Genomic DNA, 41974 nt, shown 5'->3' with positions numbered 1-41974 from the left:
TGCCGAATCGGTAGCGTCAACGTGAGCCTGGATAATGCCCTGCAGCCATTCGGTGTCTTCGGGGTTCGTCTCGTCGAGCAACTCGAGCTCCACCATCTCGGCATTGAGGTTGTCTGCCAGCACATCGTCGGGGTCGTAGACGAAGCTGATGCCGCCGGACATGCCCGCCGCGAAGTTACGCCCGGTCGGGCCGAGGATCACGGCCCGGCCGCCGGTCATGTACTCGCATCCGTGGTCACCGACGCCTTCGACGACGGCGTGCGCACCGGAGTTACGCACCGCGAAACGTTCACCCACCTGGCCCCGCAGGAACATCTGACCGCTGGTGGCACCGAACAGGATCACGTTGCCGGCGATGATGTTGTCCTCGGCGACATAGTCTTCGGGCGCACCGTCGGGCGGTCGGACCACAACCCGGCCGCCGGACAGTCCCTTGCCGACATAGTCGTTGGCGTCGCCGTAGACCCGCAGCGTGATGCCCGGGGGCACAAAGGCCCCGAAGCTGTTACCCGCCGAGCCCTCGAAGGTGATGTCGATGGTGCCGTCCGGAAGGCCCTGTCCGCCATAGGCTTTGGTCACCTCGTGACCGAGCATGGTGCCGACGGTGCGGTTGACGTTGGTGATGGTCGTGGAGAATCGGACCGGGGTCTCCGAATCCAGCGCTTCCCGGCACTGGGCGATCAACTGCTGATCGAGTGCCTTGTCCAGGCCGTGGTCCTGGCGGGAGCTGCAGTACAGGTCCTGGTTCATGAACGCCGACTCGGGTTCGTGCAGCACCGAACTCAGATCCAGCTTGTGGGCCTTCCAGTGCTCCGCGGCCTGGATGGTGTCGAGCGCACCGACCTGGCCGACCATCTCGTTGACGGTCCGGAAGCCCAGCTGCGCCATCAGCTCCCGGACTTCCTCGGCGATGAACATGAAGAAGTTCTCCACGAACTCGGGCTTGGCGTTGAACCGCTTACGCAGCTCCGGGTTCTGCGTGGCCACACCCACCGGGCAGGTGTCGAGGTGACAGACGCGCATCATGATGCAGCCGGCGACCACCAGCGGTGCGGTGGCGAAGCCGAACTCCTCGGCGCCCAGCAACGCGGCGACCACGACGTCGCGGCCGGTCTTGAGCTGGCCGTCGACCTGCACCACGATCCGGTCACGTAACCCGTTGAGCAGCAACGTCTGCTGCGTTTCGGCCAAGCCGAGTTCCCAGGGGGCACCTGCATGCTTCTGCGACGTGAGCGGAGTGGCGCCGGTGCCGCCGTCATGGCCGGAGATCAGCACGACGTCGGCGTGGGCCTTGGACACGCCGGCCGCAACCGTTCCGACCCCGTTCTCGCTGACCAGCTTCACGTGCACCCGCGCCTGCGGGTTCGCGTTCTTCAGATCGTGGATCAGCTGGGCGAGATCCTCGATCGAGTAGATGTCGTGGTGCGGTGGCGGCGAGATCAGGCCGACCCCGGGCGTCGAATGGCGCACCTCGGCCACCCACGGGTAGACCTTGTGACCCGGGAGCTGCCCGCCCTCACCGGGTTTCGCGCCCTGGGCCATCTTGATCTGGATGTCGGTGCAGTTGGACAGGTAGTGGCTGGTCACGCCGAACCGGCCCGACGCCACCTGCTTGATGGCGCTGCGGCGCCAGTCACCGTTCTCGTCGCGGTCGAACCGCGAGACGGCTTCGCCACCCTCACCCGAGTTGGAGCGGCCGCCGAGGCGGTTCATCGCGATGGCGAGGGTCTCGTGGGCTTCGGCGGAGATCGAGCCGTAGCTCATCGCCCCGGTGGAGAACCTCTTGACGATCTCGCTGGCCGGCTCGACCTCTTCGATCGGCACCGCAGGGCGTTCTCCCTCGCGGAACTTGAGCAGTCCGCGCAGCGACGCCATCCGCTCGCTCTGGTCGTCGACCAGCGAGGTGTACTCCTTGAAGATCGAGTACTGCCCGGTACGCGTCGAATGCTGCAGCTTGAACACGGTGTCCGGGTTGAACAGGTGGTACTCACCCTCACGGCGCCACTGGTACTCGCCGCCGACCTCGAGCTCGCGGTGCGCCCATTCGTCGGGCCGGTCCAGGTAGGCCAACGCGTGCCGGGCGGCGACGTCGTTGGCGATGTCTTCCAGTTCGATGCCGCCGACCGAACAGGACAGACCGGTGAAGTACTCGTCGAGCACCTGCTGGCTGATGCCAACCGCCTGGAACAACTGGGCGCCGGTGTAGGACGCCAGCGTGGAGATGCCCATCTTGGACATCACCTTCAGCACGCCCTTGCCCGCCGCCTTGACGTAGTTCGCCTTGGCTTGATCACTGGAGATCCCGGTGATCACACCGCGGTCGACCATGTCCTCGATGGACTCGAACGCCATGTACGGGTTGATCCCGGCGGCGCCGAATCCGACGAGGCACGCCATGTGGTGCACCTCGCGGGCGTCGCCGGCCTCGACGAGCAGGCCGACCTGGGTGCGGGTGCGTTCCCGCACCAGGTGGTGGTGCACGGCCGACACGCTCAACAGCGAAGGGATCGGGGCGAGCTGTTCGTTGGACTCGCGGTCGGACAGCACGATCAGCCGGGCACCGTCACGGATCGCCGCAGACACCTTCGCGCGGACGTTGTCCAGCGCCTCCTTGAGGCCCTGGCCGCCGCGGTTCACCGGGTACAGACAGCGGATGACCGCGGCCCGCAGCCCGTGCTTGTGACCCCTGATCTCGTGGTCCGGGTCGACGCAGATCAGCTTCGACAGTTCGGCATTGCGCAGGATCGGCTGCGGCAACACGATCTGCCTGCACGAATCGGCCCCCGGATTGAGCAGGTCGCCTTCGGGACCGACCGCGCCCGCCAGGCTGGTGACCACTTCTTCGCGGATCGCGTCCAAGGGCGGGTTGGTCACCTGGGCGAACATCTGCTGGAAATAGTCGTAGAACATCCGCGGGCGCGCCGACAGCACCGCCACCGGGGTGTCGGTGCCCATCGATCCCAGCGCTTCGGCGCCCGTCCGCGCCATCGGCGCGACCAGCAGGTTGAGCTCTTCGTAGGTGTAGCCGAAGGCCTGCTGGCGCAGCACCACCCGGTGGTGCGGCATCCGCACGTAGTCACCTGCGGGCAGCTCGTCGACGTGGAACAGCCCGGCATCGAGCCACTCCCGATAGGGATGCTCAGCTGCCAGCTCGTCCTTGATCTCCTCGTCGGCGACGATGCGGCCCTGCGCGGTGTCGACGAGGAACATCCGGCCCGGCTGCAGACGCATCTTCTTGACGACGGTGGCGGGGTCGAGGTCGAGGACACCGGCCTCCGATGCCATCACGACCAGACCGTCGCTGGTCACCCAGATCCGCGACGGTCGCAGACCGTTACGGTCGAGCACGGCGCCGATGACCGTGCCGTCGGTGAAGCAGACCGACGCCGGTCCGTCCCACGGCTCCATCAGCGAGGCGTGGTACTGGTAGAACGCCCGGCGGGCCGGGTCCATCGATTCGTGGCGCTCCCAGGCCTCTGGGATCATCATCAGCACGGCGTGGGGCAGGCTGCGGCCACCGAGGTGCAGCAACTCGAGCACCTCGTCGAACCGCGCGGTGTCCGACGCGCCGGGCGTACAGACCGGGACGATCTGCTCGAGGTCCTGGCCTTCGCCGAAGACGTCGGTCCTGATCAGGGCTTCCCGGGCCCGCATCCAGTTCTCGTTGCCGGTGACGGTGTTGATCTCACCGTTGTGGGCGACCCGGCGGAACGGGTGCGCCAACGGCCAGGACGGGAACGTGTTGGTGGAGAACCGCGAGTGCACGATCCCCAGCGCGCTGGTGAGCCGTTCGTCCTGCAGGTCGAGGTAGAACGCCCGCAGCTGCGGCGTCGTCAGCATCCCCTTGTAGACGAACGTCTGACCGGAAAGACTTGGGAAGTAGACCGTTTCGCGGCCGGGCCCGTCCTGACCGGGCCCCTTGGTGCCGAGCTCATGTTCGGCGCGTTTGCGCACCACATAGGCGCGGCGTTCGAGCTCCATCCCCTCCGCGCCGCCGATGAACAGCTGCCGAAAGGTCGGCATGGCGTCACGGGCGAGCGCACCGAGCGACGAATCGTCGGTGGGCACATCGCGCCACCCCAGCACCTGCAGACCCTCGGCCTCGGCGATCTTGCCGACCGACTCGCACGCGATCGCGGCGTCCTTGGACGACTGGGGCAGGAACGCGATACCGGTGGCATAACTGCCAGGCTCGGGCAACTCGAAGCCTTCGTTCTTGCAAACGGCCCGGAAATACTCGTCGGGGACCTGCAACAGGAGGCCGGCCCCGTCGCCGGTGTTCGGCTCGGCGCCCTGGGCACCGCGATGTTCGAGGTTCAACAGGGCCGTGATGGCCTTGTCGACGATGTCGCGGCGGCGGCGACCGTGCATGTCGGCCACCATCGCCACACCGCACGCGTCGTGCTCGAACGCGGGGTTGTAGAGCCCTTGCGGATGTGAGGAGCCAGTCCCACCCCTGCTATTGGGCGCCATTCCCACCTACCTTTTTCCTTGCACACGCCGCCGCGGAGCTGAACGGAACGGCAACCGTCGACGAGAGCGTTAGCCGGCCTGGCGGTGGAGGTGCCTTCGTGCAGCACTGAACGACGGCCCTTTTCCCACTCGCCACAAGTGTTGAAAACGATATGACAAAGGGCACCTGACATGCCAACTTAGTACAGCCTAACCAGATTCGCCGGGCGCCGGGGGCACACATGCCACCCCGGCGCTGGTCGCCACCGAATACTGTTGCTGCGGTTGCTGTTTCACGATCCCCCCGATCCGGCAGCCCTGGTGAGGGATAGATCACACCCTGTGAAGCGGTTCAAATTTTGTTTGCTGAGGAAGAACTTTTCAATCCTGTAGTGCGGCGACAATCCAGCGAGGTATTTGCACAAAAGCTTAGCCGGATTCTTAGAATAGTTATGGATCGGACCTCTGCGCCCCGGGGCGCCGGAAGGTCGGGCCACCGCACCGGTGACGACGTGTAATCCGCTGGCCGACAGCGGGTTTGCCGGGGGACGCAGAAGGCGGCCCGGCCCGGCGGCGCCCATCGCCGGAGGGGCCGACCGGCCGCAGGGCCCGAAGGTACCCGCCAGGGGTATACCTCACCGGATGGCTGAGTCAGGCTGCGGAGATGCCTTACCCGCTGAGCACGCCGCTGGGCCGCTTCGGCATCGAAGCACTGGAGGAGAGCCCGCAGCGCTGCGCCGCGTCCATTCCGGCAGGTGGGATGCTCAACCCTCTCACCGGCGCGCCGACGGTCGCCCCGCTGGCGATGCTGGTGGACCACGTCGGAGGCGTGATCAACCACCACCGCCGGGGTCACCGACAGTGGACGGTGTCCAGTGAGCTGTCCCTGGAGCTGTCACCGGACGCCGCCGAGGTGATCGCGTTGCGCCCCGGCGTCCCGGTGGTGGGCGTGTCCCGACCGCTCGGCCGTAAGGACCACGCGGCCCTGGGGCTGTGTGAGCTGAGCGTCGATGCAGACGTGGTCGCCACCGCGACGGTGCGCTCGTTCTACATCACCGCTCCCGACGACCTCGCCGCGTGGCCGGACGAACCCTCAGGGTCGCTTCCCGGCTCCACGCTGGCCGAGTTGATGGCGGTGCACGTCGGCGAAACCGGTGGTGCCGCAACGGTCTTGATGCAGCGTGCGGACCCGGTGCTGAACAACAGCGTCGGCGTCGTGCACGGCGGGGTGGCCTCGATGGGCCTGGAACTGGTCGGTTCGGCTGCCATCGACGACGGCAGCGGCGCCGCATTCCGCACCGCCTCGCTGCGGGTGAACTTCCTGCGGCCGTTTCACGGCGGCGGCGAGGCGCACTACATCGGCAAGCCACTGCACGTCGGTCGCAGTAGCGGCGTCGCGGAGACACAGGCAGTCGGGCGGGACGGCAGGGTCGCCATCCTCGCCAGACTGACCGCTTACCGCTGAACGGCGGACGTCGCCGCCGCTGTTACTTCTTGGCCTTGCTGGCCGCCGACTTCTCGGTGGTGGCGCCCACGGTCACGAGCTGACCGCCCGAGTTCTCCAGATGGGCGCGCACGAACCACTGGAACTTCTCCAGTTCGCCGGCGTGGCCGATCAGCATGTCCTCGGACACCGGGTCGAGCTCGCCGAGCCGTTCGATGCTCTTACGGGTGTCCTCGACCACGCCGTTGTACACCAGGTTCACCGCCGCGAGGTGAGCCTGCACGGTGTCGCGGTTGACCGAATAGTCGTCCCAGGTGCGGTCGTTGATGATGGCGCCAGGCGTACCCAACGGCGAATTGCCGAGGGCGGCGATGCGCTCGGCGACCTCGTCGGCGTATCCGCGGACCAGCTCGACCTGCGGGTCGATCATCTCGTGCACGCCGATGAAGTTCGGGCCCACGACGTTCCAGTGCACATGCTTGAGCGTCAGGTGCAGGTCGTTGTAGCGGCTGAGCGCCTTCTGCAGCAGCTCGGCAACTTCGGCGCCGTCTTTATCGGACATTCCTGGCACGGTGAATGACGTCATTGATAGCTCCTTCGCTTGTCTCCGCCCAGGTGTACCCGGGCGCGCGGCGCGATAACCACTTCAAGATCACGTCACATTTCGGCAAGATTCGGGATCGGCGCCCGCGGTCCGAACCGCGGGTTCACCGCGAGGCCGCTGGCTTCGAGCAGCCGCACCGCCCGGTGCCGGTGCGGACGCACCGGTTCGAGCAGCTCGACCATCGCCGGGTCGTCGATCGGGTGTCCCAGCAGGCTCCAGCCCACCATCTTCGCCAGGTGATAGTCCCCGACCGACAGCGCGTCGGCGTCACCGAACGCCCGCTGCGCCGTCTCGGCAGCCGTCCACTCACCGATGCCCGGCAGCGACATCATCGCCGCACGCGCGCTGTCGGGCGGGCGCTTGACCAGCCGTTCGAGCGCTTCGGACCGGTGGGCGCAGCCCACCATGGTGCGGGCCCGCGCCGGATCGACGTTGGCGAGGTGGAACTCCCACGAGGGAATGCGCCGCCAGGCGTCCGCGGACGGGGGCACCCGCAGATGCTCGGGCGCCGGACCGGGAGCGGGCGCGCCGTATCGGGTCACCAGCCGGCGCCAGGCCCGCCGGGCATCGGTGCCGTAGACCCGTTGTTCGAGCACCGCGGGCATCAGCGCCTCGAGGACCCGGCCGGTGCGGCCCAGCCGCAGGTGCGGTACGCGGCGCCACGCCGCGGCGAGCGTCGGCTCGACTGGCTGGAACCCGGTCGTGTCGTCGTCGGCGCCCAGCAGCGCGGGCAGCGTCTCGATGAACTCACCGGCGCCCGGACCCCAGGCCTCGCAGTCGACCGTGTCCGGCGCTTCCCGGCAGATGCGCGCGGTGACCGGCCCGGTCCGCATCAGGCTGGTCCGCCAGATGGCGCCGTCGGGGGCGTCGTGGTGGCACGGATCTCCTCTGCCCCGGCGCAGTGGGGCCAGCGTCAGGCCCGGACTTGCGGGACCGGCAAAAACCACGCTGGCCGAGCAGCTGGGCACCTCGCCAGCCTAGGCGCCGACGGTGACGTCCGCCTTGTCCGGGTAGAACGCGACGTGGCCTGCGATCGGCGCCACCGCGGCGAAGGGTTCCCGGTAGGTCCAGAGCGCGTCCTCGACCGTCTGGCCGCCTTCGGTGCGCAGGTGGTAGTAGCCGGCGTCGCCCTTGAACGGGCAGTACGTTGTGGTGTCGCTGGGGAGCAGTTCGGCGACCACATCCTCGAGCGGGATGTAGTACACGGCCGGATAGCTCCCCTCCTGCAGTGTCAGGGCGGCGTCGGTGACTGCGACGAGGTCTGTGTCGACGCGCACCGTGACGCGGTCGCGGGTCGGTTCGATCGTGATGGGGTGGGTCTTCGACGGCTGCAGTACTGGTCGGTCGGTCATGTTCTGATTCAACGCCGGACGCGGGCCGATACCAATCCCCCGCTATGACAGCCCCGACGCCCGACGCCCACGGATCGGTCACGATCGCCGCCGATCCCGCAGCGGTGTACGCGCTACTCACCGACCTGCCCACGTTGGCGTCGCTGGCGGAGGAGGCCGAGTCGATGCGGTGGCGTAAGGGAACCGGTGCCGCCCCCGGCGCGGTGTTCTCGGGGGAGAACCGCAACGGTTCCCGCACCTGGACCACGAAGTGCACGGTGACAGCCGCCGAGCCGGGCAGGGTCTTCGCCTTCGACGTCCACAGTGCCGGGATCGTGCCGATCGCGCACTGGCGCTACGACATCGAGCCGACAGCGGGAGGCTGCACGGTCACCGAATCGACGTGGGACCGCCGCCCCCGTTGGATTCTCAAGCCGGCCGCGATGACGACCGGCATCAGCGACCGCACCGCCGCGAACACCGAGCACATCCGGCTGACACTGCAACGGCTCAAGCAACGCGCCGAATCCGGCTAGGGGCACCGGATTAGTGCGGGCGACCCGCGATCTTGTCAGCCGCCACCGCGATCGGTGACGTGCGTGGCCTGTCCCGCGCCTCGTGCCAGTCAGCGGCCTTGTAGGCCAGATACATGCCGCACACGCCCAACCACCGCAACGGCTCGGGTTCCCACCCGCGCGAGCGGTGGCCGACCCACGGCAGTGCGGTCAACGGCGTCGTGCGGTCGAGCACCAGGTCGGTGAGCGTGCGCGCGGCGAGATTGGTGGCGGTGACGCCGTGGCCGACGTATCCGCCCGCCCAGCCCAGTCCGGTCCTCCGGTCGAAGTCGACGGTCGCCTCCCAGTCGCGCGGCACAGCGAGCACGCCGCACCAGGCGTGGGCGATCGGCACGTCGGCAACCTGCGGCAGCAGGGCGTGCAGGGTGGCGCGCAGGTGCGTGATGGTGCGTTCGGGCACCCGCCCGTCGCGGTCGATCCTGGATCCGAACCGGTACGGAACACTGCGTCCGCCGATCGCGATCCGGTCGTCGACGGTTCGCTGGGCGTAGAAGAAGCCGTGCGCGGTGTCGCCCAGGGTCTGCCTTCCCTCCCAGCCGATCGTCTCCCACAGCTGCGCGGGGATCGGATCCGTGGCGATCATCGAGCTGTTCATCGGCAACCAGCGCCGCTTCAGACCGGGCAGGGACGCCGTGAAGCCCTCGGTGGCGCGCAACATCACCGGGGCGGCGACGACGCCGCGGCCGGTGGTGGCGCGGCCGGGGCCGATCTCGGTGACAGGGCTGCGCTCGTAGATGTCCACGCCGAGTCGTTCGACGGTCTCGGCCAGCCCGCGGACCAGCCAGGCGGGCTGGATGCGCGCGCAGTGCGGGTTGAGATAAGCCGCGACGACGCGGTCGATCCGGATGTGGCTGCGCGCCTCGTCTGCGGTGAGCGGCTTGATTCCGTCGACCTGCCAATGCCGTTCGGCGTCGATGGCCGCGGCCAGGCGCGACGCCTGGGCCCGGTTGCGGGCGACCTCGAGGGTGCCGCCCTTGACGATGCCCGCGTCGATGTTCTCGCGCGCGGCGACATCGATCACCTCGTCGACGGTGTCGTTGAGCGCCCGTTGCCACGCCACCACGCGATCATGTCCGTACTGCCGGGCCATCCGCTCGCGGTCGCCGGGAACCAGGCCCGACAGCCAGCCCCCGTTGCGCCCGGACGCACCGAAACCGGCGAAGCGGGCTTCAAGCACCACGATGCGCAGCGAGGGGTCGGCGCGTTTGAGGTAGTAGGCGGTCCACAGGCCGGTGTACCCGGCGCCGACTATGCAGACATCGGCGTCCCGGCTGCCGGGCAGTGCCGCGCGGGCCCGCGGCGGACCGTCGAACCAGTGCGACACGTGGCCGTTGACCGGGGCGTGGGTGGACACCGACAGATTCTGTCACTGACCGTCAGCGCGCGGACCTACCGGCGCGTTTGGCCTCGCGCAGACCGACCCAGAACTTCGCGGCCTCTCGGATCGACTCCTCCACGGGCCTTGGCTGCCAACCCAGTTCGCGTTTGGCCTTGCCGCAGTCCACCGGCGCCTCGGCACGCATCAAGCGCAGCGAGCCCAGCGACAGCCGTTCGTCGGTACCCGTCAACCGGGCCTTTGCGCTGCCGACAGCCGCCATCGCGTAGGACAGCGTTAGTTAGCGGCATCGTCCTCGTCGGCGCGGCGACGCCGGCAGCGTCGGCGACGATCCGCACCACCTCGGCATTGGAGATCATCTTCTCCGGGATCAGATAGCGTTCGCCGACGCGTCCCTTCTCCGCGGCGAGCAGCATCGCCTGCGCAGCGTCGTCGACACCGACGGCCTCGAGTTCGATTCCGCTCATCACGAACGGCAACTTCCCGAAGGCAGCGCCGGCAATGATCGCGCCGTGCGGGGTGCGGCCCCAGTCCGCGCCGCCGTAGGTCGTGGACACACACATCGCCACCGCGGACAGACCGCGGTCGCGGGCGTAGTCCAGCACCAGGTTCTCGGCCTGCACCCGGGATCGGACGTAGGGCGTCAGGCCGGCGCCGGCAGCCTCGGAGATCGTGTCGGCCTCCGTGGCGACGTGCCCGCGCCGCCGCCCGACGGTGACGTAGCTGCTGGTGAACACGAACTTGCGGAGACCTTCCGCGACGACGGGTTCCACGGCGATGTCGAGGACGTTGCGGGTGCCCTCGACGTTGGTGTGGAACAGCGGTGCGAGGTCACGCAGCCAGCCGCGGGTCTCGACGACGCAGTAGTAGACGACATCACAACCGGTCATCGCTTTGCGCAGCACGGCATCGTCCCAGATGTCGCCTACGAACCGCGTCACCTCCAGATCGTCGATACCGACCGTGTTGGCGCCTTCGCGCACCATCACCCGGACATCCCGGCCGTCGGCCGCCAGCCGGCGGGTCACGTGGCTGCCGAGATAACCGTTGGCGCCGATCACGAGGACCGGGGCGCCGGGAGACAGCCCGGTCATTTCCTCGGTCCGAACTGGGCCATCCACTCGGCCGCGACGTCGGGCAGGGTGCCGAGTTCCTCGGCCTTCCTGCACCACTTCACCGTCGCTTTGACGAACCGCAACGGGTTGTAGATGTCCTCCTGGCGACACCATTTGCCGTCGCCGGCGTAGGTGACGATGGAGATGTTGGTGGCGCTGACGATGGTGCCGTCGCCCGGGTCTCGCATCGGGTTGTCGAGTTCGCAGATGACGCGCCCGGTCGTCTCGTCGTAACCTTCCACCGCGACGGGAACGACGTCATGTAGCTGCCCGGGAAGGTCTCCATGGTGTTCCAGATCCAGGGCCGCACCTCGTCTCGGCCGTGCATGGTGCCCGCTGCGTGTTCGATGTAGAGAACGTCGTCGGTGTACTGGTCACCCCATGGATCCCAGTCCCGGGTGCGCGCCGCGCGGTCGACCGTCTGCTCGAAACCCGCGAACGCTTCGGTGAGCTCTTCTCGGGTGAAAGTGTTGCCCGTCACATCAGAAATAGAACACGTTCTACTGTCGGTTGTCGAGGCGGTGTCAGGCGGCGCTCAGCACCCGACGGGCACCGAGTGGCTGCTGCAGCGGCACATCCAACCCGCCGGACACCGCGATCGCAATGCAGGCCCGGCCCGCCGCCTGCGGCATCGTCCCGGTGCGCAGGCCGACGACCACATCGTCGTCCGTCTCACGGACCTCCGCGGTCACCCCATAGCACTCCGGGATGCCGCTGGTGAAGTGCAGCCTCACGACGCGTTCGTCAGCGGTACGGCTCCATGCCTGCGGCGACATCGGGCGCACGTCGAGGATCGACGGCTCGTCGACGAACATCAGGGCGGGGGTGTCCGGCGAGGTCTCGGGCACCGGGACCGGCGGCGGACCGGGGGCGGCTGCCCGGCCGCCGGGGACGCGAAGCCGCCGACCGTGGCTGCGAGCACGGCGCAGGCCACCACCAACGCTGCCGGCACACGCATGCCCCGAGCGTACCGACGTCCGGGACTGTCGCGGATTAAAACCGCAGCACAGCGGGTTATATGTGCACTATGACGCAGCAATACAACAAGAACCCCGCCGCCGTCGAGGCGCTGTCCCCCGAGCAGTACCGCGTCACTCAGCGCAACGGCACCGAGCGGCCCTTCACCGGCGAGTACTGGGACAACCACGAGCCGGGAATCTATGTCGACGTGGTGTCGGGTGAACCGCTGTTCGCGTCGACGGACAAGTTCGAGAGCGGGTCGGGGTGGCCGAGCTTCACCCGGCCGATCCAGCGTGCCAACGTGGTGGAGAAGCGTGACTTCAAACTCTTGCTGCCCCGCACCGAGGTGCGCTCGGCGCACGGCGACAGCCACCTCGGACACGTCTTCTCTGACGGTCCGCGCGCCGAGGGGGGTCTGCGCTACTGCATCAACTCGGCCGCCCTGCGCTTCGTCCACCTCGACGACCTCGACGCACAGGGGTATGCAGAGTACAAGGGACTTTTTTCGAAGGAGGATGCGCGATGAGCGATCACAAGCGGGCCGTGCTGGCCGGCGGCTGTTTCTGGGGGATGCAGGACCTGATCCGCAAGCAGCCTGGTGTGGTGTCGACCCGGGTGGGTTACACGGGCGGCAAGAACGACAACCCGACCTACCGCAATCACCCCGGTCATGCCGAGGCCATCCAGATCGTCTACGACCCGGAGCAGACCGACTACCGGGCGCTGCTGGAGTTCTTCTTCCAGATCCACGATCCGACCACCAGGGATCGCCAGGGCAACGATGTCGGAACCAGCTACCGCTCCGAGATCTTCTACGTCGACGACGAACAGCGCCAGGTTGCGCAGGACACCATCGCCGATGTGGACGCCTCGGGTCTGTGGCCCGGCAAGGTGGTCACAGCGGTGAGCCCGGCGCCGGATTTCTGGGAGGCCGAGCCCGAGCACCAGGACTACCTGGAGCGTTACCCCAGCGGCTACACGTGCCACTTCCCGCGCCCGGGTTGGAAGCTGCCGAAACGCGCTGAGGTCTGAAACTAGTCGCGCCGGGTGCGGCGGTGCATCACGACGCGGCCACCGTCCTTGGGTGTGTAGGCCACTCCACGCGAGTGCGCCTTCTCTCCCGGGGCGGCGGTGGTCTCGATGGTGAAGTGTCGCAACACCGTTCGTAGTACTACGTCCATCTCCACGTTGGCGAATGCCGCGCCGACGCAGCGCCGGGTGCCGCCTCCGAACGGGATGTGGGAGAAGGTGTTCGGCCGCTGGCCGACGAAGCGCTGCGGGTCGAACCGCTCGGGGTCGGCGAACTCCTGCGTGCGATGGTGCACCCGGTCGATCGCGACGACGATCGAATACCCCTGCGGGATCACCCATTCCCCGAGCTGGAAGGTCGGGGCGTAGACGTGCCTGCCGGCGAAGTCGATGACGGTGCGTGACCGCTGGATCTCCAGGATGGTGGCCTGCCGGTACTCGTTGCCGTCGGTGTCGGCCTCGGCAGCCAACCGGGCCAGCACGGCCGGGTGCCGGCTGATCCGTTCGAACGCCCAACCCAGTGTGGCAGCGGTGGTTTCGTGGCCGGCGGCCAGCAGCGTCGCCGCACCCGCGGTTGCCGCCGCATCGGCGATGCTCGGAACACCCTGAGCCGGACGTCAGCCCAGCATCAGGCGCGCCGACTTCTCCAGCCTGCGGGCGATCTCCTGATAGGACGCGTACCCCATGCCCGCCCGCACCAGGGCGCCGGAGTAGAGCATCTCCAGGGAGTCGATGACGTCGGGATCGGTGTCGGGACCCAGCGCCGCGGTCAGCCGGTCGCGGATGTCACGCCCGATTCGCAGCCGCAGGACCTCGACGTCGGGGTCCTTGCCGAGCAGCGCAGTCGTCACCGCACCGGCGAACTCCGGTTCGTCGGCCACCAGCATCGAGATGTGGCCGAGGACGTCGATCACCTTGGCGGCACGATCGCCGCCCTGGCGTTCGGTGCACGGTGAACTCGCAAGCCGACGCCAGAAGACCTCGGCCACCAGATGCTCTTTGGACGAGAAGTAGGTGTATGCGGTTGCGGCCCCCACACCGGCCTCGGCGGCCACCCGCCGCACGGTCAACCCGGCGAACCCCTCGCGACTGAGTAGTTCGACTGCCGCGCGGCCCAACCGGTCCACGGTGTCGGCCTGCCTGGCCGTCAGTCGGCGCCGAGTCGACTCCAGAGCCGGATCGGACACATGTCCGGACGCTACTACAACTACTTCGCCCTTGCCAGGCACCGGGTCCGCTCCCGGTGCCGGCAGCGGATAGGTTGACACCGATGAACCACTCCGACACCGCGCTCCCAGCCGACGCCGCCGCCCTGTTCGACCTGGCCGACCGGGTCACCGGCTTCATGCCCGCCGACGAGGGCCGCGCGCTCTACGACACCGCCGTGGCCTACCTAGGGGACGGCATCGGTGTCGAGATCGGTACGTACTGCGGCAGGTCGACGGTGCTGCTCGGCGCTGCCGCCAAGCAGACCGGCGGGCTGGTGTACACCGTCGACCACCACCACGGGTCGGAAGAACACCAGCCCGGCTGGGAGTACCACGACACGACGATGGTCGACCCGGTCACCGGGCTGTTCGACACACTGCCGACACTGCGCCACACCCTCGACGCCGCCGAACTCTACGAGCACATCGTCGCGATCGTCGGACGGTCGCCTGTGGTGGCCCGGGGCTGGCGAACTCCGTTGCGGCTGTTGTTCATCGACGGTGGCCACACCGAGGAGGCGGCGCGCCGCGACTTCGATGGCTGGGCCCGCTGGGTCGACGCGGGCGGGGCGCTGGTCATCCACGACGTCTTCCCCGATCCGGCGCAAGGGGGCCAGGCGCCGTTTCACATCTACCGCCGCGCCCTGGACACCGGGGATTTCCGGGAGGTCCGGGCGATGGGTTCGATGCGGGTGCTCGAGCGGGTGTCCGGGGCGGCGGGCGCCCTCGGCGAGGGTTAGCGTTCGCTGGTCGCGCACTCGCAGTCGTATTCGCCCTCGAGGCCGGTCGGCAGATCCGTGGCGCGGAAGATACCGCTGCCGGGTGTGGTCGACGACAGCGCGTCGGCGGCGAGGATGACCGCTGCCCCAGTCCAAGTGGTGCGCTCCACCGGCCAGCGCTTGCCGTCGGCGTAGACCAGTCCGGTCCAGTAGGACCCGTCCCCCTCGCGGAGGTGATGCATGGCCGCGAACTGTTCGTGCGCCCGCGCCCGTTCGCCGATCGCCTCCAACGCCAGCACCAGCTCACAGGTCTCGGCGCCAGTGACCCACGGACGGTCGTCGACACAGCGGATCCCGAGGCCCGGCACGACAAAATCGTCCCAGCGCTCGTTGATGCGGGCGAGTGCCCGCGCCCCGCGCAGTGCCCCGCCGAGCACCGGGTAGTACCACTCCATCGACCAGCGGTCCTTGGCAACGAACCCTGCGGGATGCTCGGCGATCGCATGACCGAGGCGGCCGACCGCGACCTCCCATTCCGGCTGCGGGGCACGCAGGTAATCGGCCAGCGCCAACGCACACCGAATACTGTGGTGGATGCTGGCGCAACCGGTCAGCAGAGCCTCCTCGGTAGCGCCGGAAGGGCCTCGGCCCCAGGCGATCTCACCGGTACTGAATTGGAGTTCGAGGACGAAGTCGATGGCTTTGGCCACCACCGGCCACATGGCCTCGGCGAACCGCCGGTCATCGGTGACCAGCACGTGGTGCCAGACCCCGGTCGCGATGTAGGCACAGAAGTTGCTGTCGCTGTTGGGATCCTCGACGACACCGTCTCGGAGTTGGATGGGCCAGCTGCCGTCGGGCCGCTGCGTCCGGCGCGACCATTCGAAAGCTGCGCGGGCCGGTTCGAGCAGGCCCGCCACCGTCAGCGCCATCGCGTTCTCGACGTGGTCCCACGGGTCGGTGTGGCCGCCGACCGACCACGGGATGGCCCCGCTCGACTCCTGCGTCGCGGCTATCGACTCGGCGGTCTGCCGGCACTGCTCAGGCGTGAAAACGCCTGCTACGCCCGCGATCTCAGGCATCGACTGCGTCGGGTTTACGGAAGTAGAGCGCGACACTCTTTCCGATCAGCGGGTTCAGGGCCGATTCGGCGGCACGGGTCAGCCAGGGTTGGCTCATCATGTCCCACACCAGCAGCTTGTGATAGGCGCCGACGACCGGATTGCCGGTCTTCTCGGTGCCCACCAGACACTTGAGCCACCAGTACGGCGCATGCAGAGCGTGGGCGTGATGAGTGCGGGTCAGCCGCAGACCGTGCGCAAGGACCTTGTCGCGCAGTTCATCAGCCCGGTAGATGCGGATGTGCCCGCCCTCGTTGGCGTGGTAGGAATCCGACAATGCCCAGCAGATTCGTTCCGGCAGATAACGAGGCACCGTGATCGCCAGGGAGCCGCCGGGCCGAAGGACGCGCACGAGTTGCGCGATCGCCTGATCATCGTTGGGGACGTGTTCGAGTATCTCCGAGGCGATGACGCAGTCGAAAGTACCGTCGTCGTACGGAAGCTCGAGCGCGTCACCCTTGACCGCCTCACCCTTCGCCGAAGCCGGTGCCTCACCCTGTTCCCTCATCGCCTGCAGGATCTCGTCGACGTCGTTGAGATCGGAGGCGCTCTGGTCGAATCCGATCACATCGGCACCGCGGCGGAACGCCTCGAAGGTGTGGCGGCCCGCGCCGCAACCGACATCGATCACCTTGGTTCCGGCGCCGACCCCCAGACGGTCGAAGTCCACGGTCAGCACGTCGTCACCCTTTCGCATGCCCGCTCGTAGACCGCGACGGTCTGCGCAGCAACAGATTCCCAGCTGAAGACCTCGAGCGCGCGGCGTCGCCCGTTGTCACCGAGCCTGCGTAGCTCCAACGGCGAGTCCAGCAGCTCACCGAGCACGTTGGTCAGTTCGTCGACGTCGGCCGGCCTGACCAGCCGGGCGCACTCGCCGTCGGAGCCGACCACCTCGGGCAGGGCGCCGGCCCGGCTGGCGACGATCGGGGTGCCGCTGGCCATCGCCTCCACTGCCGGAAGCGAAAAACCTTCGTAGAGCGAAGGGATGCAAGCGACTTCGGCGGAGGCCAACAAGCTCGCCAACTCGGAATCGCTGAGGCCGCTCGAGCTGTGCACGATGTCGGAGATGCCCAGTTCGGCGATGAGTTTCTCGGTGGGGCCGTTGGGCTCCAGCTTCGCCACGAGCTGGAGTTCGAGGTCCCGCTCGATGCGCAGCCGCGCGACGGCATGCAGCAGGTGGCTGACCCCCTTGAGCGGCACATCGGCGCTGGCGATCGCGATGATGCGGTTACGGACCCGCTCCTGCGCCGGCTTGAACAACTCGGTGTCCACACCCAGCGGCACGACGTGCAGCTGGTCTGCGTCGACTGCGAAGTCCTCGGCGATGTCAGCGGCCGAGGTCGTCGACACGGTGAGCAGTTCGGGAATCTGACGGGCCACGGTCTTCTGCATCTCGGCGAAGCCGTACCACCGGCGCACCAGCGGTTTGCGCCACCATTTCGCCGCGGCGACGTCGAGCACCCGGTCCCGGGTGATGGGGTGGTGGACCGTGGCGACCACGGGAAGCCCCGATGCCGCGATCTGCAACAGACCGGTGCCCAGGCACTGGTTGTCATGCACGACGTCGAAGTCGTCGAGACGCTCGGCCAGCAGTCTGGCGGCCCGCAGGCTGAACGTCTTGGGCTCCGGGAATCCGGCGGTCCAGGTGGTGAGCAACTCCCGCAGGTCGATCCGGGTCTTGATCTCGTTGGGCATCGGCACGCGGAACGGGTCCGGCTCCCGGTAGAGGTCGAGGCTGGGCACCTTGGTCAGACGCACCCGCGGATCGAGAATCTCGGGGTAGGGCTGGCCGGAGAAGACTTCGACGTCGTGGCCGAGCTCGACCAAACCGCGGCTCAGATGCCGGACGTAGACGCCCTGGCCGCCACAGTGGGTCTTGCTCCGGTAGGACAGTAAGGCAATGCGCATGCTCAGCTCACATGCCCTGCACGGCGCGCACGCGCACTGACGGTCGAGGTGCTATAGCCGCGCTGAGCTGGCCGAATCGTATGCAGCAAGAAACCCCAACCCTCCTGGACATGTGTCCAGACTATAGTTTGACGTGCTAGCTGACGCAACGCGACCGCTAGCTCTGACTACCACAGACGCCGCCCGGCGTCCTGTCCCGCCTCCCCGCTGACCCTCCGTTACCCCGGCGGGAACCCGCCCGTCGCGACCGGCCCCCATCGCTGCGGGGTGACCCTGATCAGGCACTTGTGTTGATCGATCATGGCCTGGCGGTACTCCTCCCAGTCCGGGTGCTCGCCCGCCACCGACCGGAAGTACTCGACCAGCCCTTCCACGGCCTCTGGGACATCGACCACCTCGGCGCGACCGTCGACCTGGACGTAGGGCCCGTCGAATTCGTCGGACAGCACCACGACGCTGGCGCGGGGACGGCGCCGGATGTTGGCCGCCTTCGCCCGCTGCGGATAGGACGCGACAACGATGCGCCCCTGGGCGTCCACACCACCGGTCACCGGCGAACTCTGCAACGATTCCCCAGCCCGGAACGTCGTTAGCACCATCCGGTGCCTGGGTCTGATGAAGTCCAGCAGTTCGGACAGCGTGACCTCGTCGGCGGTGGCGAACTTCCTGGCCATGTTCCCAACTGTATCGACGTGCATCGATGTGTCGGGGCCGTTCGTTATCGTTTCGAACGTGAGTTCGAAACACGAGATACTGACTGCCCTCGACGCCGCGGATGACGCTTGGCAGGTGCTGTGCGCCCAGCCGATCGCCGGCCTGCGTCCCGCCGATCAGCGCGCTGTGCTGATCCGGTTGGAGGAGATGGACAAGAAGCTGGCCGCCCTGCGGCGCCGACTGCTCGGGGCGATGGTGGTCGGCCCGACGCCGGTCGAGTTCGCCGGGGCTCCGTGGGCCGAGGTGCTGGCCCGCCGGCTACGGATCTCTGTCGGGGAGGCGCAGCGCCGCATCGACGAAGCGTCTGAACCGAAGTCAGCCTGACAACCCTGCCGAATCGTGGGAACTGTCTTTACAATCTCGCTCACCACTGTCAAGGGAGCAAGATGGCCGGGTTCGACAGCGCGGGCGTTGTCGAATGCCGGTGCTACGGCAAGGTGCCGTTCGCCGCCGGTCTGGGCTATTCGATGGGCGTCATCCACGTCTACTGCCTCGGTGTGTTCATGGAACCGCTGCAGAACGAGTTCGGCTGGAGCCGTGCCGAGGCTTCGGTGGGACTGACGATCGTCGGCATCGCTGCCGCCGTCGCCGCGTTGCCGATCGGACTGACGGTCGACCGGTTGGGTCCTCGGCGGGTCGGCCTGGTCGGCGTGACGCTCATGGCCGCAGCGTTCGCACTCCTGGGCAGCGCGACCGGGTCGATGACCAACTGGCTGCTGCTGTGGGGGGTCCTGGCGTTCGCCTCGTTCTGGGTGCAGACCACCGTCTGGACCTCTGCGGTGGCCAGTCGTTTCGAGACATCCCGCGGCTTGGCGCTGGCCGTGACACTCTCCGGGGGATCGCTGGCAGCAGCGGTGTTCCCCCCGTTGGCCACCGTTTCATCGGCGAATGGGGTTGGCGCGGAGCGTTCCTCGGCCTCGGTGTGCTGTGGGGGCTGCTGGTCGCCACCGTCGTGTGGCTGTTCTTCCGCGGCGCGCAGGATGACAAGACTCGGGCGCCCGCCCGCGGCGAGCGACCCCCGCACCCGCGGCGGCCGACCTGCCCGGGCTGACGCTGGGCGAGGGCCTGCGCCCGGCGACGTTCTACAAGCTGCTGACAGCGGCCGGCCTGTTCGCCTTCACCACACTGGGTGTGGTGGTGCACCTCGTGCCGATCCTGCGGGATGCGGGTGCCGACCCGCTGGGGGCTGCCGGCGCCGCCTCGCTGGTGGGCGTCTTCTCGATCGTCGGTCGGTTGGGCATCGGTGTGCTCTTGGACCGGTTCTCGGGCCGGGTCGTCGGCGCTTGCGCCTATCTGGTGCCCATCGTGGGCGCCGCCCTGCTGCTGTTCGACGGTGCCAACCCGGTGAGTCAGACCGTCGCCGCGCCGCTGTTCGGTCTCACCCTCGGCGCCGAGGTCGATGTCATCGCCTATCTCGCCTCACGGCACTTCGGGCTCAAGAACTTCGGCGGGCTCTTCGGCGGTCTGGTCGCGGCGCTGTCGTTGGGCACCGCGTTCGGCCCGTTGGCGTCCGGCGCGACTTCAGATCATTTCGGCGGATATTCGAACTTCCTGATCCTCACCATGATCCCTGATGGGGGTGAGCAGCCTGCTGCTGGCCAGCCTCAAGGCGCCACCCACCTGGACGGTGAACGTGTCGGCGTCGGACGGGACCGACAAATCGAGCAGCGTGGATGGCTCTACGCTCGGGTGACCATGTACATCCCGCCGAAGTTCGCGTCGCCGGAGGCGGACGCCCGTGCGGCGCTGGCCCGGGCAGGCTTCGCCCATCTCGTCACCCACACGGGCGACGGGATGCTGGTCACCCCGTTGCCGCTGCTCTACGACCGCGGCTGGCACTCGCTGATCGGGCACGTCGCGCGCGCCAACCCGCACTGGCAGGCAGTGGGAGCCGACTCGGTCGCCATCTTCTCGGGTCCGCAGGCATATGTCTCGCCCAGCTTCTACGCGACCAAGCAGGAGACCGGCAAGGTGGTGCCGACGTGGAACTACTCACTCCTCGCAGTCCACGGTCGGCTGGTCGCGCATGACGACCCGGCGTGGCTACGCGACCTGGTGACCCGGCTGACCGACCGCCATGAACAGGGCCGCGCCGAACCCTGGCAGATCACCGATGCCCCCGAGACCTACTTCCGCAGTCAACTCCGGGGCATCGTCGGGGTCGAGCTGACGATCACGTCGGTCGAAGGCAAGCTCAAGATGTCGCAGAATCAACCCGAACGCAACCGCGCAGGCGTCGTCGCCGGCCTGAAGGGTTCCGCCAGTTCTGCGGATCACTAAGTGGCAGAACGAGTCTCAGATTTGGGAAGCACGAAGGCGAAGGGTCTCGGATAGCCCAGGTCCTCGAGGTGTGCTCGCCGCAGCGCGTCGAGACCTACCGGGCGCACCTCACCCGAGGACGGTTCGTAGCAGCGCAACACCCCGGCGGTGGCCTCGACGACCAACACCCAGTGCCGCGGGATCCATCGACCGACCAGCATCGGCACCGGCAAGTCGGACCGGACCGCGTCGAGGACGTCGGCCAATCGGTCGCGCCTGCCCCACCACAGCCGCCATCCGTAACGCACTCCGCGACCGCGGGAGCAGCACGTCAGTGCCCGCGCCATCGCCATGGGCGTGGTCCCCAGCGCCCGCGGCCACACCCGGTTGACCAGGGCGTGCACCCGCAGCTGTTCCTGCGCGAACCACGCTCGGTCAAACCCGGCGCCTGACAGCTGTGAGCGGTACGCGGGGTCCAGCAGTGCCCCGGCGACGACGGCCACGGTGGGCCCGCACGTCCTGCCGTCGCGCTGCCGCAACCGCAGCGCGGCGATCCTCACCCGGAACCGCCGAGCAGTTCCTCTCCGCGGGCCCGCAGATCGACCTTGCGCACCTTGCCGGTCACGGTCATCGGGAACTCGTCGACGACCTGCACGTAGCGCGGGATCTTCTGGTGGGCGATCTGCCCGGCGCAGAAGGCCCTCAGGCTCTCGGCGCTGGGCGGCTGCGCTCCCTCGACCACCCGGATCCAGGCCATCAGTTCTTCGCCGTACTTCTCGTCGGGCACTCCCACGACCTGGGCGTCGACGATGTCGGGATGGGTGTACAGGAACTCCTCGACCTCCCGGGGGTAGATGTTCTCCCCGCCCCGGATCACCATGTCCTTGATCCGGCCGGTCACGCTGAGGTAGCCCTCGTCGTCCATCACCGCGATGTCACCGGTGTGCATCCATCCGTCGGAATCGATGACCTCCGCGGTCTTGGCGGGATCGTTCCAGTAGCCGGCCATCACGCTGTAGCCCCGGGTGCACAGTTCGCCCGGGGTACCCCGGGGCACCTGGGCGCCGGCTTCGTCGACGATCTGGATCTCCAGATGCGGGCCGACCCTGCCGACGGTGCCGACCCGACGCTCCAGCGAGTCCGTCGGCAGCGTCTGGGTGGACACCGGCGAGGTCTCGGTCATGCCGTAGCAGATCGCCACCTCGCTCATGTGCATCCGGTTGATGACGTTGCGCATCACGTGCTCCGGACACGGCGAACCCGCCATGATCCCGGTCCGCAGGCTGGAGAGGTCGAACCGGTCGAATTCCGGCAGCGAAAGCTCGGCGATGAACATCGTCGGGACGCCGTACAGCGACGTACATCGGTGCGCGGCAACGGCTTCCAGGCTCGCCTGCGGATCGAAACCCGGGGCTGGTATCACCATCGCGGCGCCATGAGAGGTACACGCCAGGTTTCCCATCACCATTCCGAAGCAGTGGTAGAACGGCACCGGGATGGCGACCCGGTCGGCCTCGGTGTACCCGAGGCCCTCGCCGACCAGGTAGCCGTTGTTGAGGATGTTGGTATGCGTCAGCGTCGCGCCTTTGGGAAAGCCGGTGGTGCCCGAGGTGTACTGGATGTTGATCGGATCCGACGAACACAGCCCGGCCTGCACGCCGTCCAGCGCGTCGCTGTCGACGTCGGTCCCGGCAATCGCGGACCACTCCGGTGATCCGACGGTGATGACGTCCTCGAGGTGCGGGCAGCGACCGCGCACCGTGTCGAGCATCGCGACGTAATCCGACGTCTTGAACGATGTCGCCGACAGCACCATCACGATCGACGACTGGTTGAGCACGTACTCCAGTTCCTCGGTCCGGTACGCCGGATTGATGGTGACGAGGATGGCGCCGAGTTGCGCGGTGGCGTACTGGATCATCGTCCACTCCGCGGTATTGGGCGACCAGATGCCGACGCGATCACCCGGGCCGATGCCGCGCGCCAGCAACCCGGTCGCGATCCGCCGGGTGGCCTCGTGGAACTGCGAGTAGGTCCACCGGCGGCCGGTGGCGCACTCGATCAGCGCGTCGCGGTCACCGAACCGCGCGGCCGTCCGCGCCAGGTTGTCGCTGATCGTGTCATCCAGCAGGGGTGGCTCGGCGACTCCGGACGAGTGCGACAACATCGGCTGCTTCCCTCCACCGTGGATTTCTCACTCGGGCTGGGTACTGGACCCAGCGTAGGCCGGATGAAAGTGGGGTTGGTCACAATGTCTTGTTCGCTGCGGTGTTCGTTCATGTCCCGGGGGCGTCCATGACCTTCGATCTCACGCCGACGGCGGCGCAGCACGACCTGGCCCGGCGCACGCACGAGTTCGCCGAGCAGGTGGTTCGCCCTGTCGCCGCCGACTACGACCAGCGCCAGGAGTTCCCCTGGCCTGTGCTGGAGGAAGCGGCGGCTCAGGGCTTCTACAGCCCGCTGTTCTACCGCGATCTGATCGGCGACCCGACCGGACTGTCACTGCCGATGTTCATGGAGGAGTTGTTCTGGGGGTGCGCCGGCATCGGGCTGGCCGTCGTGATGCCCGCCCTGGCCCTCTCCGCCATCGGCCAGGCCGCCTCGCCCGAGCAGATGCTGCAGTGGGCGCCGGAATGCTTCGGCACGCCCGGCGACCTGAAGCTGGCGGCGCTGGCGATCTCAGAACCTGAGGGCGGCAGCGACGTCCGCAACCTGCGCACGCATGCCCGTCGGGCCGCCCCGGGAAAGGACGCTGACTGGATCATCGACGGACACAAGATGTGGATCGGCAACGGCGGCATCGCCGACGTCCACGTAGTCAACGCCGTCGTCGATCAGGAGCTGGGCCACCGCGGCCAGGCGTTGTTCGTCGTCCCGGGCGGCACCCCCGGCCTCGACATGGTGCGCAAGCTGGACAAAGTGGGCTGTCGCGCCTCACACACCGCGGAGCTGCGATTCAACAGCGTCCGGGTGCCCGCGGACCATCTGCTCGGTGGCCAGGAGAAGCTCGACCGCAAACTCGCCCCCGCCCGCGAAGCCGTCGAGGGCGCCAAACACTCCGGCTCGGCCACGATGGGCACCTTCGAGCAGACCCGGCCGATGGTCGCCGCGCAGGCTCTCGGCATCGCCCGGGCGGCGCTGGAGTACGCCACCGAGTACGCCAACCGGCGGGAGGCGTTCGGCGCACCGATCATCGACAACCAGGGGATCTCCTTCCCGCTGGCCGACCTCGCGACCACCATCGACGCGGCGCGCTTGCTGACGTGGCGGGCGTCGTGGATGGCCGCCACCGGGGTGCCGTTCGAGCGGGGTGAGGGTTCGATGGCCAAGCTCGCCGCCAGCGAGGTGGCGGTCCGCACCACCGAGCGCGCCATCCAGACCATGGGCGGCTGGGGCTACATCAAGGACCACCCGGTGGAGAAGTGGTACCGGGACGCCAAGCTCTACACGATCTTCGAAGGCACCAGTGAGATCCAGCGCATCGTGATCTCCAACGCGCTGGGCGCCGCTGACGGGAAGCCGCCGATGCACTTCGACCTGGAGCCGACCGGCGGTCCGATGAACAGGGCCTTCGGCAGGGGGACGCCGATGCGCACCCAGGTCGCCAACTCCGCACTGTCGATGAAGGACCGGATCCCGGCGCCCGTCATGAACGTGGCGATGAAGGTGTTGCGTCCACCCCGCAAATAGAAAATACCCGGTACCCCTGGTTTCACCCTGACCGCTTCTGGCAACATTACTCGCGAGTCATATAGGTGTCCGAGACAGCGGTGGGGATGACAATGGAGTTCTCTCGAGGGGCAGCAGCGGTGCTGGCGCAGGGTGAGGAGGGCGGCGGTACCGCGCTCAACGAGATCATCGGGTTGTCGGTGGCCGCGGCGGTGGTCACCGCGGTGCTGCTGTGGATCGGCTACCTGCACCGCAATCGCAAGATCACCTGGCTGACGTCGCTGGCCGACTGGTCGGGACGTCGCTTCAAGCGCCCGTCATGGGTGGCGCTGCCGATCGCGATGTTCATCTCGTCGATCATCTGCGCGCTGTTCGGGTTCATCTGGGACGTCAGCCTGCACATCGGCAACGGCCGCGACGACGGCGCCCTGGCAAACCCGGCGCACTACTTCATCCTGATCGGCCTGTTCGGGATCTTCGTCGCGGGCTGTACCGCGATGGTGCTGCCGTACGACAAGCCCGGTCCGTCCGCGGTGCGCATCACCGACGACTGGCACGCCCCGGTCGGCGGCATCGTGATGGCCGGGTGCGGGCTGTACGCATTGATGGGCTTCCCGCTCGACGACGTCTGGCACCGCATCTTCGGCCAGGACGTCACGCTCTGGGGACCGACCCACCTGATGATGATCGGCGGCGCGGGGTTCTCCACGCTGGCAGCGCTGTACCTGGAACACGAAGGGCGGCGGGCCCGGCCGGAGGACGCCCCGCGCGACGGAGTAGGGCTGAAATTCGTCCAGTACCTCGCGTTCGCCGGCGTGCTGATCGGGGCGTCGGTCTATCAGGTCGAGTTCGACTTCGGCGTGCCGCAGTTCCGCCAGGTCTTCCAGCCGATGCTGATCGCCGCGGCAGCGGCGTTGGCGCTGGTGGCCGCCCGGATATTCATGGGCCGCGGTGCGGCGCTGATCGCGGCGCTGCTGGCCGTCGGACTGCGCGGACTGGTCGCGCTGGCGGTGGCCCCGGTGCTCGACGCGCCGGTCAACTGGTTCCCGCTCTACCTCGGCGGCGCCGTCGTCGTCGAACTCCTGGCGCTGACGCCGCTTCTCAAACGTCCGATGGTGTTCGGCCTGGTGGCCGGTCTGGGCATCGCGACGGTGGGCCTGTGGCTGGAATCGCTGTGGGTCAACGCCGTGTACCCGCTGCCGTGGCCGTCGAGCATCTGGCCGGAGGCGCTGGCGATGTCGGTGCCGGTGGCTGTTCTCGTCGGTGCCTGCGGCGCCATGGTCGGCATGGTGCTGTGCGGTCAGCGCCTGCCACGCCGGGCGATCAGTGTGGGCCTGGTGGCCCTGACCGTCGTCGCCATCGGTGCGGCGACCGCCAACGGCCTGCGGTACGACATGCCGCAGAACGCGACCGCCCAGGTGACGCTGACCGAGGCGCCCGCCGTCGACGGTCAGCGCTACGTGACCGCCGACGTGCGGCTCACCCCCCCGGATGTCGTGGGCGAGGACCCGAACTGGGTGACCGTGCTGGGCTGGCAGGGCGGACTGCAGAATCAGCGCGGTCAGTTCGTCGACAACCTCGAGCAAGTCGGCCCCGGGCACTACGTGTCCACCGAGCCGATGCCGGTGTCGGGAACGTGGAAGACGCTGCTGCGCGTGCACGACGGCCGGACGCTGGCGGCGGTGCTGATCTTCCTCGCCGGCGATCCCGGTATCGGCGCCGAGGAGGTGCCCGCCGAAGCGCAGTTCACCCGGCCGTTCGTCTCGGAGATCACCATCCTGCAGCGGGAACGCAGCCCCGACATCCCGGAGTCGCTGTGGCTGATCGGATGCCTGATCGTGCTGGTCTGCACGCTGGCCATGGTCACGGGAGTGACCTGGGGCGGTGGCCGGATCAACAACAACGAGCCCAGCGGCAGTGACGCGGCACTGCAGCCCTCAGCGCAGTCATGACCGCCGGCCCCGACATCGAGATCCTGGCCAACCATCCGATCTGGATTGCGGTGCCGGCGTTCGCACCCGCAATCGTGGTCGCCGGGGTGGTCGTCTACATCGCAGTCAAGAACCGACAGAAGAGGACAACTCTGACCGTGACAGTGCGTGACCGAGCCCTCGTGATGACGGCCGCGGCCGTGGTGGGTCACCACCGCGGTGGACGCGCCGGCCACCCGCTGGGTGATCGCCGGGGTGGCGCTGGTGCTGACCGGCTGGGTGGCGATGGCGGCGTTCTTCAGCCCGGGCGGCGCCGAGAACCCGCTTCCCGGGGTGTTCTACGTGCTCCTCTGGGTGGGGCTGCCCGCGCTGTCGCTGCTGATCGGCCCGGTGTGGCGGGCGATTTCGCCGGTGCGTGCCGTCGCCCGGCTCATCGGTGGCCGCACGCTGGGAGGTGCCTACCCACCGGCCCTGGGGTACTGGCCCGCGACGGCCGGCCTGTTCGCGTTCGTCTGGCTCGAACTCGCCAGCCCGGACCCCGGGTCGGTGGGCGCGATCCGCACCTGGCTGCTGATCTATCTCGGGCTGACGCTGGCGGGGTCCCTGTGGTGCGGAGCCCGATGGAGTGCGCGAGCCGATCCGTTCGAGGTCTACAGCGTGGCCGCGTCGCGACTGTCGCCGCTGCGCCGCAACCGTGACGGCCGCATCGTCGTCGGAAACCCGTTCGACCATCTGCTGACGATGCCGGTGCGGCCCGGGACCGTGGCCGTGCTGTCGGTGCTGCTGGGTTCGACGGCGTTCGACAGTTTCTCGGCCATGCCCCAGTGGCGCGCGTTCGTCGACTCGGCCACCTCGTCGACGTTGACGGCGACGCTGGTTCGCACCGGTGGCCTGCTGCTGTTCGCCGGAGTCGTCGCCGCCACGTTCAGCCTCGCGGCGCGCTGCACCGGCGGGGTGGACGTGCAGCGGCGTCGCGAGCTTCCCGGTCTGATGGCGCACTCGCTCATCCCGATCGTGCTCGGCTACGTCTTCGCCCACTACCTGACCTATCTGGTGGAACGCGGCCAGCAGACGATCATCCGCTTGGCCGACCCCCTGGACCGGGGGTGGAACGTGCTGTGGCTGTCGCAGGCCGAGGTCAGCTACGTGCTGTCGATGCATCCGGCGGTGCTGGCCACCCTCAAGGTCGGGTTCGTGGTGGCCGGCCACATCGCAGGGGTCATCGCCGCGCACGACAGGGCGCTGGCGCTGCTCCCCGAGCGCCACCGGTTGACCGGGCAGTTGGCGATGATGCTGGTGATGGTGGGATACACATTCACCGGCTTGTATCTGTTGTTCGGCGGGTGACGCCCGGCGGTGACGGACGTAGCGTGGAAGACATGGCGAAGTCACGGAAAGCACTGATCATCGTCGACGTGCAGAAGGACTTCTGCGAGGGCGGCTCCCTTGCGGTCAGCGGCGGCGGCGCGGTCGCACGCGGCATCAACGACCTGCTCACCGGCAACCCCGGTTACGACCACGTGGTGGCCACCCAGGACTTCCACATCGACCCAGGAGACCATTTCTCCGAAACCCCGGACTTCGTCTCCTCCTGGCCACGGCACTGCGTGGTCGGCACCCCCGGGGTGGAGTTCCATCCCGATCTCGACCTCAGCCCGGTGGAGGCGGTGTTCCGGAAGGGCCGGTACTCGGCGGCCTACAGCGGTTTCGAGGGTGCCGACGACGACAACACCGCGCTGGCCGACTGGCTGAGGCGCCGTGACGTCGACGCCGTCGACGTGACGGGCATCGCCACCGACCACTGCGTCAAAGCCACCGCCGCCGACGCGGTCGCCGCTGGGTTCACCACCCGGGTGCTGCTGGACCTGACCGCAGGGGTGTCGCCGGAGACCACCGCGCAGGCCGTCGACGTCCTGGACTCCGCAGGAGTCGAGATCGTCGGCCGACCAGCGGGGTGACAGTGCCCACACCGCTGTCGACCCGAGTTTGCAAAGTAGGGTAAACGGGCAGTTCAGCGGGTGCAGAGGAACTCTGCACCCCCGCTGCACACGGCTCGCCCGGCAATCCCGGCCGGCCGGCACACCGTATCGTCGCCTTGATCGTTCCCCCGTCAGCCAGAAGAAGAGTCTCCCCTTGACCCAAGTCTCGAATCCCAACGCCGTCCCCCAGGAGATATGGCGCGGCAAGGCCTACCCGCTCGGGGCGACCTACGACGGTTCCGGCACCAACTTCGCGTTGTTCAGCGAGGTCGCCGAGCGCGTCGAGCTGTGCCTTTTCGACGCGGACGGAGTCGAGACCAGGATGACCCTGCCCGAGGTGGACGCGTTCGTCTGGCACGGTTTCCTGCCCAACATCGAACCCGGCCAGCGTTACGGGTACCGAGTGCACGGTCCCTACGATCCCGAGTCCGGCCACCGGTGCAACCCGAACAAGCTCCTGCTCGATCCCTACGCGAAGGCGATCGACGGCAACTTCGACTGGAACCAGTCGCTGTTCGGCTACAACTTCGGCGACCCTGACAGCCGCAACGATGACGACTCCGCGGCCAGCATGCCGAAGTCGGTGGTGATCAACCCGTACTTCGACTGGGGGGTGGACCGCCCGCCGAAACACGAATACGCCGACACCGTCATCTACGAGTCCCACGTCAAAGGGCTCACCGAGACCCATCCCGACATCCCCGAGCAGATGCGCGGCACCTACGCCGCCGTCGCGCACCCGGCGATCATCGAGCACCTTCAGTCGCTCGGCATCACCGCGATCGAGCTGATGCCCGTGCACCACTTCGCCAACGACTCCACCCTGATCGACAAGGGACTGTCGAACTACTGGGGCTACAACACCATCGGGTTCTTCGCGCCGGACCCCAAGTACAGCAGCAGCGGCACCCCCGGCGGTCAGGTGCAGGAGTTCAAGGCGATGGTGCGCAGCCTGCACGAGGCGGGAATCGAGGTGATCCTCGACGTGGTCTACAACCACACCGCAGAGGGCAACCACCTGGGCCCGACGCTGTCGATGCGCGGTATCGACAACGCCGCCTACTACCGGCTGGTCGAAGACGACAACCGCTACTACATGGACTACACCGGCACCGGGAACAGCCTCAACGTCGGCCATCCGCACTCGTTGCAGCTGATCATGGACTCGCTGCGGTACTGGGTGACCGAGATGCACGTCGACGGTTTCCGTTTCGATCTTGCCTCGACGCTGGCCAGGGAGTTCTACGACGTGGACAAGCTGTCGACGTTCTTCGAACTCGTGCAGCAGGATCCCACGGTGAGCCAGGTCAAGTTGATCGCCGAGCCGTGGGACGTCGGCCCCGGCGGCTATCAGGTCGGCAACTTCCCGCCGCAGTGGACGGAGTGGAACGGCAAGTACCGCGACACCGTTCGGGACTTCTGGCGCGGCGAACCCGCCACCCTGGACGAATTCGCGTACCGGTTGACGGGTTCGGCGGATCTCTACGAGAACACCGCGCGCCGCCCGGTGGCGTCGATCAACTTCGTCATCGCCCATGACGGGTTCACGCTGCGGGACCTGGTGTCCTACAACGAGAAGCACAACGAGGCCAACGGCGAGGACAACAACGACGGCGAGAGCCACAACCGGTCGTGGAACTGCGGTGTCGAGGGGCCTACTGAAGACACCGCGATCCTCGAATTGCGGTCGCGCCAGGAACGCAACTTCCTCACCACGCTGCTGTTGTCACAAGGCGTCCCGATGATCTGCCACGGCGACGAGCTGGGCCGCACCCAGGGCGGCAACAACAACGGCTACTGCCAGGACAACGAGGTCACCTGGATCGACTGGGTCAACGCGGACAGCGACCTGCTCGAGTTCACCCGCTCGGTGTCGGCACTGCGCGCCGCGCACCCGGTGTTCCGGCGGCGCCGCTTCTTCAGCGGCAAGCCCGTGGGCCGGCGTGGCCAGGCGGGCCTGCCGGACATCGCCTGGTTCACCCCCGACGGTACGGAGATGACCGGCGAGGACTGGGGGTCGGGCTTCGCGAAGTCGGTGGCGGTGTACCTCAACGGTCACGGCATCCCGGACCCGGATACCCGCGGACAGCGGATCATTGACGACTCGTTCGTGCTGTGCTTCAACGCGCACTACGAGCCGATCGTGTTCAAGTTACCGCCGAAGAAGTTCGCGAAGGCATGGGAAGTCGTCGTCGACACCGCGGCCGCTCCCGACGCCGAACCCGGACCGGTCGGCAAGACGGTGTCTGTCGAGGCCAGAGCGGTGTTGGTGCTGCGCGCCGCGCAGGACTGAACGAGGCTTCTTAAGGCGGACCCGACGACCTGTGAAACCTGTTGCGCGCCATGCCGCTTAGTGGGCGAGTTCAGCAGTTTCACCGAAGTGGTGTGTTAGCTTGAAGATGCTGTTGCAACCGTGGCCGGGCGGGCTGGGTGTAGGAGCCGACGAGCGGCGGCGTCCTACCCGGCGGCCACGGTTGCCAGCCTGCACGGCCCGCCGTGGTTGCCGGCCTGCACGGCCCGCCGTGGTGTCCCACACTGGAGGCCATGTTCTCCGTAGCTGACAAATCAGTCGTCGTCACCGGTGGCAGCAAGGGAATCGGCCTGGGAATCGCATCGGTGTTCGCCTCGGCGGATGCGCACGTGGCGATCGCGGCGCGCTCACGCGCCGACCTCGATGCCGCTGTCGCAGAACTCGACGAGCTCGGCACCGGCCGGGTGATCGGTGTCGAGACCGACGTGTCCGATCCTGACTCCTGCACTGCGATGGCGGCGGCGGTGGTGGACGCGTTCGGCGGGATCGACGTTCTGTGTGCCAACGCCGGCATCTTCCCCGAGGCCCCGTTGAAGACGATGACACCCGCTCAGCTGTCGGAGGTTCTCGACGTCAACGTGAAGGGCAACGTGTACAGCGTGCAGGCGTGTCTGGACGCGCTGATCGCCTCCGGTCGCGGCCGTATCGTGCTGACGTCGTCGATCACCGGCCCGATCACCGGATTCCCCGGCTGGACCCATTACGGCGCCTCCAAGGCGGCCCAACTGGGGTTCATGAGGACCGCCGCGATCGAGTTGGCGCCGCACAAGATCACCGTCAACGCCGTGCTGCCCGGCAACATCCTTACCGAGGGCCTGCAGGACATGGGCGAGGACTACCTGGCCGGGATGGCGAAGGCGATACCTGCAGGGGCACTGGGCACCCCGGCCGACATCGGTTACACGGCGGTGTTCCTGGCCAGCGACGAAGCCGGTTATCTCACCGGCCAGTCGATCGCGGTCGACGGCGGGCAGGTGCTGCCCGAGTCGCCGGACGCGGTCACGCCTTGAGGATGCGTTCGATCGACCGCATCGGGATGGGCAGCCAGGACGGCCGGAAGCGCGCCTCGTAGGCCGCCTCGTACACCGCCTTGTCCAGTTCGTAGGCGGCGAGCACCTGGCCTGAATCCCGCGGATCCGCCCCGGCCACCGCGGCGTAGCCGTCGCAGAACGCGGCACTGTTGCGCGCCACCCAGTCCCGTGCCCGGTCGTGGTCGACAGCCATGTCGGTCGGATTCTGGTGGGCTGCGTACTCGAAGGACCGCAGCACCCCGGCGACGTCGCGCAGCGCCGAATCCGGCCGTCGGCGTTCGTCGAGCGGCTGGCCCGGTTCGCCCTCGAAGTCGATCAGCAGCCACCGCTGCGGCGTGCGGAGCACCTGGCCCAGGTGCAGGTCGCCGTGCACCCGCTGGACCGGGATCGTCTCGTCGGCGAGCTTGCGGTAGCGCTCTTCGATCAGCGGCACGTGGTCCTGCAGCGCGGGCGCCGCCAACGCCGCGGAGCGCAGCCGCTGCAGCGACGTCTCGACGGGGAAAGGCGTCGAGGACGTGCCCAGCTGCTCGGCGAGCGTCGCGTGCACCGACGCGACGGCTTCGCCGAGCGCCCGGGACTCGACGGCGAAGTCGGCCGCCTCCCGGTCTGCGTACAGGCTGCGGGTGCTGGCCGTGGCCATGTCCCAGCCCTCGGTGCTGTTCGCCGCGAACTCGGTCACCATGCCGAGGGCACACGGTGCGGATCCGGTTGCATCCCAGGATGTCTCGTACGACCCGAGCAACCGCGCGACATGCGGGTTGCCCGCCCGGGCCAGCACCCGGTTCAGCTCGATGTCGGGGTTGATCCCGGGAGTGATCCGGCGGAACAGCTTGAGCACCGCCTGGTCTCCGAAGATGACGCTGGTGTTGCTCTGCTCGGCCCCCGACACCCGCGGCGCCGCGTCCAGCGGCAGCGTGGCATCGGGTTCCTTGCCGAAGCGCAGATCCGCCACCCCGGCCGACGAGTCGATCAGCGCCAACAGTCGGTGCGCGGCTTCGGGGTCGTAGAGCGCGTCGTAACCGGTGCGACCGCCGTCCGGACCCGAATCCATTCCGATGGTGGCGACCTCCCGGTACCTGTCGGCGGGAGCACTGTCCCACCGCACCAGCACCTGATAGCGCTCGGCGTAGCCGTCGGTGTATGTGGCGTCGAGGAGCACAAGCTCGAGGTCGTCACCCAGAGGGGCGACCGTCGCCGGTCGGGCCGACGCCAGTTCCCGGCTGCGGCCGGCATACCAGCGCTGATGCCGCATCCAATCGCCGAACGGCAGTGTCATTTCCGATGTCATCTCCGGTCCTATCCGATCTCCCACCTGCATGTCGGCAGGGCGTGCTGAGCGGGCGCGCGGGGCACATCGATTAGTTGTCCATCAGTCCTCCAACCTACCCAGGACGGCGGGGGATGAATCACCCGAGCGCACGCGCTATCGTGCCGACGTGACCTCCGGCGGTGCGACACGCGATCATGGCGACCCGGGAGATGCGCCGACCGTGCCTCCCCCGCTGACCGATCCGGTCAACACGATCCGGCCGTCGGCGGCCGAGGAGGCCCGCACCATCGCCGCCTCGACGAACATCGGCACGCTGGCGTCGTTGACCGCGGACGGTGATCCGTGGGCGTCGTTCGTCACCTTCGGGCTGCTCGGCGGCGCCCCGGTGCTGTGTGTGTCCAACCTCGCCGAGCACGGCCGCAACCTGGCCGGGGACCCGCGGGCCAGCATCGCGATCGTTGCTCCCGGCACCCAGTCCGACCCGCTGGCCACCGGCCGGATCACGCTGGCCGGCCATGTCACCGAGCCAGAGGGCGACGAACGTGCCGCCGCGCGGGAGGCGCACCTGGCTGCCGTGGACGCCGCCAAGTACTACATCGACTACACCGACTTCTCGCTGTGGGTGTTGCGGGTGGCCCGGGTGCGGTGGGTCGGCGGCTACGGCCGCATGGACTCGACCAGCGGCCGGGATTACGCCGATGCCCGACCCGACCCGGTGACACCGCTGTCGGCCGGCGCCGTGACCCACCTCAACGACGATCATGCCGACGCGCTCGCCGCGATGGCCCGCACACTCGGCGGGTATCCCGACACCACCGCCGCGGTGTGCACCGGGCTGGACCGCTACGGCCTCGATCTTCGGCTGACCACCGACCGGGGATTGGCCTACACCCGCATCGGATACGCCGAACCGATCGACTCCATGGACGAATTACGAGCGGCAACAGTTGAATTGACACACCGGGCACGCCAAGGCTGAGCCGCCCGCCACCGTGCAATACGATCGCGGGTATGGCTGAGCAGCAGCGTCCGGAGACCTGGCAGGCGGCATTCGACCTGATCCGCACCCGGGGCCACGAACGCCGCGACGAGCCGTTCCGACTGGTCAGCGGCCAGCTCAGCCACGACTACATCGACGGCAAGTACGCCGTCGACACCGGCGAGCGGCTCACCATCGTGTCCAGGGCGGTCGCGGATCTGGCCGCGCTCAACGGTATCGAGTTCGACGCGGTCGGCGGTCTGACGATGGGCGCCGACCCGCTGGCGCACGGGGTGGCCATGGTCACCGGCAAGGCGTGGTTCTCGGTGCGCAAGGAGCAGAAAAGCCGCGGACGTGAGCAGTGGATCGAAGGCACCCGGCTGCAACCCGGCACCAGGGTGTTGCTTGTCGACGATGTCATCAGCACCGGCGGCTCCACCGAGATCGCGCTGGAGCGGGTGACGGCGCTGGGTGCGGTGCCCACCGGGGTGATCCCGATGGTCGACCGGGGTGACGTCGCCGCCGGGCGCTTCGCGAGGCACGGTGTCCCGTTCTTCGCGCTGGTCAGCTACCGGGACCTGGGGATCGAGCCCGTCGCCGACGTGTGAATTCACCGGGCGACCACCAGGACACCGCCCGGCTCGAGGCCGACGGTCACCGGCTCCCCCGCGGCGAACCTGCGCGCCGCGGAGCTGGCCATCTGGGCGTTGATCAGCGAACCGTCGGCCATCAACACGCTCACCCGGGAGATCGCGCCCAGGAAGGACACCGCGCTGACCGTCGACGTGCCGGCACGATCGGCGGTGACGGTGACCGTCTCCGGGCGCACCATGGCCAGCCCGGCCCCGGAGGGGACCGAACCCGCCAGCGCGGGCACCGAGACGCCCAGCAGGTGCGCGCGACCGCCGGAAACCCGCGCCGGCACTTTGTTGTTCAGTCCCACGAAGTCCGCGACGAACGGCGTCGCGGGGTTGGCGTAGAGGTCGGCCGGTGGGGCGATCTGCTCGAGCCTGCCGTGGCTCATCACGCCGACCCGGTCGGCCACTGCCAAAGCCTCCTCCTGGTCGTGGGTGACGAACAGCGTGGTCGTGCCCACCTCGAGCTGGACCCGGCGGATCTCCTCGCGCAGCTGTGTCCGGACCTTGGCGTCCAGGGCCGACAGCGGCTCATCGAGCAGCAGGACCCGCGGCTGGATCGCCAGCGCCCGGGCCAGCGCGACCCGCTGCTGCTGGCCGCCGGAGAGTTCGGCGGCGTACTTGCCGGCGTGGGCGGCCAGGCCCACCAGATCCAGCATGTCGGAGGCCCGGGCGAGCCTGTCCCGCTTGGCTTTTCCGCGCATCTTCAGGCCGAAGGCCACGTTGTCGAGCACGGTCAGGTGCGGGAACAGGCTGTAGGCCTGGAACACCATCCCCATGTCCCGCTTGTTGGCGGGCACCCTGCCCAGGTCGGTGCCGCCGACCGACACCGTGCCCGACGTCGCGTCGTCCAGGCCGGCGAGGATTCTCAGCGCGGTGGTCTTGCCACAGCCCGAGGGCCCCAGCAGCACCACCAGCTCCCCTGGCTCGATGTGCAACGTCAGACCGTCGAGGGCTCTAGTGCTGCCGTACACCCGGGTGAGGTCGGTCAGCGCGACGGCCACCCCGCCGCTGTGGCGGCTCATCCGGTTGCTCCCGGGATCGCGTCGCGGCGTCTGCGCCGGCCACGGGTGACCAGCGACAGGATGAGCAGCAGCACGAACCCGAACAGCAGGGTGGCCAGGGAGGCCGCGACCGACGTCGGGCCGTCGCTCTTTCCGATCAGCACGATCTGGACCTGCAGGGTCTCGTATCCGCTGAGCGACGCGATGGTGTACTCGCCGAGGACCACCGCGATGGAGATGAAGGCGGCGGACAGGATTCCCGGCCAGATGTTGGGCACCACCACTCGAAGGACTGTCGACATCCATCCCGCGCCAAGGGACCTGGCGGCCTCCGACAGAGTCTGGAGGTCGATCGCCGAGAGTGCCGCGTCGAGCGCGCGATAGGCGAACGGCAGCACCACGATCACGTAGACGAACGTCAACGTCAGCGTCGATTCGCCGAGCAGGTAGGTCACCCACAGGTAGACGTTGCGCAATCCGACGACGATCACCAGCGCCGGGATCGTCAACGGCAGCAGGCAGCAGAACTCGAGCACCCCACTCATCCACCGGGCCCGCAACCGCACCCAGATCATCGTCGGCACCAACAGCGCCAGCATCGCCGCCACGGTGAACACCGCGAGCAGCAGCGACACCACGATGGCCTGGTAGAGAGCGTCGTCGGTGACCAGGTTCGCCCACGCCTGCCAGGTCCGTCCGTCCCCGAGAAGGTTGCGGGTGGAGAAGTCGGCCATCGCGTACAGCGGGAAACCGAAGAACAGCCCGAAGACCACCCACAGCCCGCCCCGCGCGGCCGTTTTCATGACAGCCACCGCGCGCTGCGGCGGACCAGGACGTTGTAGGCGCCCATCACCAGCGCCACCACCACGATCATCTCCAGCGCCAGCGCGTACGCGAAGCCCTCCTGCCCCAGCACCACTTCGCTGACCAGCGAGGCGCGGATCAACAGCGGCACGATCGGGCTGCCCTGGCTCACCAGCGCGGCGGCGGTCGCGTAGGCGGCAAATGCGTTGGCGAACAACAACAACGCCGACCCGAGGAAGGCCGGCGTCAACAGCGGGATCGCCACCTCCCGCCAGTACGCCCACGTCGAGGCTCCGAGGCTGACCGCGGCCTCGCGCCACTGGCCGCGCAGCCCTTCCAGCGCCGGGATGAACACGATGACCATCAGCGGGATCTGGAAGTACGTGTAGACCAGGATCAGCCCGCCCAGACCGTACAGCCAGCCGGAACCCGCCAGGTTCCATCCGAAGACCTGTTGCACCCACAGTGTCAGCACACCGTTGAGTCCCACAGTCGCCAGGAACGCGAAAGCCAGTGCCACACCGCCGAACTGGGCAAGCACGCTGCACAGCGAGAGCACCGCGCGGCGCACCATGGACGTGGTGGGGCTGTTGACGATCAGCCACGCCAGCACGGCGCCGAGCAACGCGCCCAGCAGGGCGGTCGCACCGGAGAGCAGCACGCTGTCGCCCAGCGCCGCCAGTGCGGTGCCGCTGAACAGCGCCGCGATGCGCTCCAGCGAGAACACTCCGTCGGCGTACACCGAGCCCACGACGACGGTGACCGTCGGGATGACCAGGAAGATGACGACGACGGTCAGGAACGGCAGCAGCGGCAGCAGCTCCCGGATCCGGCGTGCGACGCCTCGGCCGGCAGGCATCTCAGCCCACTGCAGCGGCCCAGTTGTCCGCCAGATACTTCGCGGCCGCCTCGGTCTGCGCGGGCGTCGGCACGGTCACCGGCCCGTCGACGACGGGCATCGAGGCTGCGAGCTTATCGTCGAGGATGCCGTCGGCGATCATGTTGTCGGCCCGCACCGGCCGCACTCCGCCCTGGGCGAACAGGTTCTGGCCCTCGTCGCTGTAGAGGAACTCCTGCCACAGCCTGGCCGCGGCGGGATGCGGTGCGTCCTTGTTGATCGCCTGGTAGTAATAGCCGGCGACCGGGTTGTCCGCAGGCACGATGATCTGCCAGGTGGGCAGGCTCTTGGTCTGGGCGGCGTTGGTGTAGTTCCAGTCGATGACCACCGGTGTCTGGCCGGACTCGATGGTGGCCGGCGTCGGGTCGACCGGCAGGAAGTTGCCTGCCTGCTTCAGCTTGCGGAAGAACTCGACGCCGGGGGCGATGTCCTCGACGGAGCCGCCCTGCGACAGCGCGACCATCAGAACGCCGGAGAATGCGGCACCGGCCTGCGTCGGGTCGCCGTTGAGTGCCACCATGCCCCGATACTCCGGCTTGAGCAGATCGTCCACACCGGTCACCGCAGGCACCTTCGCAGAGTCGAACCCGATCGAGATGTAGCCCCCGTAGTCGTTGACCCAGGCGCCCTCGGAATCCTTGAACGCGGCCGGGATGTCGTCGAACGTCGCGACCTTGTACGGCGCGAACATCGAGGTGTTCGCGAGCGCCACCGCCTGACCGAGATCAAACACGTCGGGGGCGGTGCTGCGGCCCTTCTGCTGGTTGGCGGCGTTGATCTCGTCCTGGCTGGACGCGTCCGGCTGCGCGGAATTGACCTTGATTCCGTACTTGTCCGAGAAAGCCGCGATGATCGCGCCGTAGTTGGCCCAGTCCGGGGGCAGTGCGATCACGTTGAGCTCGCCCTCGGCCTGCGCCGCTTCGACGAGTCCCTCCATGCCGCCGAAGTCCTGCGCTGAGGTGGCCTCACCGGCCTTTACCCCGGACGCCGTCTCGGCACCCGAGTTGTCGCTCTCGGGAGGTGCACAGCCGACCGCGCCGGAGACCAGTACCGCTGATGCCGCGACGGCGAGAGCTCTGGTGGTGACGCCGGACAGCAACCGTGCGGTGATCCGCGAGAAGTTCATTGCCGAACCTTCCGATGAGCAGGAGGCTGCACAGTGGCTCGGCGGTTACCGCAGCGCGACTGCACAGTGAACGGATACACCGGGCCGTGGGAACCATACCCTGGAGTGATGCCGGATTCTGATGCCGCGGCGGCATTCGCAGCCGCTCCCGTCGCCGTGTTGGGCACCACCGGCGCCGGGGCCGCGCCGCACCTGGTGCCGGTGGTCTTCGCGCTGCCCGAAGGTCGCCATGACCTGCTGTACACGGCCATCGACGCGAAACCGAAGTCCACCCAGCGGCTGCGCCGCCTGGTCAACATCGAGGCCAACCCCACGGTGAGCCTGCTGGTCGATCACTACGACGACGACTGGTCCCGGCTGTGGTGGGTGCGCGCCGACGGCACCGCCACCATCCATCACCGCGGCGAACAGATGGCGACCGGCTACGCGTTGCTGCGGGCCAAGTACCACCAGTATCAGCGGGTCGAACTCGACGGCCCGGTCGTCACCGTGCAGATCACCCGGTGGTCGTCCTGGCGGGCCTCGCCGGCCTCACCGTTGCCGGAGCTCTGAAACTCGGCGCCGCCCGGCGGAGACTCAGCGCCGCTCGGCGATCTCCGCCTCGAGTTGTTCCTCATAGGCGCCCTCGTCCCTGCCCAGGGCGATGGTGCCGGCGGCCATCGCCACGGTGGCGAACGCGATCGCGACGGCGTCCCACCGTCCGACGTCGAGGTGTTCCCCGAGGACCACCGCGCCGAGGAGCACCGCGATCACGGGCTCGAGCACCAGCATCGTCGGCACCGAGGTCTGCAGCGACCCGGCGTGGAACGCCGACTGCTGCACCAGCACGCCCAGCACTCCCAGCAGCACCAGCAGGTAGGGGACCGGCGTCGTCAGCACCGCGGCCGGCCCCTGGTGGGTCAGCACGTGCATGACGAGCTTGGTGAGCACCGCCACGACCCCGAACAGCACGCCGACCGCGACCGCGAGCAGCACCGCCCGCCGCCAGCCGACGGTTCGCACTGCCACGATCACGCACGCAGACACCGCCGCGGTGCACACCACGGCGACCACCGCGGACGTGGTCAGCGACGCTTCGTAGTCACCGGGGCGGGCCTTGGCCAGCACCACGAACACCGCGAGCGCGAGCGTCAGCAGCGTTGCCCATCCCCACTCGGCGCGGGTGACCCGCCGGTGCGCCAGCCGGGCGCTGAGCGGCAGCGCGAACAACAACGCCGACGTGAGAATCGGCTGGACAAGCAGCAGCGACCCGTTGGCCAGCGCGAGCGCCTGGAACACGAACCCGGTGATCGCCGCCCCGGTACCCGCCCACCACAGCGGCCGGCGCAGCAGTGTCTGGAACATCACCGGGCTCACCCCGTGCTCGGCCGGCACGTCCAGGGTGGCCCGCTGGCGCACCACGATGCCGATCGCCAGGAACACGGCGGCAAGCAGCGCGAGCAGCACGGTCAGACCATGGCCGATGACTGGGCCTCCCACGGGTGTCAGGCTCCCTTCAGCTCCCGGTCCCTGGACAAGGACAGCACACTTCGCCGCGCACCGCCCAGCCCGGCCGGGGCACACGATTCGATCGATCTTGTTTCAGCGTCCGGGAACTGGGCATTACCCCGGGCATGAATTTGCGACGAGTGGTCATGATCGCCGGTGTGGCGTTGTTGTTGGTCGGCGTCATCGCGTTGTTGATGCCCGTCTCGGTCTCCGGACCCGACGCCAGCATCGGCTGCGGCAACGGGATCGCGGCGGACATGTCGCAGGCCCGCGACGCTGACAGCGGCAACCTGGCCAACCTTCCTGTGCTCAATGAGATCGTGCCGCACACCGACTACGTCGCCGAGTGCGAGTCGGCGCTGTCCTCGCGTCGGTCCTGGGCGATCCCGGTCGCGGTCGTCGGCCTGGTGGTGCTGGCCGGGTCCTTCTTCGTCGGTGGGCGAAGCGGTCGGGTTTCAACCTGAGGATCTGAGCCTGAGAATCTAACTCGCCTCGTCGACAATCCGCAGGTGCGGCCGGGACGGGGGCTCCGGCGGCCCGAGCTTGTCGTTGACGGTGGCCACCGCTGAGTCGACGCGGTCGACGGCGCGCTCGCACATCCCGCGCACCCGGTCCCCGGCGGCGTCGACGTCGTCGGCCGCGCTGCGCAGGTAGCCGCGCAGGTTGATCCGGAGCCTCTCACCTGCGACGCGCAGCCGGCGCCGCACCCGGTCGTCGACCTCGACGGTGACGTAGGGCAACACTTGGACCTTCATCGGTGAGCTCCCTGCCTTCCGTCGGTCGGTCATCTGGGGTCCAGCCTAACGGTGCCCGCCCCCTGCCCCCACCTGCGTGGGCGGTGACCGCGGCGGTCAGTGAGCCCGAGTTCATCAGCAGGAACAGCGGGTACCCGAGCACGACGAACGAAACGGCGCCGCCGATCAGCAGGGGTCGGCGCCCGATCCGGTCGGAGAGCGCCGCCAGCGGCAGTATCAGGACCAGTGCCACCAGACTGGCCAGGGTGACCGACAGGAACGCGTCGGTCTTGGAGAAGTTCAGCGTGCTGATGAAGTAGTTGGGCAGGAACGTGAAGACCACGTAATAGCCGATGTTGAACACGATCATCATGCCGATCACCTGCAGGATCTGCCGCCACGTGGTCGGCAGTGCCTCCCGCAGCGGGGTGTCGGCGGTCTGATCGGTGTTGCGCAGCTCGGTGAACTGCGGGGTGTCGGCCAGGCGTAACCGGATGTAGAGGCCGACGAGGCCCAAGGGCCCGGCGATCAGGAACGGGATGCGCCAGCCGTAGCTCTCCATCGCCGCGGCGGGCAGCAGCGCCTGCAGCAGCGTCACCGTCACCGAACCCATCAGGAAGCCGAGCACCCCGGACCACACCATGCAGGTGACGGTCACCCCGCGGCGTGCATCGGTGGCGTACTCGGCCAGATAGACGGCGCCGCCGCCGTACTCTCCGCCGGCGGAGAAGCCCTACAGGCAGCGCAGCACCAACAGCAGCAGTGGGGCGGCGACGCCGATGACGTCGTAGGTCGGAAGCAGCCCGATGCACAGAGTGGCAGCCGACATCAGCAGGATCACCAGCGCCAGCACTCGCTGGCGGCCGATGCGGTCGCCGAGTGGGCCAAAGAACAACCCGCCGAGCGGACGCATGAAGAACGCGGCGGCGAAGATCGCGAATGTGTTGAGCAGTGCCGCGGTGTCGTTGCCGGCCGGGAAGAACCGGGCGGCGATGAAGGTCGCCAGGAAACCGTAGATCGCGAAGTCGAACCACTCGACCGCGTTGCCTATGGACGCTCCGGTGATCGCCCGGCGGATGTCGGACTGCATTCGATTCTCCCGAAATTAAGCGGGGCGCTGAGTATTTCGCTTATCGCACAGTCGCGACCAGCTGCCCTGAGCAAGATAGCGCGGCGCCGGGAACGGGTGATGTCTAGTCGGAGATTTTCTTCAGCGTCAGCTTGGCCGCCTTCGCCGCGGTGGCCGCGTCCCGGCCGGCCTGCTTGGCGGCCTCGTAGGCGTCCCGCGCGGCGGTCAGCGCCTGCTCGGCGTCGGCCAGTCTGCGCTGCGCATCCTGGTG

At 68.2% G+C, this 41974-nt stretch carries 38 protein-coding genes and 4 pseudogenes; 18 read left to right on the top strand and 24 right to left on the bottom strand.

Features of this window, described 5'->3' with window-relative positions:
• Positions 1-4473: glutamate synthase large subunit (gene gltB / locus WA944_RS10780; protein ID WP_526646894.1), on the bottom strand; the 4473-nt coding region annotated here is incomplete at its 3' end.
• A gap of 643 nt (positions 4474-5116) precedes the next feature.
• Here gltB and WA944_RS10775 point away from each other — a divergent pair.
• A complete protein-coding gene (locus WA944_RS10775) occupies positions 5117-5917 on the top strand; it encodes a PaaI family thioesterase (protein ID WP_526375771.1) in 801 nt (266 codons plus the stop codon).
• A gap of 22 nt (positions 5918-5939) precedes the next feature.
• On the opposite strand, the gene WA944_RS10770 is transcribed toward WA944_RS10775, so the two are convergent.
• From WA944_RS10770 to WA944_RS10760, 3 genes are all read right to left on the bottom strand, one after another.
• Positions 5940-6482, bottom strand: a complete 543-nt coding sequence (locus tag WA944_RS10770) for a Dps family protein (RefSeq protein ID WP_526646892.1) — start codon at positions 6480-6482, stop codon at positions 5940-5942.
• Between the two features lie 71 nt (positions 6483-6553).
• Positions 6554-7468, bottom strand: coding sequence for a DNA-3-methyladenine glycosylase family protein (locus WA944_RS10765; RefSeq protein ID WP_526611122.1), 915 nt, complete (start codon positions 7466-7468; stop codon positions 6554-6556).
• Between the two features lie 9 nt (positions 7469-7477).
• Positions 7478-7852, bottom strand: coding sequence for a DUF427 domain-containing protein (locus WA944_RS10760; RefSeq protein WP_526375890.1), 375 nt, complete (start codon positions 7850-7852; stop codon positions 7478-7480).
• Between the two features lie 44 nt (positions 7853-7896).
• Here WA944_RS10760 and WA944_RS10755 point away from each other — a divergent pair, with 44 nt between their 5' ends.
• On the top strand, positions 7897-8367 hold the full coding sequence (locus tag WA944_RS10755; RefSeq protein WP_526375888.1) for an SRPBCC family protein: 471 nt from the start codon (positions 7897-7899) through the stop codon (positions 8365-8367).
• 10 nt (positions 8368-8377) lie between these two features.
• On the opposite strand, the gene WA944_RS10750 is transcribed toward WA944_RS10755, so the two are convergent.
• The 4 genes and pseudogenes from WA944_RS10750 to WA944_RS10735 all read right to left on the bottom strand — a co-directional run bounded on the left by WA944_RS10750 (position 8378) and on the right by WA944_RS10735 (position 11705).
• Entirely contained in the window at positions 8378-9760 is a 1383-nt protein-coding gene (locus tag WA944_RS10750; RefSeq protein ID WP_526375886.1) for an NAD(P)/FAD-dependent oxidoreductase, read from the bottom strand.
• Positions 9761-9782: 22 nt separating this feature from the next.
• Positions 9783-10836, bottom strand: a pseudogene (locus tag WA944_RS10745) (NAD-dependent epimerase/dehydratase family protein).
• Positions 10833-11338: pseudogene (locus WA944_RS10740) on the bottom strand (nuclear transport factor 2 family protein). Before WA944_RS10740 ends, WA944_RS10745 begins: the two co-directional pseudogenes overlap by 4 nt.
• Before the next feature lie 43 nt (positions 11339-11381).
• Entirely contained in the window at positions 11382-11705 is a 324-nt protein-coding gene (locus tag WA944_RS10735; protein WP_526611120.1) for a hypothetical protein, read from the bottom strand.
• A gap of 179 nt (positions 11706-11884) precedes the next feature.
• Between WA944_RS10735 and msrB the strand changes: the two genes are divergently transcribed.
• A complete protein-coding gene (msrB, locus tag WA944_RS10730; RefSeq protein ID WP_526369071.1) occupies positions 11885-12343 on the top strand; it encodes a peptide-methionine (R)-S-oxide reductase MsrB in 459 nt (152 codons plus the stop codon).
• Positions 12340-12849, top strand: a complete 510-nt coding sequence (gene msrA, locus WA944_RS10725) for a peptide-methionine (S)-S-oxide reductase MsrA (protein WP_526369069.1) — start codon at positions 12340-12342, stop codon at positions 12847-12849. Before msrB ends, msrA begins: the two co-directional genes overlap by 4 nt.
• A gap of 2 nt (positions 12850-12851) precedes the next feature.
• Here msrA and WA944_RS10720 read toward each other — a convergent pair whose 3' ends face one another.
• Complete coding sequence (locus WA944_RS10720; RefSeq protein WP_526369075.1) at positions 12852-13439, bottom strand: cytochrome P450; 588 nt, start codon at positions 13437-13439, stop codon at positions 12852-12854.
• A 24-nt stretch (positions 13440-13463) separates the two neighbouring features.
• Entirely contained in the window at positions 13464-14033 is a 570-nt protein-coding gene (locus WA944_RS10715; RefSeq protein ID WP_163887015.1) for a TetR/AcrR family transcriptional regulator, read from the bottom strand.
• Positions 14034-14116: 83 nt separating this feature from the next.
• Between WA944_RS10715 and WA944_RS10710 the strand changes: the two genes are divergently transcribed.
• A complete protein-coding gene (locus WA944_RS10710; RefSeq protein WP_526369067.1) occupies positions 14117-14794 on the top strand; it encodes a class I SAM-dependent methyltransferase in 678 nt (225 codons plus the stop codon).
• On the opposite strand, the gene mmpH is transcribed toward WA944_RS10710, so the two are convergent.
• From mmpH to WA944_RS10690, 4 genes are all read right to left on the bottom strand, one after another.
• Entirely contained in the window at positions 14791-15855 is a 1065-nt protein-coding gene (gene mmpH / locus WA944_RS10705; protein ID WP_526369065.1) for an MMP endo-(1,4)-3-O-methyl-alpha-D-mannosidase, read from the bottom strand. The genes WA944_RS10710 and mmpH overlap by 4 nt on opposite strands.
• Positions 15848-16573 (bottom strand): class I SAM-dependent methyltransferase, encoded by a 726-nt coding sequence (locus tag WA944_RS10700; RefSeq protein WP_526369073.1) that lies wholly within the window; start codon positions 16571-16573, stop codon positions 15848-15850. The genes mmpH and WA944_RS10700 overlap by 8 nt, the downstream gene beginning before the upstream one ends.
• Positions 16567-17802, bottom strand: a complete 1236-nt coding sequence (gene manT, locus WA944_RS10695) for an MMP alpha-(1->4)-mannosyltransferase (RefSeq protein WP_526373469.1) — start codon at positions 17800-17802, stop codon at positions 16567-16569. Before manT ends, WA944_RS10700 begins: the two co-directional genes overlap by 7 nt.
• 218 nt (positions 17803-18020) lie before the next feature.
• Complete coding sequence (locus WA944_RS10690; RefSeq protein WP_526373470.1) at positions 18021-18476, bottom strand: PPOX class F420-dependent oxidoreductase; 456 nt, start codon at positions 18474-18476, stop codon at positions 18021-18023.
• Positions 18477-18534: 58 nt separating this feature from the next.
• Here WA944_RS10690 and WA944_RS10685 point away from each other — a divergent pair, with 58 nt between their 5' ends.
• The 3 genes from WA944_RS10685 to WA944_RS10675 all read left to right on the top strand — a co-directional run bounded on the left by WA944_RS10685 (position 18535) and on the right by WA944_RS10675 (position 20796).
• Positions 18535-18840: a DUF222 domain-containing protein gene (locus tag WA944_RS10685; RefSeq protein ID WP_526373472.1), complete on the top strand. Its 306-nt coding sequence runs from the start codon at positions 18535-18537 to the stop codon at positions 18838-18840.
• A 62-nt stretch (positions 18841-18902) separates the two neighbouring features.
• Positions 18903-20090, top strand: coding sequence for an MFS transporter (locus WA944_RS10680; protein WP_526646896.1), 1188 nt, complete (start codon positions 18903-18905; stop codon positions 20088-20090).
• A gap of 121 nt (positions 20091-20211) precedes the next feature.
• A complete protein-coding gene (locus WA944_RS10675; protein ID WP_526373473.1) occupies positions 20212-20796 on the top strand; it encodes an FMN-binding negative transcriptional regulator in 585 nt (194 codons plus the stop codon).
• Here the strand turns inward: WA944_RS10675 and WA944_RS10670 are convergent.
• Both WA944_RS10670 and WA944_RS10665 read right to left on the bottom strand, forming a co-directional pair.
• Complete coding sequence (locus WA944_RS10670) at positions 20793-21335, bottom strand: hypothetical protein (RefSeq protein WP_526373475.1); 543 nt, start codon at positions 21333-21335, stop codon at positions 20793-20795. The two genes, WA944_RS10675 and WA944_RS10670, sit on opposite strands and share 4 nt — an antisense overlap.
• Positions 21332-22942 (bottom strand): AMP-binding protein, encoded by a 1611-nt coding sequence (locus WA944_RS10665; protein ID WP_526373477.1) that lies wholly within the window; start codon positions 22940-22942, stop codon positions 21332-21334. Before WA944_RS10665 ends, WA944_RS10670 begins: the two co-directional genes overlap by 4 nt.
• Positions 22943-23070: 128 nt before the next feature.
• On the opposite strand from WA944_RS10665, the gene WA944_RS10660 reads away from it, so the two are divergent.
• The 6 genes and pseudogenes from WA944_RS10660 (at position 23071) to fabG (ending at position 31675) form a co-directional block, all read left to right on the top strand.
• The gene (locus WA944_RS10660) at positions 23071-24465 is read left to right on the top strand and encodes an acyl-CoA dehydrogenase family protein (protein ID WP_526646889.1); all 1395 of its coding nucleotides are present in this window, start codon (positions 23071-23073) and stop codon (positions 24463-24465) included.
• A 92-nt stretch (positions 24466-24557) separates the two neighbouring features.
• A complete protein-coding gene (locus WA944_RS10655; RefSeq protein WP_526646887.1) occupies positions 24558-26396 on the top strand; it encodes a hypothetical protein in 1839 nt (612 codons plus the stop codon).
• A 168-nt stretch (positions 26397-26564) separates the two neighbouring features.
• Positions 26565-27722 (top strand): annotated as a pseudogene (locus WA944_RS10650) (hypothetical protein); the annotation flags it as partial.
• Positions 27723-27754: 32 nt separating this feature from the next.
• A complete protein-coding gene (locus WA944_RS10645; RefSeq protein WP_526373481.1) occupies positions 27755-28333 on the top strand; it encodes an isochorismatase family protein in 579 nt (192 codons plus the stop codon).
• Between the two features lie 175 nt (positions 28334-28508).
• Positions 28509-30647 (top strand): glycogen debranching protein GlgX, encoded by a 2139-nt coding sequence (glgX, locus tag WA944_RS10640; protein ID WP_526373483.1) that lies wholly within the window; start codon positions 28509-28511, stop codon positions 30645-30647.
• A 251-nt stretch (positions 30648-30898) separates the two neighbouring features.
• A complete protein-coding gene (gene fabG / locus WA944_RS10635) occupies positions 30899-31675 on the top strand; it encodes a 3-oxoacyl-ACP reductase FabG (RefSeq protein ID WP_526373485.1) in 777 nt (258 codons plus the stop codon).
• On the opposite strand, the gene WA944_RS10630 is transcribed toward fabG, so the two are convergent.
• Positions 31665-32972, bottom strand: coding sequence for a maltokinase N-terminal cap-like domain-containing protein (locus tag WA944_RS10630; RefSeq protein ID WP_526373497.1), 1308 nt, complete (start codon positions 32970-32972; stop codon positions 31665-31667). The two genes, fabG and WA944_RS10630, sit on opposite strands and share 11 nt — an antisense overlap.
• A gap of 160 nt (positions 32973-33132) precedes the next feature.
• On the opposite strand from WA944_RS10630, the gene WA944_RS10625 reads away from it, so the two are divergent.
• The gene (locus WA944_RS10625; protein WP_526373487.1) at positions 33133-33945 is read left to right on the top strand and encodes a HugZ family pyridoxamine 5'-phosphate oxidase; all 813 of its coding nucleotides are present in this window, start codon (positions 33133-33135) and stop codon (positions 33943-33945) included.
• A 32-nt stretch (positions 33946-33977) separates the two neighbouring features.
• Entirely contained in the window at positions 33978-34553 is a 576-nt protein-coding gene (locus tag WA944_RS10620; RefSeq protein ID WP_526373489.1) for an orotate phosphoribosyltransferase, read from the top strand.
• A 2-nt stretch (positions 34554-34555) separates the two neighbouring features.
• On the opposite strand, the gene WA944_RS10615 is transcribed toward WA944_RS10620, so the two are convergent.
• The 4 genes from WA944_RS10615 to WA944_RS10600 are packed head-to-tail and all read right to left on the bottom strand — an operon-like array spanning position 34556 to position 38412.
• Entirely contained in the window at positions 34556-35605 is a 1050-nt protein-coding gene (locus WA944_RS10615; protein WP_526373491.1) for an ABC transporter ATP-binding protein, read from the bottom strand.
• A complete protein-coding gene (locus WA944_RS10610) occupies positions 35602-36387 on the bottom strand; it encodes an ABC transporter permease (RefSeq protein WP_526611111.1) in 786 nt (261 codons plus the stop codon). The genes WA944_RS10615 and WA944_RS10610 overlap by 4 nt, the downstream gene beginning before the upstream one ends.
• Positions 36384-37247 carry an ABC transporter permease gene (locus tag WA944_RS10605; RefSeq protein ID WP_526375364.1) on the bottom strand — a complete coding sequence of 288 codons (864 nt, stop codon included), beginning with the start codon at positions 37245-37247 and terminating at the stop codon, positions 36384-36386. Before WA944_RS10605 ends, WA944_RS10610 begins: the two co-directional genes overlap by 4 nt.
• Position 37248: 1 nt before the next feature.
• Positions 37249-38412 carry an ABC transporter substrate-binding protein gene (locus WA944_RS10600; RefSeq protein WP_526375366.1) on the bottom strand — a complete coding sequence of 388 codons (1164 nt, stop codon included), beginning with the start codon at positions 38410-38412 and terminating at the stop codon, positions 37249-37251.
• Between the two features lie 108 nt (positions 38413-38520).
• On the opposite strand from WA944_RS10600, the gene WA944_RS10595 reads away from it, so the two are divergent.
• Complete coding sequence (locus WA944_RS10595; protein ID WP_526375368.1) at positions 38521-38964, top strand: TIGR03668 family PPOX class F420-dependent oxidoreductase; 444 nt, start codon at positions 38521-38523, stop codon at positions 38962-38964.
• A gap of 24 nt (positions 38965-38988) precedes the next feature.
• Here the strand turns inward: WA944_RS10595 and WA944_RS10590 are convergent, their stop codons facing one another.
• Positions 38989-39891, bottom strand: coding sequence for a DMT family transporter (locus WA944_RS10590; RefSeq protein WP_526375370.1), 903 nt, complete (start codon positions 39889-39891; stop codon positions 38989-38991).
• A 134-nt stretch (positions 39892-40025) separates the two neighbouring features.
• On the opposite strand from WA944_RS10590, the gene WA944_RS10585 reads away from it, so the two are divergent.
• The gene (locus tag WA944_RS10585) at positions 40026-40364 is read left to right on the top strand and encodes an aminopeptidase (protein WP_526375372.1); all 339 of its coding nucleotides are present in this window, start codon (positions 40026-40028) and stop codon (positions 40362-40364) included.
• Positions 40365-40382: 18 nt separating this feature from the next.
• On the opposite strand, the gene WA944_RS10580 is transcribed toward WA944_RS10585, so the two are convergent.
• Positions 40383-40655: a hypothetical protein gene (locus WA944_RS10580; RefSeq protein WP_526611108.1), complete on the bottom strand. Its 273-nt coding sequence runs from the start codon at positions 40653-40655 to the stop codon at positions 40383-40385.
• 76 nt (positions 40656-40731) lie between these two features.
• A pseudogene (locus WA944_RS10575) lies at positions 40732-41724 on the bottom strand (MFS transporter); the annotation flags it as partial.
• Positions 41725-41974 lie beyond the last annotated feature (250 nt).

It is taken from the genome of Mycobacterium sp., from assembly GCF_049683355.1.
GTDB lineage: Bacteria > Actinomycetota > Actinomycetes > Mycobacteriales > Mycobacteriaceae > Mycobacterium.
The sequence above is the reverse complement of the archived record's forward strand: the minus strand, read 5'-3'. Positions and strand labels throughout refer to the sequence as shown.

Coding starts and splice junctions, on each gene's coding strand:
- WA944_RS10775 (WP_526375771.1), top strand. CDS start 5,117: ATGCCTTACCCGCTGAGCACGCCGCTGGGCCGCTTCGGCATCGAAGCA.
- WA944_RS10770 (WP_526646892.1), bottom strand. CDS start 6,482: ATGACGTCATTCACCGTGCCAGGAATGTCCGATAAAGACGGCGCCGAA.
- WA944_RS10760 (WP_526375890.1), bottom strand. CDS start 7,852: ATGACCGACCGACCAGTACTGCAGCCGTCGAAGACCCACCCCATCACG.
- WA944_RS10755 (WP_526375888.1), top strand. CDS start 7,897: ATGACAGCCCCGACGCCCGACGCCCACGGATCGGTCACGATCGCCGCC.
- msrB (WP_526369071.1), top strand. CDS start 11,885: ATGACGCAGCAATACAACAAGAACCCCGCCGCCGTCGAGGCGCTGTCC.
- msrA (WP_526369069.1), top strand. CDS start 12,340: ATGAGCGATCACAAGCGGGCCGTGCTGGCCGGCGGCTGTTTCTGGGGG.
- WA944_RS10710 (WP_526369067.1), top strand. CDS start 14,117: ATGAACCACTCCGACACCGCGCTCCCAGCCGACGCCGCCGCCCTGTTC.
- mmpH (WP_526369065.1), bottom strand. CDS start 15,855: ATGCCTGAGATCGCGGGCGTAGCAGGCGTTTTCACGCCTGAGCAGTGC.
- manT (WP_526373469.1), bottom strand. CDS start 17,802: ATGCGCATTGCCTTACTGTCCTACCGGAGCAAGACCCACTGTGGCGGC.
- WA944_RS10690 (WP_526373470.1), bottom strand. CDS start 18,476: ATGGCCAGGAAGTTCGCCACCGCCGACGAGGTCACGCTGTCCGAACTG.
- WA944_RS10680 (WP_526646896.1), top strand. CDS start 18,903: ATGGCCGGGTTCGACAGCGCGGGCGTTGTCGAATGCCGGTGCTACGGC.
- WA944_RS10675 (WP_526373473.1), top strand. CDS start 20,212: ATGTACATCCCGCCGAAGTTCGCGTCGCCGGAGGCGGACGCCCGTGCG.
- WA944_RS10665 (WP_526373477.1), bottom strand. CDS start 22,942: ATGTTGTCGCACTCGTCCGGAGTCGCCGAGCCACCCCTGCTGGATGAC.
- WA944_RS10660 (WP_526646889.1), top strand. CDS start 23,071: ATGACCTTCGATCTCACGCCGACGGCGGCGCAGCACGACCTGGCCCGG.
- WA944_RS10655 (WP_526646887.1), top strand. CDS start 24,558: ATGGAGTTCTCTCGAGGGGCAGCAGCGGTGCTGGCGCAGGGTGAGGAG.
- WA944_RS10645 (WP_526373481.1), top strand. CDS start 27,755: ATGGCGAAGTCACGGAAAGCACTGATCATCGTCGACGTGCAGAAGGAC.
- fabG (WP_526373485.1), top strand. CDS start 30,899: ATGTTCTCCGTAGCTGACAAATCAGTCGTCGTCACCGGTGGCAGCAAG.
- WA944_RS10630 (WP_526373497.1), bottom strand. CDS start 32,972: ATGACACTGCCGTTCGGCGATTGGATGCGGCATCAGCGCTGGTATGCC.
- WA944_RS10620 (WP_526373489.1), top strand. CDS start 33,978: ATGGCTGAGCAGCAGCGTCCGGAGACCTGGCAGGCGGCATTCGACCTG.
- WA944_RS10615 (WP_526373491.1), bottom strand. CDS start 35,605: ATGAGCCGCCACAGCGGCGGGGTGGCCGTCGCGCTGACCGACCTCACC.
- WA944_RS10610 (WP_526611111.1), bottom strand. CDS start 36,387: ATGAAAACGGCCGCGCGGGGCGGGCTGTGGGTGGTCTTCGGGCTGTTC.
- WA944_RS10605 (WP_526375364.1), bottom strand. CDS start 37,247: ATGCCTGCCGGCCGAGGCGTCGCACGCCGGATCCGGGAGCTGCTGCCG.
- WA944_RS10600 (WP_526375366.1), bottom strand. CDS start 38,412: ATGAACTTCTCGCGGATCACCGCACGGTTGCTGTCCGGCGTCACCACC.
- WA944_RS10595 (WP_526375368.1), top strand. CDS start 38,521: ATGCCGGATTCTGATGCCGCGGCGGCATTCGCAGCCGCTCCCGTCGCC.
- WA944_RS10585 (WP_526375372.1), top strand. CDS start 40,026: ATGAATTTGCGACGAGTGGTCATGATCGCCGGTGTGGCGTTGTTGTTG.
- WA944_RS10580 (WP_526611108.1), bottom strand. CDS start 40,655: ATGAAGGTCCAAGTGTTGCCCTACGTCACCGTCGAGGTCGACGACCGG.